Raw genomic sequence first — 57,671 nt, 5'->3', positions numbered from 1 at the left:
TGAACTATGATATGGGCGAATATGCTAGAAATATAGTGACAGGGATTTCAGAAGTTTGTGATAAAGCAGGTTTACCACACCCAAATATTATCAGTGAATCAGGTCGGGCACTAACCGCCCACCATGCAGTCTTAATTACGAATATCATAGAAAAAGAGACGCCGCCTAAATTATCTCAACAGCCAAAATTATCTTATAACGCGGCTCAGGAAAGTATTGAGATGGCGGAATTAAGCGATAATATTACGTCGCGAAATGCGATTGAAAAATATCATGACGCTGTGTTTTATTTTAGCGACGGCCAACAAAAATTTACCATGGGGCTCATATCCCTTAAACAATGGGCTGAGTTAGAAACCTTATACTTTAATGTATTGCATCAAATACAGGCTAAACTTGACCCGACTGCAAGAGTACATAGAGAACTTGTTGAAAGCCTAAATGAAAAATTAGCCTGCAAATTATTTTGTAATTTTTCTTTATTCCAATCATTGCCTGATGCTTGGGGAATAGGTCAAATATTCCCAATTGTACCTTTAACCCACTTAGACAAGCCATTAACCACAAGAGCAATTATCCAAGATATTACTTGTGATTCTGATGGTCAAATTAGGCAGTATAGCGATGGTATGGGGATAGAAACTAGTTTGCCCGTCCCTGAATATAATCAAGAACAGGACTACTTATTGGGTATGTTCATGGTCGGTGCTTATCAAGAAATTCTCGGTGATTTGCATAACTTATTTGGTGATACAGATTCAGCTCACGTTGAGTTTGACAGTCATGGTGGCTGGCAAGTAAACAATAAGCTTTACGGCGACACTGTAGAATCTGTGCTAAAAACGGTACATTTCAATAAACCTGAGTTACTGAGCCAATATCAATCTCAGCTAAAACAAAGTGATTTGACACCTGAACAACAAGTTAATTACTTTTACATATTATCTTCAGGATTAGAAGGCTACACTTATTTTGAGCTGTAAACTAAGAGGTTTTAACCAACAAGGGAGCTCTTCTCCCTTGTTACCGTCAAGCGATTTACAATTGACCTGTAGCCTCTAACGTATTAGCCCATTCTAGCGCTTCACTATAATAAGTATGTATATTATCAACACTAATGCTTAAACGCTCAGCTAGGCTATCCGTTTCTTCCCATTTACCATGTTCATAACTGAGTGCCAACCTTAAGTAATCGCCTAAATAGCCATTTTGATGAATTAATGCGCTTTGGATATCATCTAAGAGCGGAAGTTTAGTGGCAACTTGCGCCATAGGTTCATCTAAAATTGCATCGACTAGAGAAAACATCCCAGTTAAAAACGCCACTGGAGGGTTTTCACTATCTTCTCGATCCCGTGCTAATTTTTCACAAAATTTAGCTCTAATCAGAGATAGGATACATAACTCTTCTGTTTTACCTGCATTTAACCCAGCTAAAGCCAATAAACAGATAAATTTCTTCAGCTCGGTTTCTCCCATATAGGCTAAGGCATGCTTTAATGAGCCTATTTTTTGGCTTGAACCTGAACCAACACTATTAATAAATCTTAATAGTTTGAAGGATAATGAAACGTCTTTTTCAACTATCTTAGAGATAGCCTCTAAATCTAAATTTTCTTTTGAGGCCTGATCAATTAAATCAATTAAGTTTAGTTTATTTAAAGATAACTGTTTAGATTGAATGACTTCTGGTTTAGAAAAGAAATAGCCTTGGAATAACTCAAAACCTAAAGTTTTTAACTTTTCAAATTCTTCTCTTGTTTCCACTTTTTCTGCAATTAATTGGACACCACCACCTTGAATTCGGCGGATGTATTTAGAAATTTGGAGTATATTAAACTGCCTGACATCGACTTTTATAACATCTATATAGGGTAGAAAAATATCCCATTTAGGATCAAAGTCATGATCGTCTAGTGCTAAGCGATAGCCCTGTTTTTTTAATGCTCGACAGGTATCTAATAATTCATGGCTAACGGTAACCGTTTCTAAAATTTCAATGACGACATGCTTGGGATCAAGCGAAGTTGGAAAATTATTTAATAATGTCTCTTCTGTGAAATTTAAATAAGTCAGTTTATTGCCAGTAAGGGACTCTAACCCTCGAGTTAAGTGGCTATTTGTTAATATATTTGATGTCGCTTGATCTGGACAGATATCCGGAAAAGTATTTTCAAAGCTATTTCTGAATAGGAGTTCATAGCCATGTATTTTTTCATCAGCAGTCAGAATAGCTTGGCGAGCAACGTAAGAATACATATTCCCCCTCAAATCGAACAAGTCACCTTAACTTAGTTGTTAAAAAGTGACTAAAAAATTACAAATATTCAACATTAATAAAGTGTAAGCCAAATTTAACGTTTTGTATCTGCCAATTGTCACAAAGATCCGATATATTTAATTTGTTAAAAGCTATTAGCATAAAAATTCAAGAAAACGATTTATTATTCGATATTTTTATATGAACTTGTTTGACTTTTAATAGTCAATAAGCGAGAGTGATACACAGTCAGTACACTTAAGGTCTCTAGCTTATTTAGCTAGCTTTAAGTTTAGTAGTTTTGTACGTTTATATTGGAGTTCTTCATGACAACAACAGCATTAGCCTTAGTACCTCAGGCTGGTAGCCTGGATTCATATATCCAAAGTGTCAACAGCATCCCAGTTTTAACCGCTGAAGAAGAGAAAGGTTTCGCAGAACGTTTATTCAACGATGGCGATCTAGATGCAGCACAACAACTTATCATGTCTCATTTGAGATTCGTTGTGCACATAGCTAAAAGTTACTCTGGTTACGGTTTACCACAAGCAGATCTTATCCAAGAAGGTAATGTCGGCTTGATGAAAGCGGTAAGAAGATTCGATCCAGAAGTAGGTGTTAGACTAGTTTCATTCGCTGTGCATTGGATAAAAGCTGAAATCCATGAATATGTATTAAAAAACTGGCGTATAGTTAAAGTTGCGACGACAAAAGCGCAACGTAAATTATTCTTTAACTTACGTAAGTCGAAAAAGCGTTTAGGCTGGTTTAACCACGAAGAAGTCGATAAAGTCGCAAACGACCTAGGCGTTACGCGTAAAGATGTGCTTGAAATGGAAACTCGTATGAGTAGCCAAGATCAAGCCTTCGATTTAGCAAATGACGATGATGAAACCACTAATTTCTCACCTGCTCAGTTTTTAGAAGATACTAATTCTGATTTAGCGAACGATGTGGAAAGTAATCAATGGGATAATCACGCCAACGCACGTTTATTTAGCGCTATCTCAACCCTAGACGAGAGAAGCCAAGATATTATCCGTGCTCGCTGGTTAAACGACAGCAATAAAATTACTTTGCAAGAGCTTGCGGCTAAATACCAAGTATCTGCAGAACGAGTTCGCCAGTTAGAAACTAACGCGATGAAAAAGCTTAGAAATGCTATGGGTGAACTGTAAGACGGTTTACTAATATCTAAATTGAGTTAAATAAAAATAGCCGACTTGTTCGGCTATTTTTATTTTTAGCTTTAATTAATACCACTCCATCCTAATTATTCCTCAATTTTACCCAGTAAAATATAGATCAAAAACTTAGGTGAACTGGTATAACTTAAAACTGACCTGCTAATAAAATTTTGATTTAATTATTGAGTTGCAGATTCTAAATCAATTAAAACCTGTAATGCATTATCAGCCCCTTGACCACATATCCAATCACAAGCTTTAAATTCACTACAAACCTTGGGCCTTTCTGGCTTATTAAAAATTAGGCAGGTATTTTCTTGGGATAAATGTTGGCATCTAACACCTGCAGGCTTATTCAAAGAACTAATTGAAGGCGCAATACAACACGCGCCACAGCCTTTAATACAATCCATCTCGATTCTTAATTCGCTTAACTTTGTCTTTGACGAACAATTTCAAATAAGGTTACACCCGTTGCAACACTGACATTTAAGCTAGAAACTGAACCAGACATAGGAATTGAGATTAACTCATCACAAGTTTCTCTTGTCAAACGACGCATGCCTTCGCCTTCTGCGCCCATAACTAAAGCAATTGGTCCTGTTAACTTAGCTTGGTAAACTGTCTGTGTGGCTTCACCTGCAGTGCCGACAACCCATACACCTTTCTGTTGGATTTCTTTTAAAGTTCTGGCTAAGTTAGTTACTTGTATAAAAGGAACAGCTTCAGCAGCTCCACAAGCGACTTTTCGTGCTGTAGCGGTTAAACCACCGGATTTATTTTTGGGCACGATAACAGCATCAACACCCGCGGCATCAGCCGTTCTTAAACAAGCACCTATGTTATGTGGATCTGTCACACCATCTAAAATCAGTAAAAATGCTGGGCGATTCAGTTTATCTAAAATTTCATCTAAATCATTTTCATTTAAAATAGGTGCTGGTTGAACACGTGCAACAACCCCTTGATGCTGTTCCCCTGCAGCTTTATCATCTAGCGCTTTACGTTGGGCAAACTGAACTGTGATACCATTTTTACGAGCTAAATTGATGATATTATTTAATCTTTTATCATCTCGCCCCTTTAAACAAAATAGTTCTATCATTCTATGAGGCGCACTATTCAGCAACGCTTCAGCGGCATGCATGCCATATATTAATTCTGATTTACTCACTTTATTTTTCCAATTATGACGTTATTTAACTTTGATAATAAAATCAAAGTTAATGAATTCTATACGTAAATTTTCGACTACTAACGAAAGACATTACTTGCGTTTATTACTTTGACGCTTGGCATGCTTCTTAGTCGTGACTGCTTTTTTCTTCCGACTTGAAGACTTGCCTTTTGGCTTGCCGGATTTTTTATTAGCATTTTCTTTTTCCATCAGCATTTGTGTTTTGCTTTTAGATTTAGGTTTTTCACTATCCGTCGAGTCGCGACTGTCATTCGCTGTAGGTTTCGCTGTTGAAGGCGTATATTTAACAGCCTTCGTTTTGCTAGAGCCATATTTTTCTCTTCGTGACTCTTTTCCTTTCGAGTTTTTATCTCGGCTTCTTGAATTCTCTTTTCTATCTTTTCGACCCTTATTCCCTTTGCCTGTTGGTGAAGCGTCTTGACCGGCCAATAAAAAGTCTATTTTCTTATCTTCTAAGTTAACCGCAGATACCTTAATAGCAATCTCATCACCTAGCTTATAAACCTTACGTTTTTGCTCACCAATCAATAAGTGTCTCTTTGCATCATAGATATAAAAATCACTTTGCAAACTACTCACATGTACTAAGCCTTCGACATGTAAGTCATTAATACGAACAAAAAAACCAAAACTAGTAACGGCAGATATAACACCTTCAAACTCACTACCAACATGGTCTTGCATGTATTCACATTTTAGCCAATTAGCGACATCGCGTGTGGCTTCGTCTGCTCGACGCTCAGCTATAGATGTATGCACGCCAAGATCATTCATTTGCTTTTCATCGTAGGTATACTCGCCATTATCTCCCTTCATCATTTTTTGCGAACAGAGAATCGACTTAATAGCTCTGTGCAAAATCAAATCTGGATAACGTCGAATAGGCGAGGTGAAGTGCGCATATCCAGTCAGTGCTAGACCAAAGTGCCCGACATTATCGCCACTATAAATAGCCTGCTTCATTGAGCGCAGCAACATAGTCTGGATAAGTTCTTGATCTGGCCTGCCCTGAATTTTATCCACCAAATCTTTAAAATCTGTTGGGTTAAGTTCATCACCCATAGTAAAAGTGATACCAAGCTCGCTTAAAAAGCCAATAAACTGGGCTAACTTTTCACTATCTGGCTTATCATGTACTCGATATAAGGCCTTAGCCTTATGTTTAGTAATGAATCTAGCAGCAGCCACGTTCGCTAGAATCATGCACTCTTCAATTAACTTATGCGCGTCGTTACGAACGACTAATTCTATCGTGTCTATTTTCCTGAGTGAATTGAATACAAATTTAGGCTCAGGCGTTTCAAACTCAATCGCGCCGCGGTTTTCACGAGACTTTTTAAGCTGCTGATACATCTCATGTAAGGTTTCGAGATGAGGAACTTGGGCCTGATAACGCTGGCGAAGCGCTTCATCCCCTTTTAGAATTGAGCTTACTTTTGTATAAGTTAACCTAGCGTGAGAATTCATCACGGCTTGGTAAAATTTATAACCTGATAATACGCCTCGTTCACTCACAGTCATCTCGCAAACCATACACAAGCGATCAACTTGAGGGTTTAATGAGCATAAACCATTAGATAAAACTTCAGGCAGCATAGGAACAACTTGTTCTGGGAAATAAACTGAAGTTGCTCTTTTATTTGCTTCATCATCGACAATAGTACCGGGTCTTACGTAATAGCTAACATCCGCGATCGCAACCCATAAACGCCAACCACCCGATTTTTTCCGTTCGCAGTAGACGGCATCATCAAAATCTCTAGCATCTTCACCATCTATGGTAACTAAAGGCAAATCACGTAGGTCGACTCTGTCTAATTTAGCAAAATCGGGCACTTCTTCACCCCAAATTGCTAACTCTTTATCTAAGTTTTTTGGCCAAGCGTGAGGGATATCATAATTTCTTAACGCGACTTCAATTTCCATTCCAGGGGCCATGTGCTCACCTAAAACTTCAATAATCTTTCCAACTGCGCTCGCGCGTTTACTTGGCCTTTGAGTAATAGCAACTACAACCATTTGCCCATGTCGGGCACCTTTGGTTGAGTTTTTATCTATCATGATGTCTTGACCAATTCGAGAATCATCCGGCACGACAAAGCTCACACCTTGCTCAGTAAAATAGCGGCCAACAATATCTTCTTGTCTAGGTTTAATGACCCGAATAATGCGCCCTTCTCGCTTACCTCTTTGCTCTTTCCCTGAAGCTTTAGCTAAGACAAGATCACCATGAATAACAGATTCCATTTGATGAATGGGTAAAAATAAATCTTTTGTACCATGCTCTAACAGCACAAAACCAAAGCCATCTCTGTGACCTGCAACCTTACCTAGATAAAAGCCGAGTTGAGCAGGCGTTGCGTAGCCTAAACCTCGTTCATGCACGACTTTACCTTCTTGCTCTAATGCATTCAGGCAAGCTTGTAATTCAAGTTCTTGTTGTTCAGAGGAACACGCTAATTGCTCACGCAAGAAGTTGTAGCTGACAGCTTCTCCAGTTTGCTCAATTAACTTAATTAGTTTGTCAGCTAATAAAGGGTGGTATTCGAGAGGTATTTGCTTAGATTTTTTATTCATTCACTCAATTTCATTATAGAAGTCAGTTTAATTATACCTAAGATAGTTAAAAATGTATTAAACAGATGATAAATACTCGGTAATTTAGGTAGAATTGCTCATTCAGCTATGATTTATCGTCCAATAAGGAAATGAGGCATGTATATTTTAGTAAAGTGGTCTAAAACACTCTCTATGGTAAAAATTTTCTTATTTTGTTTTACCCTATTAAGCATTATTTGCCTCAAAGGTTGCGCAGCAACAAAAAGTGAAACTTTCAAAGAACTATCCTACCCAGAGCAAACAACAGAATTAGTGCTAGCTGATGTCAATCATTCAGACAACCCATTACTCGGCTCAAAGCTCACTTATCAAAGCCGATACTTTGACCATGATATATTCAACGTTTTTATCTACCCGATTAGACAAACTCAAATTAGTGATGTAGCTCAAATTTTAAACGTAGAAATGCGATATGTTTTTAAAGACATAGATAAATTAATTGCAGCGAAACAATTTCAAAAAAGAGATTTAGAGCAAGTGAGCCACATTCAGCTAAAAAATGAGACACAAGCATTCACGGGTATTAGAGGAGTTTCAAAAATAAACGTTGAAGATGAGCTATACATGCACGCTTATGTCTACCTATTTAGCCAGCAAGACAAAGTGATTAGAATCTCAACCAATATGAAGTTTGCAGATCAACTCCCCGCGCCAGACGAATACGTACTTGGTATATTAGCTGAACTAGTTGTGCCAGAAGAATCAGCTTATATGAAAAAATTCAGGGCAGAATATCGTAATAAATAAGCCACACATTGGCGTGGCTATTAGCTACTTTTAGCTCTCTAAAATTCGAATCAATTCAGGAAGGGCAATTTGACTTTTATTTGCTAAGCAGACTTGCTCTTCTAACATTTCTTGCAAAATCTGTTGAGTGGTTAATGGATTCGCAAGCACCACTCTAAATACAGTGATCACTTGATTATCATACCTAGCACAATTAATACGAGTACGACTGACAAAAGATTTACCAGCTTCTCGTTGTGACTTTTGAATAAACTGAGTTAGATCATCTAGATGTTCGTTAATCAATAAAGCTTGTTTAGGGGTCGCTTGCTTAAGCAGTTGCTTTATTTGTTTAGGTACAAATCTATAGGTTAAGATGCACAGTTCAGGTTGAGAAACTAATTCAAAATCAGCATTATTTTGAATCAGATTAGCAAAATAAGCAGCTTGCTCTATGCTGCGGTCGATTAATAATTCGTAACCTTTTCGGCCCAATACATTAAGCGCAGAATAAACTAACATGGCCATGCCAGGACGCGAGCCCTCCAAGGTATGCGAACCAAGATCTTTCGATCCTTTACGCAGTACGTATTCGGCATGGTGCTCTATTTCGCTCGCTAATCTAGGTGATTTAAATAAAACGAGTCCAGCGCCCATTGGCACATACATTTGCTTGTGAGCATCAATTGTTACACTGTCAGCTCTTTCTATACCTTTAAGTAAGCTTTTGTGTTTTTCTGAAAATAGTGTCGCCCCGCCCCAAGCTGCATCTACATGAAAATGACAATCCAGTTCTGCCGCTAGATCAGCTAAATCATTTAAGGGATCAACATTACCAGTTTCGGTTGTACCAGCAACACCAACAATCGCCATGACTTTTATATTTTGTTGCTTGAGCTGATTTGCTTTTAGCTTCATCTCATCAACTAACACTTTGTGCTCGCCATCAACTGGTACTGCAACCACATCATCTCGGCCTAAACCGAGTATATCTGCAGCTTTCGCAAGTGAATAATGACCTCGAGTAGAAACCAATATAGCAAGGCCATCATAGCCGTAATGCTTCAAGCCACGATAAAGGCCCGAATTATTGACACCTTTGAAATCACCACTCGCTTTTAATTCATTATTTCGAGCTACCCAAAGTGCCGATATATTAGCAACTGTCCCCCCTGAACAAAATGCGCCTAAAGAGTCAGACTCTGAGTGCATGAAATCTTGATAAAAAGCGTCTGATTCTGCGTAAACCAAATGATGCATCATACCTATAACTTGACGCTCCAATGGCGTGAAAGCTTTGGAGGTTTCGATTTTTACTAGATTTTGGTTTAACGCGATCATGATTTTTGACAATGGCAGCATAAAGTAAGGCAAAGCTGATGTCATATGACCAATAAAACTAGGTGCAGCAGTATGAACTGAATGAGCGACAAGCTTATCTAGTAAAAATTTGGTGTGCTCAGAAACAAACGTAGGCTCTTCTGGTAAATGAGCATGATTAAAATCTCTTTCGATTTCAGATAAAGGAATTTCACGGGCAACGATATGCTCATTCAAAAAACCAGCTAGGTTTTCAGAAATGTCTTTTTCAATTTTACCTAAAGTCGAATCGGGCGCTTCAGCGACCGTAAAGATTCGATGCAACGACTCCATATCGGCAGTTGCAATTTTAGTATGATTTATATCCACCAAATTTAAACTATGCTTAATTTTTTTCTAGGTCAGAACTTTAAATAAGTTTAGAGCACTTGTCTGCTTTTTCAGTGATTATTTTCATATATTTGAAATATAAACTTGAAAAACACTGTATATACGTACACAATAAGGTGGAAATTTAAGCTTATTTTAAAAGGTACACAAAATGGCAGTTAAACCACTTTGGCAATGTGATAGAGATGGGAAAATGTTTACAAATAAAAAAGATGCAGATATCTATGATCAAATGCTTGAATTAGCCGAAGCTATTTCTGCGGCAGTTGGCGAAAATGTTTCTGGTTTATCTGATCAACAACTTGACGACATTGGCCGCCTAATTTCGCGTAACAAAGAACAGTTTACGCTTGCATTTAAGGGTAAAGTAGAAAACTTAACCAAAATTGATTTTGCTGAGCCAGTCAACAAAGAGCAAGATGATGCAGAAACCAAGCCCAAAGCCAAAAAAGTTACCCCTATAAATAAAACGGCTTAATTCTATTAAGTTAGCTTCAAATGCATTAGAAAGTCGTTTCGTTAACCTAAATGAGTTAATTAAAATTAGGTTAACGAACGCTCAACGATAATGTTATTTTCGTCTTATTTTTTCAAACTTTATTCATATCAACAGAATCTGTTCTATATTTAAACGAATAAGGAATACATTCAATATATGCGTTAAGAAATAATGGCGACATCAATGCAGCTTACCCACTACCGGAGTCATTTAACTCGAGTTATTTTAATTATTAGTTTAATTTTAGTAACCTCAAGCTATGCCGAAGAACGCAAGATAATCCAATTTTGGCACAGTAATAATAGTGAGTTATTTTGGCAAAGTATTATTGATGACTTCAATCAAACACACTCAAATATAAAAATTCAAATATCTGTATTCCCAACCGAAGAACTGAAAACAGCCATAGTCAAGGCAGTATATTCAAAACAAGCTCCAGAAGTTGTGATGTTTTCATCTGATAATTTAGGTTACCGAGACTTGTTCGAGCTATCCGTGGTGTCTGAAGACATCCTCTCTCCTCAACTTACCGCTTCAAGCCTTGAGTATGTCAAAAACCAAGAACTACTCGGTATTCCCCTATATACAGGTAATCATCTAGTACTGTTTTACAATAAAAGTTATATCAATCGACCAGCATCGAATTGGCAAGAGTTACTCAAGCAAACCCCCAAATTATTACAACAAAACATTAAGCCTCTAGCTATCAAGTATTCTGAAATGTACTGGTTTATCGCTTTTTTACACGGTATGGGGGGGGAAACATTAAAACTGGATAAACCGACGCTAAATACAGCCGAAATGGTAAATACCTTGAAGTTTTACAAACAATTGCAGCAAACACTTAAAGTACCTCAAAGTTGTACTTATGACTGCCCTAGCTTGCATTTTTTTCAAGGTAAATACGCTTATTCTATTAATGGTGATTGGGAATTCGAACAAACCCGAAAAAGGCTAGGCAATAACTTTGGCATAGCTCCCTTGCCGACTATACATCAGCATAAAGTTAGCTCATTAAGTGGCGCGTTAACGATTGCATTTCCTGCTCAATCCTTATCTAACACAAATCGCCCTCACCTGGTTGAACTCGCAAAATATCTCCAATCCGAAAAGGTTATGAGAAGAATTTCAACTGAATTACATGTATTCCCAAGTCATAAACTCATCCAAGCAGAAATTCTCAATGAAGCAGATGAAAACTGGAAAGCATTAATTAGCCAATTAGAAGTGAGTAAAAAACTGAAACCAAGTAAAGCCGTTGTTTCATCTTGGAATGCGATGGCAAAAGGGTTAAACCTTTATTTAAATGGCACCTTATCAGCCCACCAAACAGCCGAGTACATGCAATCGACAGCTGAGTATGAAATGCAAAAATTAACCAACACGAGGCTGCAATGAGACTTTTTAAGAAATCACACCTCAAAACGACTTTACTGTTGGTTTTGATAGCGATTTCAGTATTGCCTGCATTACTCATTTCTAGCTACCTGTTGAGTCAATTTAGACAAATAAATAAAGAAGTTGAGGTAGAAAAATTACAAGCGCAAACTCAATCGGCAAAAGCTGAAATTTATTTTAAAATAAAGCAACTGAGCTTAGCCCTAGAACAAGCGTCAACCGATACGAATGTTGCACTTGCCGCACATACGGGTATTTTTGGTTTTAGAGCAAGGTTGAAATTAAACAGCATACGCAACCAATCACAACTAGCGACCAGCGTGTTACTAGTCGACACTAATTTAAGAGCGATTGAAGCCTCCCCACTAGCAGCTGAACTAATTGACCATAATGAGCTCAATCAACAATTTCAAGATAGCATCCAACAAGGATATAAGGCTCAGTTTTCTAGCCATATTTTGGATACTCCCCAAATGCTGATAGAAGAAAGAAAAATTTACGAAAAAAATTCAATTGATATCAAGAGTGAACAATCTCTTATTTTTATTGCGCCTTTAATTTTATCCGAAACACAAACCGTGGATGACAATGCAAAATTAACTGGTTTACTTGTCGCTATCATTCCACTTGAAAGTCTATACAAAGACATTCAATCAGTAACCCCACTCGTTTTACTGGATCAAATCACATATAAGACACAGCCATTAATTAGTAGTATTAGCACCCCAAAAGACAGAATATCTGTCGAGTCTAGGCTCTCATTTGATAAAAATAATACAGATTTAAAGCTCAAATATTCCATAGATAAAGCGGCGGCATTTGCTTCCGTCTCAGATTTACAACACGAGTACATTATTATCACGATTTTATTTTTATCTATTGTACTCGGACTAAGTATTTTTATTTCAGGGTTAATCACTAAGCCACTTAAGGCGCTATCTGATTTGGTCCAAACCTATGCCGCGGGTAACTTAAGACCACAAAAAGTTAAGTTAAATTTTATAGAAATACAATCCATAGTTTACGTTCTGTATAAAATGGCTCAACGAATCAACAAAGACCAACAAGAGTTAGAAACCAGAGTTGAGCAAAGAACGGTAGAGTTAAAACAAGCGGTTGATGAACTATCAGTTACCTTAGCACAATTAAAGCAAACTCAAAGTCAGTTAATTGAATCTGAAAAAATGTCTTTGCTCGGTCAGCTTTTAGCTGGAATAGCACATGAAGTAAATACACCTGTAGGGGTAAGCATAACGGCCTCAAGTATGCTGACTGAACAAATAAAACAACTCAATAATAAATTCAATAATGCCAGTTTAACCAAATCTGAGTTAGATGGATTTATTAAACAAATCTCTGAGTGCAGCCTGCTAGTCGAGAAAAATTTAGGTAGAGCAAGTGAGCTTATTCAAAACTTTAAATCCGTTGCGGTTTCAGCAGAAAGTGAAAACCCTAGAATATTTAATGTCAAAAACCTACTCATAGATGTACTGCAAACCCTTAAACTTGAACTAGAAAAACAACAAATATCAGTTACCATTTCAGGAGAGGAAAAACTGGAAATCTATAGCCAATCCGGTGCACTTGCCCAAATCATCTCACACCTAATACTGAATGCGGTTAGACATGCATTCAACCATAGCGAAAACAACCAGATAGTCATTGAATTTAGTAAAATAGCGAATCGCTTGGTCATTCTTTTTAAAGATAATGGTTCGGGTGTTAGTGATAAGCTACTCGACAACTTATTTGCTCCATTTTATGACCACCTAAATAAAAATAACAATACAGGACTCGGTTTGAATATAGTTCACAACCTCACCACTCAAGCTTTAAAAGGAGAAATAAAAGCTTTTCATGCAAAACCTTCTGGTTTGGTTTTCGAAATATATATCCCCCTGAAATAACCAACCTGAGCTTGGTCAAGCTACAAGCTAATATATTGAAAATAAATTATTGATAACCCTATTCTAGGATAATATTTTTTAGAATAAGATGAATTCGCGTACGTCATAGAGCTAAATCAATATAAATTGCGAGTATCAGAGTCATCACAGACAGTTCAATTCAAGGCGTATCATTGCAGGAATGTAGGCACCTTTCAAAATGATACAACACAGAAGTGAGCTGTCTGTGAGGCTCCTGAAAGGCTGGGCTAAAAGCCATTTATTCTGCGTTAATTTGGCTTGGCATAGAACCACTATGCCTGCGCTAACTTGCCTTGCCTAAATGGCTTTTATCTCCAGCTGATTATCGCTATTTATATTGATTTAGCTCTAGCTAGCTTCGGCTATGATAAAGAAAAATAGGGTATAGAAAGTAATTAAATATCCATATTCGGTTTAATTAATAACTAAAAACTGGCATTCGCTCCAACTCTTTCTAGACTTAAAGAAGTAGATTCTTTTCCAATCTTCTTGGAGTGATTGCCATGATAAGTCTTAAACGTGTGGCAGGGAGCGCTATATTAATTAGTTTTTGTGTCGGTTTGACCGCTGCTTTTATTTCAATAGAAGCCACTAACCCCAAAATAATATCGTCACTTGCACCTATGCAAGACAGTTATTTAATTCACCCTAATGATCATATTGCAAACACCCCTAGGCCCATAGACAATTATCCATATCCAATAAAAATGGATGATATAGGCCCAATTACACCACTTTTTTCAGGCAGCTTACAATATCCGTTTATATGTATGACTGAAGACTCAGGATTTGGCCAGCCCATAGTCGATAACCAAAATGGTTGGGGAATGCCAGTCTTTCGCGAAGGTAGCGATAGAGAAAAACGCGGCAATATCATTGGCTATAGCAAAGATTGCTCTATTCAAACTGGCTTGCAGTACCATATCATAAAAGAGAACAATCAGATTGAACTCTACACCGATCAAATAATTGGTGAAAAAGATCAATTAATTAGAACTGAATACGGTGTCATTCATAGGTATATTTATTTAATAAGTATGCCTATCACACCTTCAGAAATAGGCAGCAGGCTAGCTAAATCACAATGGAATAATAAACTAATTTACCAATTTACTGGTGGCGCAGGCATAGGTTTTAGACAAGGTTCAATGAAGCCGGAAAAATTAATTGAACGCAGAGTAGAACAACTAAAATCTGGCTATGCAGTTGTCACATCAGGTGCCAATAGGACTAGTTACACCTACAATATGTTGCTGTCTGAAGATACAGCTAGAAGACTAAAAAAGCACTTTATCAGCTTATATCAAGAGCCTAGCTATACTGTCGGTGTCGGTGGCTCTGGTGGCGGCTTGGCTCAATATATTATGGCACAAAATGCGCCGGGGCTAATTGATGGAGCTATCCCGCTGTATTCTTACCCTGATATGGTTTCTCAAACCCTTTACGCTCTAGATTGCGACTTACTGAATAGCTACTACAGCTTTAATAGTAACGATCAGGAATACTGGCAAAATTGGGATAATAGAGTACATGTAGATGGCCTCAATGCTAAAAATGCAGAACCGCATAAAGGTGCCTTTTTTCAACCTATTAACCAAATTTTAAAAGCCCAAGCACCGAGTTATCCAAAAGGAAATAGTGAGTGCATTAATGGTTGGTTTGGCCTATATGCCTTCATTCATAACCCTAGGCAAGGATGGCTAAGAAATTATGTAACCAATGAACTTAAGCAACATGTCCACTGGAGCCATTGGCAAGATTTAGTTAATGTTTATGGAAAAGATGAACACGGATTTGCTCGAGATGTATGGGGGAATGAAGGTGTTCAATATGGTTTACAAGCCCTAAAAAATGAACAAATCACCATAGAACAATTTATAGATTTAAATAAAAAAGTTGGAGGTTGGCGAGAGAACCATGAATTTGAAAAAGAAAAAATAACCACTATACCTTTCAGCAACATAAAAATATGGCTATCTCTATGGGGTAATCATAACTCCACGACAAATTCAGCCCAAAGCCATAATGGGATCGCTCCAAGAAAGCCGACAGATAAACTTGCTGTCGAAAAAGCTTATCGCTATGGTCAAGTTTTTCTAGGTAAAAGCGATATACCGATTTTAGATGTGAGGCATTACTTAGAAGATAACCTAGATATGCATCATGTATCAGCCTCTTTCAGTGCAAGGTTGAGAATTAAAGATTTCAACGGCGATTATGATAATCAGGTTATTTGGGTTGCAGATGAAAACTACTCTCCTGTTGTGCAAGCTTTTGAAACTATGGATACTTGGTTGTTAAATATCAAAGCAGGTAAAAATATTACGCAAGCTAAGCCGATTGCCGCAACAGATAAATGCTTTGATGCGAAAGGTAATACCATAGCTCAAGGTTCGACAGTATGGGATGGTGATTGGAATCAACAACCCAATGGTCAATGTAGCAGTCAGTTTAAAATCTACTCCAATAGCCGAATTCAAGCTGGAGGACCATGGTCTGGTGCTGTGTTTGAATGTGCCAAGGTTAGTGTAGAGTCAGCTATAAAATCGGGGATCTATGGTAAAGTAAACATAAGTCAGTATAAAACAGAACTTGATAAAATATTTCCGAAAGGGGTTTGTGATTATACTAAAGGTGATGCTGCTATGCCTAAAAATTTATTATCAAAACTCTGATAGGTTAGTGCGCTTGTTGCTAAAACAGGCGCTAAATCCTGTATTTTCGAGGTTAAATTAGAGATTACAAGCCGATTTATATACGCTGCTTTTTACTTAATCAAAATAATGCTGAATATTTGATGAAGCTTGCACTTGGTTTAAGTTCTCACAATAAAGAGTTGGAACCTTAGACAATTTACCAAATGCGTCCTTCAAAATGCTTAATTTCATCCCATCTTGAGCAACCACAACTCTATCGGCTAAATTATTTTGCCCTGCCCATTCAGAGAATTGCGCTATCAAAGGAAAACTTTCGGGAGTAGCTAACTCCCACTCGAAAAAGTCTATAACTATCAACCAAGGAGATTTGCTCAGAGGTTGAGCTGCTTGTTTGACTTCTCGGTAAAAAGTTTTAGTCAATTCAAAGTCCCAAGCACCCCAAACCTTAACTTCGATCCGTTTACTAGCAACCTCGATTTTATAGCCAGCTTTCATCCTAAAACCTTAAAAATACCATTCAGCAGACAGCTGAATAAAATCATCATTAATCAATTGATAACTTATGTCTCGAGTATCATCTGCGGTAAATAAAAACATGTCTAATGCAACTTTTGTCGATTCGCCAATGCGAGTACTTGCTTCAACAAATAAAGAGCGGCTACCAGAGAAATCTAAATCTTGTGTTATTCCAGCTAAAATTTCTGAAGAGTCTATATCATTCATCACAAACCGAGCTGCAATCGCAATGTCATTTTGGCCAGCGACTAAATGTTTAGTCCCTCTTTCATCCCACTGGTACTCAACAACTAAACCTATATCTTGAGCTGAATCTGCAATTCCAATAAAGGTATATTCAAAGCCAGCAACGGCGGCATTGTAGTCAGTAATTAAATCGCCAGTTCGATTAATTGCCTCTAACTTCCAGAGCCAAGATTCATCTATGTATTGTAAAACGGCTCCAATTTGTTCAATTTGCACATAATAAGGCGTTAGCTCTGTATTCGTTTGATTAGGAATAAACTCGGGATCTCTAGATGTCCCTTTAAACCAACTTAATGCGAGATCTAAGTCATCATAAGTTTGGCTCCACTTAGCCGCAAAATCGATATGCTTATCTTCGTCCGATGATTGGTATAAAGGTTTATCATTATTAATCGCAAACCCACCACGTAACCGTCCATTTACACCTGGGAAAGATCTTTCTCTAAAGCCGGGTAAAACAAACAAGTCCAATACCCCCCAGTCTTTGATAAAAGAAAATTGCACCATTGGCTGGCCTAATTTCTCTTCTCCATCAAAAGACTCAACAGAATCCGTTTGATTAACAATATCAACTAAATGAGATGTTTCTGTGACGCCCCAAAAGACTTTATTGATACCCGCTCTAAACTCCCAGTCGTTTCCGACATGTAACCAATAAAGCTCCCTGATATCGAAATGAGTTCTTTCATCGTCTTCACTGTCATAACGATAGAAAGGTTTAAAAGTAAATGCGTTGTTTCTATCATCGGTTTCCCAATAAAGCTCAGGTTCGATATAAATTGAAGTTTGTTTGTCTATTTGGCGAATATCTTGGCTAGCAGAACCAAAATAACGACCATCCGCGCCAATATAGCCACTAAAGTCGAGTTCACCCGCCCAGCTATGAGATGCGACAAGTAAACTAGTTAAAAGTGCAAATTGAGAGTTTTTCAAAACCTTATCCTTTGACTAAATGGTACTTGAATTTACCTACCCATAATAAGCAAATTCAAGTACCAATCATATTGATTGGTACTAAAGCGAACTACCTTAAACGTTTTAAGCTATTTTTGTTAAAGTCGTTGTCAGATAAACCCACTCTAAATTCAACTGACTCAGTAATTAAGTCGGTACTCTTGTTAGTTTGATGATTTACCATACTCATAGTATTTGCCCGCCAATATTTATTAAGGTATTGGCGATAGTTAAGAAAACTTAAGGTTTTCATCAAAGATTTTTTTCTGTCATAAAAGTCGATTTTTTGAACTCTATATTCAGACTGATCAATCCATATAATTTGTTTACTGTAACCGGAGAATTTATCTGTCGGTATAGTTTCAATTACCCAAGAGTTTTCGCCATGAACAACCTCTTCACGCAAAAGCTTATATGTGTATTTTTCCACTTCAAATGATGCTAAATCTTCATAAGAAAACTCACTTCCCATAAAAGGACCAGATTTATTTCTTGAAGAAATACGCTTAACACGCTTTAAAGCGGGTAAATACAGCCATTGGTCATCAGCTTCATGTATATGCGAAAAATTCAAAAATGCTGTGCCTTTCACATCTCTTGGTTCATCAAAAATGGTCAAGCCTTTATCACCATCCCCCTGAACTTCAAGCGCTTTCAAACGCATTTTTCGTATGCTTTCTTCACCTTCAGCATTTCTCAACACCATTTTAGTTGCGCTTTCTGTATCCCCCCAGCCTTTATCTCTGAGCTTTCGTTCTTTAGCTATCGCTAAACCTTTCTCTTCAGGAGTCTGTGCAATTGCAATCGAGCTAATTGCGAGACTAGTACAAAGGAGGCCTAAATTAAGCCACTGTAGAGGCTTGATTTGCTTCAACATATTCTGATTCTCCATCAATTTTATAAACTTTTTTATCTACTAATAATAAGAATGCCGGCAAAAATAGGAAGTCGACAGCGAGCGCAAGTAAGATAATGGTAGCAGTTAAGAGTCCCATATCTCCATTTAATGAGAAAGATGATTGAGCCAAGACCATAAAGCCAGTAAATAAGACTAAAGTTGTAATCCATAATGCTTTGCCCACACTAGCAAATGCATATCGGACAGCATCTTCAGCATTTTTTCCTAACACTCGTGCCCTTTTATATTTACTTAAAAAATGAACTGTATCATCTACTACTATACCTAAACACATACTCGTTACGATAGACAGACCTAAATTAATACTACCTGAGTATAATGCCCATAAACCAAAGCCCATTGCTGCAGGAGCTAAATTTGGTAATAAGCTTATAATGCCTAACTTTAAAGATCTCAAAGCAAAAATAAGCAATCCAGATATCAAGACAATTGCTAATGAGCTACCAGTCAACATACTTTGCATATTGCGCTCACCAATATGGGCAAACATTAATGAAGGGCTTGCCGCTGTTACTTTTGTATTAGGCGATCTATCTGCAAACCAGTTTTGTACATCTCTTTCCATCGCAACAATTTCACCTGAACCAATATTATCAAGCGTAACTGTAATCCTTAAGCTGGATTTATCTAGGTTGATTTGATTGTTTAAATCTAAACCATAAGGCAGAGACATTTCATACATGAGTAAAAATTGAGCCGCTAAATCTTGTTGCTCTGGTAACTTGTACTCCTCAGGATCATCGCCATTCATATTCTTATTCAAGCGTTTAAAGGTATCGCTTAAACTTATAACATGGTCCACTTCGTCTTTGGCTCTTAACCAATCAGTAAACTCACTAACCACAGCCAAGAATTCAGGGTTATTAATGCCACTCGCTTCTTGAGTATCTAAGGCAAAATCTATCATGGTGACACCAAGTAAATGTTCATCCATAAAATCAGAGTCATACCTAAACTGTATATCTTCAGCAAAGTATTCAGTCGGAACATCATTCACTTTATTTAAAGGAACTAGCGCAGCAACACAAATAATCACTAAAGTGCTAGCAGGTAAAACTAGCTTTCTATTCTTAATAAGCCACTCGGCAAATTGTTCCATTTTGCCAAAATTAGAGTCATCTCTTTTTTTAACTTTAATTGGAAGTAATTTAAGAAAAGCAGGCAAAATAGTAATCGCGAGCACAAAAGCCAGCATGACACCGAAGGCGACTAAATTACCTAAGTCTCTAAGTGGTGGTACATCAGAGAAGTTAAAAGTTAAGAAGCCAATCGCTGTAGTTGCACTTGTAATTAGAACTGGCGAGAAGTTAATTTCTAAAGCTTGTTCAATGGCTTGATCGTTAGACATACCTTGTCTGAGGTTGTAATAATATGAAGATATAATATGCACACAGTCAGCTACAGCTAACGTCATGACTATAGTTGGCACTGATATAGTAGCGGTAGACAAATACATACCTAACCAACCAGAAAAGCCCATAGTTGCAGAGATAGAAGTAACAATAATAATCAGGGTGGCAACTGTCGCCAAAACCGACCTGAGTAATATACTCAACATAATTAAGACGGCTAAAAACATAGCTGGAATCAAACTAGCCATGTCACCTTGAGATTCTTCAACAAAGCTATTATTCATCATAATAACTCCTGTTAAATAGAAATTAACCTCAGGGTATTCGGCTTGATACTTACTCACAATTTCTCTAACAAAAGCAGCTATCTCTACAACATCTTGTGTTTGGTCTAACTTATCCGGCAATTGCACCGTAATGTTAACCATAGACACGTGACCGGAAGGGGATATGGTTCGATTAACTAATAATGGCTCCGCAAGAGAGACTCGCTTGGTTTTTTCAATCATTTCGTCCGTAATTTCAACATCCGAAAATTCAGAAACTAAATAGTCAACGATTAAGTCATCCTCTTCGGCTTCTGTATGTTGATAGTTAGTTAAAGAGTCCACTCTTAAAGAAAAAGGCGTTTGCCAAGCATCTTCAGTAATTTTAGCAATCAATTCTAATGTTTCTTTGTTAAACACCGAACCGCTCTTTGGTTCGACAACGATTGAAACATTATCATTTTTGCTAAAAGTTTTTTGCATAGATTCAAATGCTTGCAATTGAGGGTTATCGTCCCCAAAAAAGATTTTATAATCTCCTCTAAAGTAGAGATTTTTTCCGCCATAGCTCAAGGCTACGACAGCTAAAATACCAACAAGCAACACTAACCACGGCTTAGCCACAATTAAGTGTAAGAAACGGTTTTTCATTTCATCTTCCTTCTCAACTGAAATATTGTTATGTCCAAACTAACCTTTACTCACTAACTCTATATACTCAGAAAAATATAACTCTAAATTTCGCCAAGTAGTTTGATAATCAAAGTTAGTTGATAAAGGTTGCCAATTCATACCATCAAATAATAAATTTATGTTAGTTAGTAATACATTATGGTTGCTTATTCTAGATACGCCATGACACTCACCCGCATTATTTAATAATAAATTGGTACCAAATGAAAAAGACCAACTAGCAAAAGACACCTGCTCAATTGATAATGAGTTGGCTAGCGCTAAGCTTTTATCGGCAATGCCTTGACGAAATATAGTGTCACAGATCTGTGCTATTTCTTGTTCTTTTTGAAAAAACAAAGCTAATCGCTCTGCAGATGCTTTTTCTACCACTGCCGGACTTTTAGTTGATAGCACACAAGAGAACAAAGCAGGTTCCAATCGCCCAAATAATTGATAAGCAAAATGCAATGCCAATGCTTTTTCTCGGCTACAACCATCATAATTTAAAGCCTTGTTCATCAATTCGAGATTAAGACTAATAGAATGAATCCCCAAAGCGACAAGTAAGTCCTCTTTACTGGAAAAATGTTTGTAGATAGTTCCCTTAGAAAATACAGAAGCGTCAACCAGCTTATCCATAGTTAAATTAGCAAACCCATGTAAATCGACTAATTCATGAGCTGTATGAATGAGCTCTTTTTCTCGCTCTTGCCATTTAGTTTCTTTCTTGGATAAGTCAGTTGCTACAGCAACCGATTCGTTCTTTTTCTGCTTTAGATTTTTTAGCCAGAGTCCCAAAATCGAGTCCTTATAAAATAAACAAACCGTCATTTTTATACTAAACGTCATTTTAGGCAGTTTTTTCACCAAAAAACAGTTAATTTTTAGATTAAGTAAAAAAATATTCGCAAAAAAAGTTATAAAAAGTTGGCGTTTCTATAATTCGACTCTTAAGCTTTTATTTATAGAGGGAATTGATAACTATAATTAGCAGCTTAGGATAAAGGATTTATGACATTAGCCACTGTATATAGCCGAGCTCGTATTGCGATAGATGCGCCACTCGTCATAGTTGAAACTCACATATCTAACGGCTTACCCAGCTTTAATATTGTTGGTCTACCAGAAGCATCCGTTAAAGAATCCAGAGATAGAGTCCGCAGTGCAATTATTAATAGCCACTTTGAATTTCCAGATAAAAAAATAACTGTCAACCTAGCACCAGCCGATCTTCCCAAAGAAGGAGGTAGATTCGATCTTCCTATCGCGATTGGTATTTTAGCTGCAAGCGGTCAAATCCCTTTAGAGCAACTTTCAGGTTTTGAATTTGCTGGTGAATTGGCGTTATCAGGTGAGCTAAGAACGATTATAGGTGAAATTCCTTTGACCATTGCCTGTAAGGCACAAGACAGAAGCTGCATATTACCAACAGAAAACGCTAATATAGCAAGCCATATCAATGCGGCTAAAGTAATTGGAGCAGATAATTTATTAAATGTGTATCACCATTTAACCGGACAAAAATCGCTACCATTCGCAACCGCCGAACCTTTAACTGAACATTATGACCAATATCCCGATATGTCTGATGTGGTTGGTCAACCTCACGCCAAACAAGCTTTAGAAATTGTCGCAGCTGGAGGACATCATTTATTAATGTTAGGCCCACCAGGAACTGGAAAAACCATGTTGGCAGAAAGGCTACCAAGTATTTTACCGCAAATGGATGAGGCTGAATCGTTAGAAACTGCAGCGGTACACTCTATCTCAGGTAGAAATTCGAGCATTCAAAACTGGTCGCAAAGACCATTCAGGTCCCCTCACCATACCTGCTCAGCAGTCGCACTAGTTGGTGGTTCAAGTAACCCTAAGCCGGGTGAAATATCTCTTGCCCACAATGGTGTGTTATTTTTAGATGAACTGCCAGAATTTGACAGAAAAGTATTAGAAGTTTTAAGAGAGCCACTTGAATCTGGGAAAGTGACCATAAGTCGGGCTGCCAGGCAGGTAGACTTTCCCGCTCAGTTTCAACTGGTAGCCGCACTTAACCCGTCACCTTGCGGCCATTATAACGATGAGCAAATGCGTTCAACACCAGATCAAATGCTAAGGTATTTGAGCAAACTTTCTGGTCCATTTCTAGACAGAATCGATATCCAAATTGAGGTAGCGAGATTACCGAAAGGTAGTTTACAATCTCAAGCAAAATCTGAATCTAGCCTAGAGATTAGGAATAGAGTCATAGAAGCAAGAAATATCCAATTACAGCGCCAAGGAAAGCTTAATCATAAACTCAGTAATTCTGAGCTAAAACAATATTGTCACCTAACGAATCAAGATGCCGATTTTTTAGAAACTGCAATTGATAAACTAGGTTTATCAATAAGGGCTTATCACAGGATCTTAAAAGTATCCCGCACGATAGCGGATTTAAAACACGCCAGTCAAATAGATAGAAGTCATTTAGCACAAGCACTTAGCTACAGAGCTATGGATAGACTGTTACTGAGTTTAAAACGATAAAATTTGATTAAACACAGCTATTCACAAATTTAGCTATGGTAAAATATCAACATCATATTTTTAAGCTGGTTGAATTATGTCTAACAAAATTTATGACTTTGTCATTATAGGTGCAGGTATGGTCGGTGCTTGCGCCGCTGCAGCACTGTCAGATCCAGAATTAAATGGGTTATTAATCGACAAATCTCAACCTGACTTTTCGTCACTTGATAAAGATGAACCTGAATTAAGGGTTTCCTCTATCAGCAAAGGCTCTATAAAATGGCTAACTGAACAAAACATCTGGCAAGCTTTATCTACAGATAGGATTAACTACTACGACAAACTAAGTGTCGATGAAAAATCAGCTAGCCAGTGTGTTTTTGACGCTGACGTTATAAAAAGTGATTACCTAGGCTGTTTCGTGGAGAATAGCCAGCTACAGCAAGCTGCACTAACTCAAAATACCCTGCCTTTTATAATCGCTGATATTTGTAGCATAGAATTTAATCAAAATTTATGGGAAATTCGCTTTGCAAACGATAGCCAAGTTAAAACCAAACTAATTATTGCAACAGATGGCGCAAACTCAAAAACACGCACATTATTGAAATTTGCCAAACATGGCTGGCAATACCCACAAAGCTGTTATAGCGCAACGGTAAAAATGTCAGATCAGGAATCTAATTTTAACCATACTTGGCAGTCATTTTCTAACAACCAAGCCATAGCTTACCTTCCTTTACAAAATCAATATGCCAGTTTAATTTTGTATAAAGAAAAACGACAGCTAGAAACATTGAACCAACTGACATTGCTCCAGCAAGAGTCCGAATTAAAAACGTTATTTTCTCACCGCATTGCTGACTTTAAATTAATAAAATCAGGACATTTTCCGCTGACCAAGATGAGCATAATGCAACCTGTTGATCGTGGCGTTATCTTACTTGGTGATGCTGCCCATACGATCCACCCACTCGCTGGGCAAGGTGTTAACTTGGGCATTAGAGATTTAGCTGCTTGTGTAGACTTAATAAAAAGCCACAAGGAAAATCTAAGTCAATTACAAACTAATACCAACTGGATGAGTTATTGCAGGAAACGAAATTTAGATGTTCAATCAATGAGCGCTATGATGGATTTAACTTATTTTAGTTTCAATACAAATCAACCTGCTATAAAGTGGTTAAGAAATAAAACATTAGATCTGGTAAACCATACTAAACTAATAAAAAAATTAATTTTATCTGCTGCATCTGGAGAGTTCTAAAAGTGTTTAAAGGTATTATTAGCGTCCTATCCTTCTTATTCTGTATTGTGAGTATACCCGCTTATGCTGATTACTCACATCCGGACACAGCTAAACTAATCGCGGAATGCAAAACTTCAACTCAAACAGAAACTCAGTATTCTATTTGTTTAGATGAAACCATGAAGCGCGTCGAACGAGATTTAAAAGCTTGGATATACCAAACCCAAGAAAAATTAGAGTTAATAGCGGAAAAAACAGGCAATGAATCCGGTTTGTATGAATATAAAAAGGCAAATAGCTTCTACCAAAAATTTATTGAGTCTCAGTGCAGAAGTGTATTTTTTGAAAATCAAACTAAAGGCGATGCCGCAAATCAATTCCGTATTTGCAAAATAGATAAGACTTTAGAAAGAATTAAACAACTTAAAACAGAAAAATCTTAATCCGAGCTCATCCAGCCTGATATGCGTATTTACTTATACCCAATTGCTTTAATCGGTTTTGTGATTTTTTGGGGATTAGCCAGTAAACCTCTACCAGTTCAAACCTTATTTAACGACTACTGGCCCTCTGCTTTAACTATGATTTTTGGCTCTTTTGTTGCTGGTGTCACTCCCTTAGGGGGCGGCGCTGTTGCTTTTCCAGTATTCACTAAAGTTCTGGATATCAATGCCTTAGATTCAAAATATTTTAGTTTATTAATTCAGTCCGTTGGTATGAGTTTCGCTAGCTTGTTCTTAATTAGCCGTCGAGCTGTTATTTTATGGCGCCCACTAGTTTATTGCTTACCCCTATCCTGTGTTGTTATCCCTGCCACTTTATATTCAGGGCTTCATAATAATGACTGGATTAAATTTGCATTTAGTGAATTTATTCTATTAACCGCTTGTGTTATTTGGTTGTGCCAGCATTCAGTCCAGCAAAAAAAACACCCTCTAGAAAACAAGGTGCCACTTTTAATATTGAGCTCTGTAATAGGTAGTTTTTTGTCTGCCAGCATAGGTTCTGGCTCTGATGTCGTCATGTTTTTTATGCTGGTATTCATCCTAAAATACCCACTTAAGCAAGCGATCCCGACCACTGTGTTATTGATGGCATTTAATGCATTAAATGCATCTGCTTGGTTACTCTACCTTAAACCAGTACAACTTTCTGAGTTTGTGATTAATAGTTGGTGGGCTGCCGCACTTGTGGTTGCTATAGGTGCTCCGTTTGGCGCTTGGATTTTACTAATCATTAGAGAAAGCATTTTAAGAAAATTAATTTATATAATTATTATTTTCGAGTTATCCACGACTGTGTTTATCGCCAAATTGCCACTCGCTTTCAATTTAACTCTAATCATCTCTAGCCTATTAGTTTTAGCCACAATTTTCATTAATTTGCATCAGCAAAATAAACGCAGACATCATAAAAAATTATAAATAACCTGAACTTAGTTAAGGCGCAACATAAACCAATTTTTTATTTTCAGGATCGGCAGCCGAAAGACCATGTTTATTCAATAAGTGATAATAAATATTTGCAAGCCAGCGCCAAGTTCCATCTTCAATTAAGATAGCCTTAAACAGCAAATCTGCTTGATTTCTATAGGGAATTAAAGATAAATAATTTTGGCGAATAAGTTGGTACAAGGCATCGTGAACCAGTGAAGCCCGCAAATTTTTATTGGTATCAACTACAGTACCAGATACACCATCCCAAGCATATCCAGCATTTAGGGTAAGGAGTCCAGTTAAGTCAAGTGAGATAAACTCAGACTGAATAGCACTATCCGGTTTAATCTCTGTTTGTAGCCTGAATGTTTGCGCTAATTGATATTTATAGCCTCTTCGATATTGTATTTGCATTTCCATGCTATCGTACCCTTTGTTGCTTTAGCCTAGGTCCCCGTGCATACACTGCAGCATACTCAAGGCACTAAGCGCAGCGGTTTCAGTTCGTAAAACTCTTGGCCCCATTAACACATCGGTAAAGCCACTTTCTCTAGCCTGAGTAATCTCTAACTCAGATAATCCACCTTCAGGCCCAATTAGCAATTGCGCATTTTGATTATCTATCTTTAATTGCTTAAACCCAATCTCAGCTTTGGGATGTAAGTTAATGCGAGTACCTTGGTACTCTTGAGTTAACCATGCCTCTAACGACATAATAGGATTTACCTTGGGGACAAAACTGCGTCCACTTTGCTCACAAGCAGAATGGACAATCTTTTGCCATTGCTCTAGTTTTTTATCAAATCTTTCTTGATTTAACTTAACACCACAACGCTCACTAATTAATGGTGTTATTTCGGTAACACCAAGCTCAACTGATTTTTGAATCGTAAAATCCATTCTGTCGCCACGAGAAATAACTTGGCCGAGATGGATCGCAAGCTTAGATTCTGAATCATTAAGCTGTTTATCTAACACTTTAAGCTCAACCGCTTTCCTAGATACTTTTAAAATCTCTGTTTGATAATTAAAGCCGTCACCATTAAAAACCACCACGGGGTGCTCTTCTTGTAGCCTTAAAACCCTTGATAAATGGTTGCTTGCATCGGCATCAAGTACAATAGGGGTAGCAACCTCTATTGCTTCAGAATAATAAATTCTAGGTATTCTCATAAATTCAACTATAGTAAGCTATTTAGACTAGACAAATGTGCTAGCAATATATTTAGCTTTAGTTTAACAAAAACAATTATATATAGATAAATAATTGCACTAAAAAGATTTAGATAATAGAATATTTTTAGACGATAAATTAATCAATTTAAATTAAAACTTAATTCAAAATGGACTTGAAGAGTATGGATTCACTCTTAAAAAACATAGTAAATTCAATCGATGACCTCGTATTTGTTAAAAACCAAAAGTTTGAATACATTGCTTGCAATCAAGCTTTCTGCGAGTTTGTTGGACTTGAACAAAACCAAATAATTGGCCGGACTGATCAAGATATTTTCCAAGATAAAAAAATTTCAGACTGGTTCCGGCAATGGGACGATAAACTCTTTAATGATGGAAAAACTCAAAGAGTTGAGGAATGGTGCCAATATCCGAACGGCAAAGAAGTTTTATTTGATACAATAAAATATCCCTACCGAAACAAAGCCAATGAGGTCGTCGCTTTAGTTGGAATAAGTAGGGATATCACCGAAAATAAGCAAGCTCAAGAGCAAATCAAGCAATTAAATACAGAGTTAGAACACCTATCAACTCACGATTGCCTAACACATATAAAAAACCGCAGATATTTTGATAACAGCTTTCACTACAACCTTGAGATAGCTCAAAGAAGTAAGCAACAAATCGCACTAGTGGTAATTGATGTTGATTATTTTAAACCATTCAACGACCAATACGGCCATGTTGCCGGAGATGAATGCCTAGCTAAAGTCGCGGAAGCACTCAGTAAAATAGTGCAGCGAAAATCTGATTTAGTTGCTCGGTATGGTGGAGATGAATTTATTCTACTATTACAAGATATTGATGACGCTAGGTTAGAGGTTTTACTCAATAATTGCTTACATGAAGTCGAGTCATTAGCCATTCCACACAATTACTCTCTGGTAAGCGAGCATGTCAGTATTACGATGGGCGCTTATTTAGGGACACCTGAAATAAATCAAACGCCAAAAGATATCCTCAAAATCGCAGATGCAGCTTTGTATCAAGCTAAAAACGAGGGCAGAAATACTTTCACGATCAACAAACCTGAAAGCAAAGTCATTCATGCGCGATTTAGATAAGCTTCGCAGAGGTTTAGATAGCCTCGACTATCTAAACCTTAAAACAAAATTAATCAAATACCACTGTTTTATTACCAATAATGGTAACTCTGTCTTCGATATGATTTCTTAAGCCTCTGGCAAGTGCCGACTTTTCACAGTCTTTACCCTTTCGTACCATATCTTCAACTGTATCTCTGTGGCTAATTCTGACAATTTCTTGATCTATGATAGGTCCAGCATCAAGCTCAGCAGTAACATAATGACATGTAGCCCCTATCAATTTAACGCCTCTTTGATGCGCTTGATGATATGGTTTAGCCCCAGCAAATGAAGGTAAGAAACTATGATGGATATTAATCACTCTGCCTGCAAATTCTTGACATAATTCATCTGGAAATATCTGCATAAAGCGAGCAAGCACTATAGTATCAGCGCTATATTGATGAACTAACTCTTTAATTTCATCGAATGCGACTTGCTTATTTTCTTTATCAAAAATCACATGATGGTAAGGAATACCATGCCACTGAACCATTTGACGTAAATGGTCATGGTTAGCAATAACAGCAACTATATTGCAGTCTAACTCCCCACTATGCCATCTGTGTAGCAAGTCAGCCAAACAATGAGACTCTCGGCTTGCTAGCAAAACGACATTCTGTTTTGTACTCGAATCCACTACCCGCCAATTCATATTAAATTGTTCAGCTAAAACAGCAAAAGCCGTTTTAAACTCGTCTAAACTTAAAGAAATTGAATCTGCTTGAATTTCGTGACGCATAAAAAACCATTTGGCATCTCTATCCGTGTGGTGATTTGCTTCAACAATAGAAGCATTTTTTTCTGCCAAGAACTGACTAACCGCAGCAACAATCCCAACTTGGTCAGGGCAGTCTATCATTAATCGATAACTTTTCATGGGTGCTATTCAACCTAGTATTTATGCTTAGCGTTACGCTGATTTTGGAGCAATATTTAAAATCAATATAAAAAAGCCAAGCATTTAGGCTTGGCTTCTTATGTTCCATTTTTTAAGAATTTATCTTATGCAAACACTTCTTGTAGTGGTGGAACCACTTGCTTTTTACGGCTTAAGACACCGTCTAACCATACTTTATTATCAGCAGATTTATCAAAGGCTTTTTCTATTACAGCAACATCATCACTTGCAATCAGAAGTTCTGAACCTTCTTTCATAATATCCGTTAACAATAGCAAGACACTGTGTCGCTTGCCTTCTTCTTTTAATTTGATCAAATCAGCTTCTAACTCTGCTTTAATTTCATCAAATACTGATAAGTCGATCACTTCTAATTGGCCAATACCAACTAAGTTGCCGTTCATATTAAAATCTTTGAAATCGCGCATAACCAAGTCACGAACTGGCGTGCCTTCAACTGCTGATTTTACTCTAAACATCTCCATACCAAGTTCTTTTGGATCAGAGATACCAGCGATTTCAGCTAGCGCTTCAACGCATTTAATATCAGCTGTGGTGCAAGTTGGTGATTTAAAAATAACTGTATCACTTAAGATTGCACACATCATGATACCTGCAATATTTTTAGGGATTTCAACGCCGTAAAAATCGTACATCATCTTGATAACTGTATTACTGCAGCCGACTGGACGGATCCAGCATTCTAGTGGCGTTGATGTCGTTAAATCACCTAATTTATGATGATCAACAATACCGACAATAGTCGCTTGTTCTATATCATCTGGTGCTTGAGTTAATTCAGAATGATCAACAATATAAACCTCTTCTCCTGCGTAGCTTTCTTTATACTCAGGCGCTTCAAAACCAAATTTATCTAAGATAAATTGAGTTTCAGGCGAAGGGTCGCCTAATCGAGTCGCAATTGCTGGTTCACCAATCTCATTTTTTAAATGTGCAAGTGCAATCGCACCGCAAATAGAATCTGAATCAGGGATCTTATGACCCACTACATATATAGGCATTTTATTCGCTCTTTATTAAAATCATTGAATACTAATTGGATCTTATCAAATAAATCCTGATTTAGTGAAGAGATGATTTAGCACTATTGCTGCATATTAGCGAATTAATAAACGAAAAGTTAAAGAATACGAAGAAACTGTATAGCTAGCTTGAAATAATAAGCCTAACACCGGATTGAATGTTTCAGAATTTAGCTTTATAGCCGATACTTAAATAATGGAACACTAACAGAATGATTATCATGCGCAGTTTAATTTTTTTAATAATAGCTTGTGTACTCACACTTCCTAAGCTGTCTTATGCAGATGAAAGAGGGTACGCAATTGCTTGGATGCAAAAATCGGCAGAGTATAAAGCGGTTTTATCTCAAACATTCAAAGCTGCTTCAAGTCAGCTTCAAGAAGCTATATTTGATAATCAATGGACAGCTGCAATTGAGCAATTTAATCAAAATGGTATTGCTCAGTTGCCAAACGCAATCATTTTAGACTTAGATGACAGCTTAATTAGCACCATGTTATACCATGGCGAACTGCATCAAGATGGTGAAGCACACAACTTAAAAGATTGGCATAAGTGGGTATTAAATGGCAAAGCACCAATTGTACCTTACGTAAAAACCTTAATCGAAAAAGCTTCCAGCTTAGGTGTAACTGTGCTTTTAATTTCGGACAGGATTTGTTATCCAACTCCCAGAGACCCTTGCCCGATTAAAACTCAAACCTTAAAAATGCTAAAAAGACTATCGCTCGTATTTCCGAAAGACCATATGTTTTTTAGAGGCGAATATTCTGATTGGAATGCAGATCAATCAACTCGCAGAAGTTTTATTGCACAAAGGTATCGAATTTTGATGATCATTGGCGATGATTTAAACCAAATGATTCCAAAATCTATCGTAACACCACATTTAGGTAGAGAAAAATTTGTTAACCAATACAATGATATGTGGGGTAGCCGATGGTTTATGCTGCCAAATCCAGTTTATGGCAGCTGGCGTGATACCCTGCCAAAAGACATCAATAAAGCCATTAGTGGATACCACAATGTGTTTAAAGGTTTTTAACTTGTTAACCTTCAATAACTTAACTAAAGTATTAGTACATAAATAGAAAGGTAAATATTAATGATAGAAAACTCGCCCGCAAAATCATCTTTATCTTTAGCAATGAAGATATACCTAATACCATTGATAGGGGCTATTGGTTTTTTAATTTATGTCTTATTAACCTATGGAAAAGCCTCAAGTAATGTCAGCATTTTAGAAGAAGTGAGAGATGTTCACTTTCCCAGCCTGCAACTGACTAAAGATAACTTGTTTCGTTTAGAAAAAATTAAAGACAAGCTAAGCAGTGCCGTCACCACAGGTGATGAAGATACCATCTTATCAGCTGATAAATCTGCGGAAGAGTTTAAACAATCTATCAGTAAACTAGGTACATTTAACAATGCATTTAGAGCCGATGCGACGGCATTTACAAAAAACTTTGATGCTTACTACACAGGCGCTCGGACAATCAGCTATGAAATGGTTAATAACACAGCGGATTTCTCAACACTTGCTCAAAGAGCTGAAAAAGTAAATAAAATCTATGATGAGCTTGCAGCATCTATGCAAAACTTTGAATCAAAACGTGAAGAAAACTTTAGACTCGCAATTGATGATTCAAGTAACACAGCTTCAGCTCTTATCACTATTGGTATATTTATGTTTGTTGTTGTAACAGTATTACTTGCAGTGCCGTCGATCTTAATTTCAAACAGTATTAAGAAGAATCTAACTAAAGTAATTAATAGCTTAAGAAATATTGCAGAAGAAAATGGCGATTTAACCGTTAGAATTAAAGTAAAGCGAAATGATGAAATTGGTCAGCTGGTTTTTTGGTTTAACTCTTTTATGGATCAACTCCAAGATGTTATTCGTAAAGTAGTAAATACCTCATTACCATTAGCTGAATTAGCTAATCAACTCCAATCCTTAGCCGATCAAACTAATGATACAGTACTCAAACAAAAACAGAGTGCATCAGAGACCAAGCATTCTGTAGAAGATATGCAAATATCTGTTAAAGATGTCGCCGAAAGTGCAGCCAATGCAGCTGACTCAACCAACCAAGCGACTCAAGCGGCAACTAAAGGTAAAGAAGTCGTCGATTTAACCGTGCGAAAAATTCAACAAATGTCAGATAATTCCACTCAAACTGCGAGCGTAATTGAACAATTAAAACAAGATTGTGAGCAAGTAGGCGTTGTACTAGATGTTATTCGTTCTATTGCAGAACAAACAAACTTACTTGCGCTAAATGCGGCTATCGAAGCAGCTAGAGCCGGGGAACAAGGTCGAGGCTTTGCCGTAGTAGCAGATGAAGTAAGAACCCTCGCTTCTCGCACGCAAGAGTCGACGAAACAAATCAATGAAACTATTGAACAATTACATAATGCGTCTAACTCTGCTGTACAAGCCATGGCTATTGGTACAGAGACTGCCCAAGAGTGTGTTGATACTGCCAACCAAGCGGGAGAAAGCCTGTTTTCAATTAACCAAACAATCCACCAAATAAGCGAGATGAACAGTCATATAGCAGAAACGACAGAACAACAATCTGTCCTCGCTGATAAGATAGTTCATCACACCGACGACATATATCAGAAAACCTCAGAAACAGAGCAAAGCTCAGCTTCGTTAGCACAAGTTAGTAACGAATTAGCAGATTTAGCAGCGCAACTTAAAGCAACATCTGGTATGTTTAAGGTATAATTAAAATACTTATAAACGAGTTTATTTTACTAGATGAAAAAATATATATTTGCCCTCAGCATGGCATTTGCCTGTGTGTTTTCTGCACAGGCAAGCTTAGTTTTTGAAAATGCTGTAGTAAGAACAACCCCACCAGGTCAAGCTAACACCGCGGCTTACATGACGATAAAAAACACGTCAAACAAAGACATTCACCTAACAAAAGTAAGCAGTGACGAAAGTATTAAAACTGAATTTCATACTCACAACTGGGAAAATGGAATGGCTAAGATGCAAAAATTAGCTAGCTTAACCATACCTGCCAATCAAAGTGTAGAGTTAAAAAGTGGTGGCATGCACCTAATGCTTTTTAAATTAAACCCAGGCTGGCAAAAAGAGCATTGTGTTATATTTATGCTGCATGACAAAGATAATAATGCTTATAAAGTCATGGCTGAGATTAAAGATATAACGTCATCTAAGCATAGTGACCACAGTCACCACTAAGGATATTTTATGAATGCAAGAATTGCCCAATGGAGTGGCTTAGCCACAGTATTGATTTTGATTCTGTTTTGGATAATCTCAGTATGGTGGAGCTCTGAACCAGAAATTGTCGATATCACTGAAATAGCACAACCACATCAAGAAGTGACTGGCTATCCAACGACTAGCGCACTGATATTTGTTGCTGAAACTTTACTGAATAAACCAGGTGGCTACTTAGCCAATGATAAACTCCCGCCTTCTGTATTCATGGACAATATGCCTGCATGGGAGTTTGGCGCATTAGAACAAGTAAGAGATCTTGCTCTTGCTATGAGAAAAGACTTTAGTCGCTCCCAATCCCAATCTCAAGAAGATATAGATTTAAAGGTCGCTCAACCTCAATTTAACATAGACCATTACAGCTGGGCTTGGCCTAGTGCAGAAGGTGAATATCAACAAGCGATAAATGCTTTAAAACGATATAGAACGCGACTGACAGATGAAAATCAAGCTGATGGTCAATTTTACTCAAGAGCAGATAACCTCAAAGATTGGCTTAAAGAAGTAGAGAAACGCTTAGGTTCAACATCACAAAAACTAAGCTCGAGCGTCGGTAAAAATTCACTCAATATCAATTTGGCTGGTGATATAAACGCAAACCAATCTACCATAACTCCGATGCAAACTATGGTTAAAACAAGTTGGTGGAAAATTGATGATGTATTTTTTGAAGCACGAGGTACCTGCTGGGCTTTATTGCATTTCTTGAAAGCCATCGAAAAAGATTTTGCCAGCGTATTAGCTAAGAAAAATGCGACGGTGAGCTTACAACAAATTATCCGGGAGCTAGAGGCAACACAAGAAACAGTTTGGAGCCCTATGATACTAAATGGTGATGGCTTTGGGTTTTTAGCTAATCACAGCCTAGTGATGGCTAACTATGTTTCTAGAGCAAACGCCGCATTAATTGAATTAAGAGAGCTGTTGTCTCAAGGTTAAACTTAACCCTTTCTTATTTAATCTAGCTAAATACTTTAGGCTAACGACTCAGGTTAGCCTAAAGCTAGATTACTAACGAACAATCAAGACTAATAAAATTGTTCAGGTGTCATAGCTAATCTTTGGTCTAGTTTACGACTAAATTCTACTAAATGGTGGCTATGACCAGCTTGATTAGCAAGGTTGATTTCTTCAAATGGATCTATAACTAAATCATATAACTCTTGGTCTCCATTTTTAAACCGAATATATCGATAATCACCAAAACGAATCGTATGATTACCTTCACCATAAGTACTTAAAACCGCTTTATTCCAATCATTTTCTGGTTGTTTTAACACTGGTGTTAAATCAAAGCCATATATATGCTTAGGGCGTTTTAAACCAGCAAGCGAAACTATGGTTGGGTATATATCCTGCAAACTCGCACCACTTAAGGTTCTTTGCCCCGTGCTAGCACCCATGAATCTAGGATCTAGAATAATCAAATTAGAATGAGTTGATGCTTCCCATAAGGTGGTTTTTCCTTTGCGGTTTTTATCGCCAAGGTGATAACCATGATCGCTCCATAAAACCACCACTGTATTATCTTTCTCTGGGTTATTCTCTATCGCATCAACTAAAACACCAATGCTTTCATCGGCGAACGCTGTTGTTGCTAAATAAGCTTGAAACATGGCTTTCCAGCCATTTATATCTCCATTTTCTCCATCTAACGTTAATCCGTGCTTTATCAATTTATCAAATCGAGTGTTAGTCGTGATTTTCTTCCCTGTTGTAGATAGATCGGCTAAATCTTGAGATAGCCAGTTAAGCAACTCTCTATCAATTGACATTTCCTCTTGAGGGAACCTATCTAGATATTTTTGTTCTACGATCCAAGGCATATGAGGAGCAAAGATTCCAGCAGCCAAAAACCAAGGTTTCCCTTTTGGGCGTTGTGTCGTAATTAACTCACCTTTGGTATTTTTTAAGCTCGCCTTCCCGTAAAGCAGCATATTCGCAACATAGCTAGCATTAATATAATCATTTGAAAGTTTAGCTGGCACATTATGGCTGCCAAACTTAGTAAAATTCGGTCCACCTGGTGGCCAATACTTAGAGATTACTACTTTTTTCTTATCGCCTTTAGCTGTTTGACCACCCGTTCCTGAATGCACTTCAATCCAGTTACTCCAAGAATATGTTTGATCTGCCCATTCACTAAAATACCCATTATGCTTTTCTGAGCGACCTTTATGGAAAACCTTTCCTGCCCCTGCTGTGTAATAGCCATTTTGCTTTAAATATTGTGGAAGTGTGACAACATACTGCAAATTATCATATAAGCGGAAATGTTTATCGTGTTGATAATAACCTGATACATGTGCAGATACACCTGTTAGCAATGCAGTTCGTGAAGGCCCGCATAAAGGTGATGCCGTATAAGCACGTTCAAAGGTAAGAGATTTTTGAGCAAGTCTATTAAGATTAGGGGTTAATTTATCTATTATTTTCTTACGCAACTTATCATCAGGGTAAACTTTGCGAAGAAAACTATCAGGCACTTGACCCATTGGAGTATTGAAGACGTTTAAATCATCAACAGCAATAAACAAAAAGTTAGGTTTAGGTAAATTGTCATCACTGTAAGCAGTGGGCAAAAATATAGTCAGTAAAATAACTAAGCTGGTAGCAAAATACTTTACCGCTTGATACAAATTAGATGTAAGCATAGATAGGTTCTTTCAATTAAATATATCCAGCTAATATGGATATATCCAAGCCGCATTTAATTTCCCAAAGCTTAAAGCTAAGCTCAAGTCAAAGCGACTCGGTATACAAGGTTAGCGGCTGATAGATAAAAAGGCTAACCTTGCTATTTAATCAATCAACCACCGGTTACGGGAGGGAAAAAAGCGACTTCATCTCCCGCTTTAACGATAAATTCTGAACCAACCATAGTTTGATTCACTGCAGATAACACATTTGACTGAGACAAGGATTTCGCCCAACTGGGGTTAAGCTCAACCAGTTTTTGTTTCAATGCTTGAACACTGATTGAGTCGAACTCCAACTCCACACCTGCTGAATTTAAATCTTCTTTTAACTTGGCAAAGAATAAAACTTTAATCATTAAGCTGTCTCCCTTTGCCAATCACCAGTTTTACCACCTGCTTTCGTGAGTACTTTAATACCAGTTATCTCCATTTCAGGATCTACCGCTTTACACATATCAAACAGAGTTAATGCCGCAACTGATGCAGCTGTTAAGGCTTCCATTTCAACCCCAGTTTGTCCAGCAAGTTTACATAAGGTTTCAATTCGAACACGTTTATTTACAAGTTCAACGTCAAAGTCAACTTGTACTTTCGATAGCATTAACGGATGACATAAAGGAATCAGGTCCGAACACTTTTTAGCTGCTTGTATGCCTGCAATTCTGGCCACTGCAAACACATCCCCTTTAGCATGACCACCAGATTGGATTAGCTCGAGAGTAGCCTCTGACATGTATATATAAGCTTCAGCTGTCGCCGTTCTTGCGGTAATAGATTTGGCGCTAACATCAACCATGTTAGCTTCACCTTGAGAATTTAAGTGAGTTAATGCCATTTTAACCTCTTGATTTACAAGCTTGAACCGAAGATTTTTTTAAATGAGGTACAAAATTACATGGTCCTGTCGACGCGTCGATTTGAGATTTAATAATCTCATTCCAACCTGTTTTACACGCCCCAGTCGAACCAGGTAAGCAAAAAACAACCACATTATTTGCTAATCCAGCTAGCGCTCTAGATTGAATCGTTGATGTGCCTATATCCGGCAATGAAACTTGTCTAAACAGCTCACCAAAACCTTCAACTGTTTTATCAAATAATGGCTTCACTGCTTCAGGTGTACTGTCTCTTCCCGTAAATCCAGTTCCACCCGTTGTGATCACAACTTGTATATCTTCAGAAGCTATCCATTTCGACATTTCAGCTCTAATTTGATAAATGTCATCTATCACAATGCATCTATCTGAAATATTGTGCCCTGCTTGTGTTAAAGCATCTACCAAGTACTGACCCGAAGTATCTGTTTCTAAAGTACGAGTATCAGAAATCGTCATGACTGCAACATTAAGCGGTTGGAAGGCTTGTTTTTCTTTATGGGCCATTATTGCTCCTTGGTATTATTCATAAACTGGGTTAAAAATGATTGCCATTGCTCTGGAGTGTTAACGTTTATTAGCATTTCTGCGCGATTCGTTATTGGCAAAGTTTGGCCATTCATTTGTTTGAATACAGCATTAATTGAACGAGATGACTGCCGCTCAGACTTTAAAATTTCATCAACAATATTACTTAACTGAGAGATGTCTGCAAAATATGCAGGCAACCAAGTAGAATCAAAACAACAGGAAACTTTATGGTGTTGCCCAAAATTAAGTAGTTCGATCAATGCCTTGGTATCTAAAGCTGGCATGTCGACAGGTAAAACAAGTAGATCTTCGGCATCTGGGTAGGCATGACAAAAAGCTTGAATACCAGCAAGCGGCCCTAACCCAGACTCTAGGTCGTTAAGCTGATCTTTTTCCTTACCACTAATAATGACTTTTTCGATCCCCGCTTCATTTAAAAGCGATTTTTTGATTTCAAGTAGGTTTTTATCTCCGAGCTTTAACTCAGCTTTATCTTGTCCCATACGGGTAGATAAACCACCCGCTAAAATGAGTCCGTATGTTGCCACTTGGTTAGCCTCCAATCATAGCTAGATGTTTTGTTATGCCTGTTTCGCCATCTTGTAATAAATGACTCGCCGTTTTTTGTCTCAATGCTTGCTGCAAACTTGTGGTAAATTCATCTAGTTGCTCATCACTTTGCAGTAAAGGTCTAAAATCAATTCCTTCCTCTGTAAACAAGCAAAGATGTAATTTGGCTAACGCACTTATTCTTAGACGATTACATGTTTGGCAGAAATCTTTACTATAAGGCATGATTAGACCAATTCGTCCTTGATAATCGGGATGGAAAAATTCTTGCGCGGGTCCTGCGTCTTTTTTACGAATAACACTAGACCAGCTATCATCGAGTAATTGTTTTTTTAAGTCTTCACCCTTAACATGATTCTGTTTAAAAAAGTTAAGGTTATCCCCTGTTTGCATTAATTCAATAAAACGTAAAGTGTAAGGTTTATCTCTCATCCAATTTAGGTAATCGGTAAATTCGCTCGCATTAAATGCTTTCATCAAAACCGCATTTATTTTGATATCTTTAATGCCTAGTTGGTGAGCTTTATCTAAACCACGTAAAATGCTAGTTAATTTATCATGACCTGTGATAAGTCTGAACACATCGGGCTTTAAGCTATCAATACTGACATTAAGCGCGTCTAATCCTGCTTCGACCCATTGCTCAATTTTGTGCTCTAAATTATAACCATTCGTCGTAATTGCGACCTTATTAATGCCAGGAATACTTTTACAAGTTTTAATAATTAAGGGTAAGTCTTTACGAAGTGCCGGTTCTCCACCTGTAATACGTATTTTACTCGTACCTAAGCGAGCAAAACCTGTCACTAAACGGCGGATCTCTTCAACAGAAAGGAAGTTTCTTTCAGAATCACACTGATAGCCGTCTGGTAAGCAGTAATTACATTTAAAATTACAGACGTCAGTGATCGATAAGCGCAAATAATGAAATTCACGCCCTAATTTATCTTTTAACATTAAACACCTTTCCAAGTAAGGGAGGCTAAATCAATTTCTGATTGAACCCTGGCTAGTTAATACATGATTCACTAGCGGCCAAACAACCATATCAAACTGACAACTTATGCAAGACTTAGGCGGAGAAGCTCGGAGTTTTAAATTTTTTTAATTCAATAACAGAATTAAAATCGTAGTCAAATTATGCCAGCATCTCTAAAACGTTTCACTATATCTTTATTAAGATTCATTGATCTAAATCGTATTTTGGCAATCAAACATGCCGTCCTTTAGCTAAGCGTTTATTTTTTATGCTAAAAATAAGGCTTTCATTAAAATTTTCGTGAAGTGCAGCACAAAGAGACGTTAGGATTATAAAATTTTAATGAATTTACTAATTTCAACTTGTCATATTTCAATTTGTAAACTACTGTAAAACCAATGCCTTCAAACGTGGTCTTTTTGACATGTCTGTTTGCAGTACACTTGGAAATTAAAATCTTTGGAGATAAAACAATGATGAAACGAAGTAGTAACAAAGGTTTCACCCTAATTGAATTAATGATTGTTGTTGCAATCATAGGTATTTTAGCCGCGGTTGCAGTACCGGCTTACAATGACTATATTGAGTCAGCTAAAAGCTCTGAGCTTTCAAAAGCAGCAGAAGCGCTTAAGCCACCAGTAACAGCTTGTATGATGGTACAAGATGCTGCAGGCGGTGATACAGCTATTGATAACTGTGATTCAGGTTCAAACAATATCCCTGCGGCTGTAACAGGTCAAGCAGCAGGTGCAAGTTCACGTATTATTTGTACTAACGTAGTTGGTAATAACACGGGTTCTGTTGATATTATTGTTGAAGGTGATTTAGACCAAGACGGTACTTCAGACACTAGCTACCGCATAACAGGTGATATCGACGCAGGTGGTCGCGGTATTACTTGGACAGAAGTAGCGAATGATACAGCAGCTGATTCTTGCGCTGTTGGCTAGAGATAAAGATATTATTTAAAAGGCGAACTTAAGTTCGCCTTTTTTATTTCACAAAGATAATAAAATTAGGTTATGCTAGAAACACTTATCTTTTTTTTCACAAGTTATTAAAGCAATGGCAGCATTAGATTTTCGTTTATTCTCAGGTAATATTGTAAGCGAAGAGCAACTAGATAAACTCACTCAGCAAGACATAAAGACAGATATTGAAGCAATTCAATTTATCGCTAAGTCAAAATGGTTTACTGAAGAAGAAATGCTGCAAAAGATTTCTGACCGCTTCCACACCCCCGCAATTGACGTCAAAGTCATTGATGTAAAAGCCATTCCAGCTAATATACTCAAAGAAAAGCTGTCACATAAACACAATGTACTACCTGTTTTTTTGCGTGGCAGAACCTTATTTTTAGCAACAGTGAATCCGGCTGCTTTAGGTGCATTAGAAGACTTCCAATTCAGTACAGGCTTTAATGTCGAATACGTTGTTGCTGAAGCGACTAAATTACAAAGAGCAATAGAATTAGCCTACGAGAGTGAAGAAGCACAACTAAATTTATCTGATTTTGATGATGATGAATTAACAGGCGTTGAAGTATCAGCAGAAGAAGAAAGTGAAGAAAATGCACCGCCTGATAAAGACGATGCCCCGATTGTCGTCTACATCAATAAAATCTTATTAGACGCAATTAAAAAAGGCGCTTCCGATTTACACTTTGAGCCTTACGAAAAAAAATATAGAATCCGATTTCGAGTTGACGGCATCTTAAAAGAAGTTGCAGCTCCACCTGTAAGCTTAACCACCAGAATTGCAGCGAGATTAAAAGTTATGTCAAGGCTAGACATAGCGGAAAAACGCAAACCGCAAGATGGGCGGATTAAGCTTAAAATATCGAGTAAAAAATCAATCGATTTCCGAGTATCCACTCTTCCTACCCTGTGGGGGGAAAAAATTGTAATGCGGATACTTGATTCATCTAGCGCCATGTTAGGTATAGATGTACTTGGCTACGAACAAGACCAAAAAAAGTTATATCTTGAAGCGCTATCTAAACCGCAAGGCATGATATTAGTTACAGGTCCAACGGGTAGTGGTAAAACTGTCTCCCTCTACACAGGTTTAAATATCTTAAATACAGATGAAAGAAATATATCTACCGCGGAAGATCCCGTCGAGATAAATTTAGAAGGTATTAACCAAGTACAAATTTCAGCCCGGGCAGGATTAACCTTTGCCGAAGCACTTCGCTCATTTTTAAGACAAGATCCTGATATTGTCATGGTTGGTGAGATTCGAGATTTAGAGACTGCCGAAATTGCAATCAAAGCAGCGCAAACAGGTCACTTAGTCTTATCTACCCTACATACAAACTCTGCTGCGGAAACCCTCACTCGTTTACTTAATATGGGTGTCCCTAGCTTTAATATCGCAAGCTCAGTCAGTTTAATCATTGCTCAACGACTAGCTCGTCGTTTATGTTCTCACTGTAAAAAAGCCGTAGATGTATTACCAACTGAAAAAGAGCTGGTAGATTTTGGTTTTACTCAAGCACAACTGAGTGGTTTAACTTTATATGAGCCTGTTGGCTGTGATTTATGCACCAACGGATATAAAGGCCGTGTCGGTATTTATGAAGTTATGAAAATAAGCCAAGATATGGCAAGTATTATCATGAAAGAAGGTAACTCAATTGACATTACTAAGCAGGCAGAAAAAGAAAATATTGATAGTCTAAGACTATCTGGGATAAAAAAAGCAATTTCTGGCATGACAAGCATTGGTGAAGTAAGTCGTGTTACGAGTTATTAGCGAACGAGTTCAAACACTTTAGATTTTAAACTGGCACTTATGCCATTACGTTTTAAACTGTATATAACAATTTCTTACTATAAGCTTTATTAAGGATAATCCATGGCCGTGTCTAAAACTAAAAAAACTAAAGTCGTGGAGCAAGATGTATTTACATGGAAAGGCGTTAATCGCAAAGGCAGCAAAATTAGCGGTGAAATATCAGCAAACACTGCAGCTTTAGCTCGTCAGCAATTAAAATCACAAGGTATCAACCCCACTAGCCTGAAGAAAAAACCCAAACCATTATTCGGCAGCGCTGGCAAAAGAATTCAGAACAAAGACATAGCTGTTGCAACCCGACAATTAGCCACTATGCTAGGCGCAGGTGTTCCCCTGGTTCAATCTGTAGAATTGATCGCTAAAGGCAATGAAAACCCAAGAATGAGACTGCTACTTTCTGAAATCGGTAATGGCATTCAATCTGGCGCACCGCTTAACGAAGTTTTAAGGCAACACCCTGAACATTTTGACGATTTATACTGTGATTTAGTCATGGCTGGTGAACAGTCTGGTGCACTTGAAGGTATATATGACAGAATTGCCACCTATAAAGAAAAATCCGAAGCGCTCAAATCTAAAATAAAAAAAGCGATGACCTACCCGATTGCCGTACTGGCGATAGCAGGCATAGTAACTGTTATCTTACTAATCTTTGTTGTACCTCAATTTGAAGAAATATTCTCTAGCTTTGGCGCAGAGCTGCCTGCATTCACCCGAATGATAATTGCAATGTCTGAAGGGCTTCAAGCTCACGGCCCTAAAATAGCAGCGGTTGGTGCAGTCGCGGTCGCTCTTTTTGTCAAAGCTCACAAAAAATCTAAAAAACTTAGAGACCAAGTGGATGCTTATTTATTAAAACTACCTGTATTTGGCTTAATACTAAACAAAGCAGCGCTTGCTCGATTTTCAAGAACTTTAGCAACTACTTTCTCTGCAGGTGTGCCATTAATTGAAGCCCTTGATTCAGCGGCTGGCGCATCTGGTAATGCGGTTTATCGCAAAGCCATTTTTAATATCAAAGCAGAAGTCTCTTCGGGTATGCAAATGAATGTCGCCATGAGAAATACTAAACTCTTCCCTGATATGGTTACCCAAATGGTCCAAATAGGCGAAGAGTCTGGTGCAATTGATGACATGCTGAATAAAGTTGCTTCTGTTTATGAACAAGAAGTTGATGATGCAGTAGACGGCTTATCAGCACTAATAGAACCTATGATAATGGCCGTTTTAGGGGTTGTTATAGGTGGTCTTATCATAGGTATGTACTTACCTATATTCCAAATGGGTAAAATAGTTAACTAAATTATGTTTGAGAATTTAATCAGTGTATTTGAAAGTAACCAATGGGTTTGGTTGGCTAGTGTTTTTGTTTTTAGCTTATTAGTTGGTAGTTTCCTAAACGTCGTTATCTACCGCTTGCCTATCATGCTTGAAAGAGATTGGCGAAAAGAATGTGAAGAATTACTTGCGGATGAATTAAAAGGCAAAAAAATTAAACCGGCTGACAATGAAAATTTTAATTTAATTGTACCTAACTCTACTTGTCCAAAATGTAAAAAGGCGATCAAACCTTGGCAAAACATTCCAGTATTAAGCTGGTTATTTTTACGGGGTAAATGTGCTAATTGTCAAAATCCGATTTCAATTCGCTATCCAATTATGGAGTTACTTACCGCGACATTAGGGCTTTGGGCCGCATATTATTATGGCGTCAGCAGCTTAACTTTATGGGCACTGATTTTTACTTTCATCCTAATTTCACTCTGCTTTATTGACCTAGATACCATGTTACTACCAGATCAACTAACCTTAGGTTTACTCTGGCTTGGCTTACTCGTAAATATTAACCATTCCTTTGTCAGCTTAGAAGATGCTGTAATAGGGGCGGCCCTCGGTTATATGTCATTATGGAGCGTTTTCCAGTTATTTAAGCTCATAACTGGAAAAGAAGGGATGGGATTTGGTGACTTTAAATTACTTGCAGCACTAGGAGCTTGGATGGGCTGGCAAGCCTTGCCCGTCATCATTATTCTATCATCTTTAGTTGGAGCGGTAATTGGTATTGCCATGCTAAAATTACAACAAAAGGACTCTCAGCAAGCGATTCCATTTGGACCTTACTTAGCGGTTGCAGGTTTAATTGCATTTTATTGGCGCTCAGATATCACCCAGTATTACTTACAAACCTGGGTTTACTAATGTCTGAACTAATAATTGGCTTAACCGGTGGTATCGGCAGTGGAAAAACGACAGTTTCAAATATTTTTAAACAATTTGAAATTGAAGTGATTGATGCGGACATTATTGCACGAGAAGTTGTTGAACCTGGAATGCCTGCTTACCAAGAGATACTCGCTCGTTATGGTGAATCTATTCTGAATAAAGATTCCAACCTTGACAGGACAAAGCTAAGAAAGATTGTATTTGATGATGAAAAAGAAAAATTATGGTTAAACCAACTGACTCATCCACAAATTCGTAATCAACTAAAATTACAAAGCCAGCATGCCAAATCACCGTACTGCCTGTTATCTATCCCCCTTCTACTAGAGAATCAGCTGGAGTATTTAGTTGATCGCATCCTAGTGATAGATTGTGAGGAAGAAACTCAAATAACTAGAGCCGCTACCCGAGATAATTCAACGCCAGAGCAAATATCTAAAATAATGAATGCTCAAATCAATAGAAAATCTAGACTGGCGGCAGCTGATGAGGTCATCAATACAGACGTAAGCTTTGAACTTGTATCGCAAAAATGTGCTGATTTACATCAATTTTATTTAATATTAGCCAAATCTTCGCCACTGAGTTAAGCTAGTTAATAAAATATTAACTGAAACTTACAATTATAATTAGAGACCATGTCGGACATTTTGTACGAATTCCCATTAAATGAAAAAATTCGCACTTATTTGCGAGTTGAATCACTATTAAAACGTTTGAAACATCAAATGGGACAAACTGACGAATGGGCTTTATTGGACTATTTAAATGCATTGTTTGCAGTGCTAGATATAGTCGAACGTGGCGATCTAAAATCAGATCTACTTAAAGATTTAGAAAAGCACGAGAAACAATTAGTCGCTTGGTCCCAACATCCAGGAATTAATAATCAAGCGTTGCAAGATTTACTTCAAACTGTCATTCAAATGTCGACTAAACTCACTTCAAGTAACCGAATAGGTCAGAGTTTGCGAGACGATAAATTCTTAGGTTCTATCAAGCAAAGATTCTCGATTCCAGGTGGTAGCTGTTGCTTCGACTTACCTCACCTACATCAATGGATGTATCAAGATACCCAAAAAATCATTTCAGATCAGTCTGCATGGTTAAATGAATTGAACGTGCTATCAACCGTGATAGAGCTAGATCTGAAAATGATCAGAGAACGAGGTCAACCAAGTTCTCAAGTCGCTGTTTCAGGTTTATATCAGGACACGGTTGAAAATGTAGAGTTAATTCAAATTTCATTACCAATTGATTCAAATGTTTACCCAACTGTCAGCGGTCACAAACATAGATTCGCAATTCGCTTTATGGAGAACTTTAGCGAACATGGTAAAGCTAGCTGTACTGATTCAATCGAATTTAAATTAGCGACCTGTTAAATTAGCTAAAACTTCGTTTAGGAACAATTTAAGATGCCTGCCGTAAACTGCCCAACTTGTAAAAAAGCCATTGAATGGTCAACGGATAATAAATTTAGACCTTTTTGCTGTGAACGTTGTAAATTAATTGATTTAGGTGAATGGGCTAGTGAAAACAGAGTAATCAAAGGGCAAACGCCTAAAGGGTTACCGCCCGAACTAGCGCAACAATTAGAAAACTTCGACGAATTTGATTTAGGTGAGAACGATTTTTTCCACGAGTGATCTGACTCAATAAAGTGCCCATAAAATTAGCCTGCTTATTTCTCTATACACAAAGCAGTAAACCCTTTGTTAATAAACTTGGATTAGAGATTTACGCAGCAATTAGCATCGAACATAAACACTCAGCAATCCAGAGCTGAGTTTAAATATAATACTCAGCAAATATCCCTATCAATACGATTAACCCAGCATAGTGACTCTGTAGGAATGATTTAAAACACGCCGACCGCTCTCGTAATCTGATTTGGTATTGTTGATAGCAAAAAAGTGCACCTGCAAGAATTAAAGAAAGGAAAAAATAGTCCTTAAAGTTTGAAAATATGCCAGCGAAATACCATAAAATTAAAGAAGCAATTTGAAGCAAAAATATGATCAACCTGTCGTACTGACCGAACAAAATTGCAGTAGATTTAACCCCAATTTCTAAATCATCTTCACGGTCCACCATGGCATAAATCGTATCATAGGCAACAGTCCAAGTTAGGTTAGCGAAATAGAGCAACCAAACCACTTTGTCAAAGTGCCCTGTCACAGCAACATAAGCCATAGGAATCGACCAACTAAACGCAGCGCCCAAGACAAATTGTGGTAAATAAGTAAACCGCTTCATAAAAGGATATAAAGAGGCTAATAATAGAGCGACTAAAGATAATAAAATCGTTTGCCAATTTAAAAATAAAACTAACACTAAGGCACAGGCAATCAACAAACAAAATAAACTTAAAGCCTCGTTACTTGTAACAGTGCCTGCTGCTAAAGGTCTATTTTTAGTCCGCTCAACATGGCCATCAACTTTCCTATCCGCGAAATCATTAATAACACAGCCAGCGGAACGCATAACAAATACACCAGCAATAAAAATAAATAAAATAGAGAGTGCAGGTTTCCCTTCTGCTGCAATCCACAAAGACCATAAAGTTGGCCACAAGAGTAAATAAGTCCCAACGGGTTTGTCTGTTCTCATTAGCTGCAAATATGCAGCTCGCTTATCCGCATTAAAAAAATCTAACTTAAACATGATATAAAAAACTATCTGGTAAAAAAACTTCAGTGACAACTAAAGGAAAACTATCTAAGGAAAATTGCGATCGTCTGCCAAATAAATCGTGATTAAAAGAAATAGCTAAATTATTTTCGACAAATCGATAAACAGGTGAATGAGATGCGAACTTAGCAACCTGAATATTATCTCGTTTCATATTGGGCTGGCTGAACAATGCTTCACCCAATGGCTGATGCCCTAACTCAGATAAAAACTGGTTTCCATGTTCTAGGGTGCGTTTTGGGATTTGTGTATGTGCATATACCCAAGGTTTGTTATCACAGTATAAAATGACTTCACGGATTAAACTATCTTCACTATTTTCTGTGTCAGAACTGAATTGAGGTAACTCTGCTTTTGAGAAAGTATCTTGTCCAAGCAAGACAAGCTCAAATTCAGTACACAAATTTTTTAATTTTTTTGTTAATGAAGAATCATCGTACAACCAAGATTCTAGCTTTTCAGAGGTTTGGACACGATTTTGCCAACAGGCTTTGTTCCCAATTGGAAATTCCAGCACAAAAATATTTCCTTAAGGATTTTTCGGTCATAATAACAGTTAATTTGCCGATAAATAAGTACCCTCCACGAACAATAGAAATATTATCAAGTGAGAGGATATAATTTATTGAATTACCCTGATATATTGCTGATAATTAAACAATTGGCTAAGCGCTGTTTCAGCGATATATTCAACAAACTTAAAGGCCTGTTACCTATGTGGAAAAAAAGCTTAGCGGCGTTATTTTTTAGTAGTTTATTATCTTTACAAAACGCTGTGGCGAACCAAGATACTTTTGCATACTTTGGTTTTGAGCCAGATATTATTACGAATTACATAACGACCAAGAAAAAACCTGGCTATGTCCGAATCACGATCGAACTCATGTTGTTAGATGCATCTTATATAGACGTAGTAGAGCATCACTCTCCATTACTAAGAGACGCCTTAGTCGAGATTATAGGAAAAGAACCAGAAGAAAAAATAAAATCGCTAACTGGCAGAGAAGAAGTTAGAAAAAAATGTGCAGATAAAATAAAACTACTACTGAAAAAAGAAACAGGCCAAGTATTGATTAGAGATCTTCTGTTTACAAATTACATATACCACTAAAGCTTAACTTGGCTTTTTAATGGGCTCAAAATAGGCAAATAGAATACCAGCTACAAGTCCCCCAATATGGGCCCAATTTGCGACTTTAATGCCAAAAGGTTCAATAAAGCCCAATAAAATCAGAGCAGATGAGCTCCAAAAAACGACATCGGGAAAATAAACATACTCTAAATTTTTCCTTTTACCTGCGAGCCAAACATAAGACAAAACACCACAAACCACGCCAGATAAGCCGATGAAGGCACTTGTTGTGAAACTAGCTTCGAGCAAATGAGCCAGCAAAGCGGCAAACAGACTTAATCCCAATAAAAATGATACTTTTCTTTCGGTTTCTAAATGACCGATTAGCCACAACCACAAACCTAAATTCATGAGTAAATGCAGCCAATCCCCATGCATTAACGCGGGGGTCACTAACCTGTATATTTGATAAAGCTCAATTTGATGTAAATAAGTTGGAAAACTTAAATAGTGATATAACCACGGATGAAAACCAATGAGTTGTAAAATGAAAATAAAAACCAGTAGGCTAGATGATAACTTAGTAAACCAGCCTGAGCGTCGCCAAAATCTAACTAGGCCATGTTGCTTGTGCTGAGTATAATGGGTTTCGAAGTCATCAATTTGGCTACGCTGCCAAGATGCTCCCATATATTTTTCATCTAAGGGATTGGATAAAAATTCAGAAATTAACTGCTCTGCCCTAGCGAATTTTTGTTTATCCGCAATACAAATCGTAAAACCAGAGCTATCTCGACTTATCTCATTCTCAACCTGATTGACAAATAAATAATCCGAAACGGTTTTTGCAGCCCTGATATCAGAAAAAGTGACAATTTTTGTCATCGGCCTCACTCAACTTGAGTAAGGATAGCTTTTACGCCAAGCTTCAAAACCACCGTCCATGCTATAAACCTCTTCAAAGCCTTGACCTATCATATACTGAGCAGCCCCTTGGCTTGAAACACCATGATAGCAAACAACGACAACAGGCTGTTCAAACTCAACCTCTTGCATAAAGTCTTGGATAGTCGCATTAGTCAAATGATAAGCACCTTCAATATGAGCAGCCTGAAAAGATTGTTCATCCCGTATATCGACGATGACGAGCTTATCCAACCCCTCTGAAACCTGTTCGCAACTAATATGTTTAAATTCTGACATGAAGTAAATCTTTGAGTTAAAAGTAGGTTTAGTTTACTTTAAACCTACCTTAACACAAACAACAAAAAGCATTAATGAATTAAATCCCCTCGAACCGCTTGGAAAATATCTGCAAATGAAGGCATTTCTTCTATTGATATATTCAGTTTTAACTTTCTGGCTATGTCACTTGCAGAAATCAGCCCTCTAATATGGTGGTTAGCCTGATCAACCACAAGGCAATGCTGTACACCATTTCGCTTTAACGTATGGACTAAATCTCCAATGGTAGATTTTTCTATATCTTCAAAAGAAAGTGCGCGGATTAAATGCCTAGGCGTCATTAAAGTACTAGCCGACACTTCACTTCTCGGGTAACCATTAGCAACCAATTTAGTAACGTTTTGCGCTGCAATATCATCAAAGCTAATTAAACCAACAAACTCTTTATCCCGATCGACAACCAACTTCATCTTCACATGAGATCTTTTCATGTCTTTTGCGACATCTTGAGCAGAGGTATGACTATCTATCATTAAAGGTTTATGTTTTTTAAAATCTGTGAATATAGCCAAAGCTGCAGATTTTAGATTAATTTCTTCAAATTCTTCTGGTTGAACTAGATGGTCTGAATGTTCTAATGGTGATAGTGCTAAATTTTTCATAAATAGCCCCTCATGGACAGTTAATTAACCTTAAGTCACTTGAACTGTAATTCGATTTTTAGTGACTAAATATAACTATAGACTAGATATATTAATGAGGAGAAATTTAAAAAATTTTATTTAGCAGCTAAATGCTCAGAAAGTAAAAGCTTGTAATTATCACTAGTGGAAAATAAAGTTTCAGACTCAAACCATGATTTTGCGGCGTTCAAATCTTGGTCTAAAATTCGCTTAAACAACTTTTTTGCTTGGTCTGATTCTAATTGTGCCAAGCTAATATACTTAGGTAATTCAGCAGGATGATGCAAATAAATAGAAAAGAGCACTTCATCATAGATCTTATCAATCACCCCATCTCCAATCTGTTCTGCAATCAGCTCCAAAGTATAGTTTTTATATTGTTTAACTAAATGTTGTACTACCTCAATTTGCAGTAAATTTAAGTTATTTTTTAATTCATTTCGTTGAAACGCTTTGTTAATCAAGGTAGCTGGAGATTCAACAACCCACTCTTCCAGATAAGATGAGAATACTTGGTCCGAATTAGATTGATGTAGCTGTAATAATCTTTGCCATGAATAAAGTTTAGGCATTTTTTCAGCTAAACGTTCATTCAAAGCTCTCTGCTCTTCCGAAATATGTTTCGAGTGAGCTGAATTCTTTTTTTCTTTCCCTTCTGTCTTCTCTGTATCTTCAACTAAAAGAGGCTGAATTATTTTGTAAGAAATAACAACAAAGGCGACCAAGAATATAATAGTGTTGATTTTAGGCATTCATGCATCCAAAAAAATATACAACCCAATAAAAATAGCTTAAATAACTTTCCAGCTCAAATCTTTATCCGTTTCTTTCATTTTGCTTAACTTCTTGCCATAAGGCTTCCATAGCCTCTAGCGACAAAGAATTTAAATCATACTGCTTAGCTTCAGCTAGCTGCTCAAGCGATCTGAAACGAGTTTCAAATTTAGAGTTTGCTTTACGCATTGTAGTTTCGGCATCCAGTTTCAAATGTCGATTTATATTGGTTAATGCAAACATCAAATCACCCAATTCTGCTTCAACTAGACTTGCGTCTATTGTTTCTTGCTCCAACTCATGCTCAAGCTCTGCTATTTCTTCTTTGACCTTAGCTAAAGCTTGAGAAACATTTGGCCAATCGAAACCTACATGGGCACAACGTTTTTGTAGTTTAATTGCTCGACTTAAAGCCGGTAAACTTTGTGGAATATTATCTAAGGTGCTAAGGCGGACATTTGCATTACTTTTGCTTTCTCTTTCTTTTGCTTTCTCTGTCTCCCAGTTCGCTTTAATTTCCGCTTCAGTTGAAAGTATTTCGTCGGCGAACACATGTGGGTGTCTTCTAATTAATTTTTCACATATACCAGAGATAATATCCTGCATATCAAATTTTTCTTGCTCTTTACCTAGCTGAGCATAAAAAATCACCTGGAATAATAAATCACCGAGTTCTAATTTTAATTCGTCATAATCTTCTCTCTCAATCGCATCTGCAACCTCATAGGCCTCTTCTAATGTATGCGAGATCACGGAAGAAAATGTTTGTTTTAAATCCCATGGACAGCCAGTTTCAGGATCTCGTAAAGCCTTCATAATTTCAATTAAATCATCTAACTGATAACTAGATTTCAACTGCATTCTTAATCCTCAACCTTTAATAAAATTTAGCTGCGCTGGTATCACCTTCACTGGGCTCATTATAAAAAAAGCCACTTAGTGGCTTTTAAAATGAGTATTTACTGGCTATTTAGTGCAACCTTTTTGCTTCAAAAACATCAGGCAACTGGCCCAACTTATTCAACACCTTAGTTAAACCATCTAAGTTTGGTACTGACATATCTATATCTATACCCGCCTGTTGTTTTTCTTCGTCTGAATGGCTTCGAACCCCGAGAACATAAGCTTTCTCATTTGCAAGTATGGTCGTAATATCGCGTAATAAACCGGTTCTATCCATAGCGGTAACCCTAACTGTCACTCGATATCCCTCAGAGCTAGAACCAGCCCATTCAACATCAACCACTCTTTCTGGGTGCTGATCTAACATTTGACTAAGTTGATCACAGTCACCTCTGTGTACTGATATACCTTTGCCATGCGTAATATAGCCTGTGATATTATCGCCTTTAATTGGCTGACAACATTGAGCCGTGTAAGTCAGTAAGTTACCGACGCCTTGAACGATAATCCCTTGAGCATTCCCTGTCTGCTTAGGTTGACTCAACTTACGATTAAACACTCGCTCATCAATTTCTAATTGCGCTTTTTGCTGACGACTTTGAATAAAGTTAATGATCTGACTAGAGCTAACATCCCCACCGCCAATCGCAGCAATTAAGTCATCAAGTGTATGCATGTTAAAACGGCTAATAGCAGGCTCAACTTGCTCTAAAGTTAATCCTGAGCGCTTCAATTCTGCATCGAGAATCTCGCGACCTTCAGCTAAATTTTTCTCTTTGTCCTGCTGTTTAAACCAGTGATGAACCTTGGCTCTAGCGCGGCTTGAATTTAGATAACCTAAATTAGCATTCAACCAATCTCGTTTAGGATTAGGTTCTTTCGAGGTTAAGATTTCTACTTGATCGCCATTTTGCAGTACATACGCGAAAGGAACAATACGGCCAGATACTTTTGCCCCAACACAACAATGCCCGACATTACTATGAATATAATATGCAAAATCAAGCGGTGTTGAGCCCTGAGGTAGATCAATCACATCACCCTTAGGCGAAAAAACATAAACTCTATCTTCAAAAACCTGACTTCTTAATTCATCCAGTAGATTATCATCACCGTTAACATCTTCTTGCCATTGCAGCAGTTTTCTTAACCAGTTTATCTTTTCTTGATAACCATCTTCTTTTCCTGTCGCAGTCCCTTCTTTATAACGCCAATGAGCTGCAACCCCAAGTTCAGATTCCTCATGCATTTGGGTCGTTCTAATTTGCACTTCAACAGTTTTGCCTTCTGGACCAATAACAACCGTATGTATTGACTGATAGCCATTTGGTTTAGGTGCTGAGATATAATCATCAAATTCTCGTGATATCGGCCGCCATTTCATATGAATAGCGCCCATAGCAGCATAGCAAGCAGGAATGCTATCAACTAAAATTCGAACAGCGCGAATATCAAATAGTCGCTCAAAACTAAGCTCTTTCTTCTGCATTTTTTTCCAAATGCTATAAATGTGCTTAGGTCGTCCAAATACTTCGCCTTTAATATTAAATGTATTTAATTGATCATCAACTTGAGCAACAAATTCACGAATATATTTAGCCCTGTCTTTTCGCTTCTCATCCAACATACCTGCAATTTTTTTGTAGGTTTCAGGGTGCTGATAACGAAAACAATAGTCCTCAATTTCCCATTTTATTTGGCCAATACCCAGCCTATTCGCTAAAGGAGCATATATGGTAGCCGCTTCTTTGGCGGTTAGTACTCGCGTTTCTTCATCCGCATTTTTAGCTAATCTTAATTCAATAATACAAACCGCAAGCTTAATCACCACAGCTCGAACATCTTCTACCATAGCCAACAACATACGGCGTATATTGTCTATTTGGTCTGGCGGCAGTTCGCCTCTTTTTTGGGTGTGTAACATACGAATTGCTGCCATTTGTTCAATACCATGAACCAAGGCAAATACAGCTGGCGATGAAAACTCAATAATTTGTGCTTCTGTAACTAATTCCCTTTGCCAATATGGATATAAAATAGCTGCGGTTAACGTTTCAGCGTCCATATTTAGGGTATTAAGAATTTCGACTAACTCACGAGATATACTAATTAATAGTGGATTGTTATCCAATGTACAGATGAAATCATGTGCAGCATTAACCGCACTTTTTCTATCTTCATCAGAAAACGCCAAGGTGGCTAACCAACTAGCTTGGCTAAGTGATTCAGTATGTAAATCGTGAGAGCGTCGAACAGAAACCATAGGTTACCTATTTATTTGACTCAATTTTATTATTTTGTAAATAAAGCTATTGTTTCTACATGAGCCGTGTGTGGAAACATATCTATTAATGAGATTTTGTCAATTTGGTAGCCAGCAGCAAGTAAATATTGACTATCTCGAACCAAGGAATTAGGTTCGCATGCAATATAAAGCACTTTTTCAGCACGCCATTCTGTACTGTTTTTACAAATTGATTCCGCTCCGGTGCGGGAAGGATCTAGCACAATTTTATTAAAGTCATGCCAGTGGTAATCGTTTTTTAACTCAGTCTGATTCAGATCTTGCTGAAAAAATTCGACATTTTCAAGTTGATTTTGCTTAGCATTTAATTTTGCTTTTGTAACCATTTCGGCTACCCCTTCAATACCAACCAATTTTTTTACTTGTTGAGCTATAGGTAAAGAAAAATTACCAAGACCGCAAAACAAGTCTAAAACCATGTCTGTACTGGTTAATTCTAACCATTCTAATGCTAACTCAAGCATAGTAATATTTAAAGCAGAATTGATTTGCACAAAATCATTCAACCCGTAAGAAAGCTTTAGTTTGTCGAATGTATAAAAAAGTTCATTTTCTTCAAACTTTTCATGCATGCATATCGGCGCGTCTTCATTTAGCTGAACAAACAAAATACAATCAAACTTTTGCAACAAGGCTTTAATCGCTTGTATTTCATCACTGACTAAATTTTGGGTAAGTTTTAACAGGCAAATTTTATGCTTAGAAACTAGGTTAAACTCAATATGGCTTATATACTTTTTATGCTTTATCAAATTGAGTTGTGCACTAAGTTCGCTCAACACTAGATTAAACGCCTCAGGTAAAACTTCACAACGATCAACTTCTATAATATTTTTGCTAGCAAATTCGCGGTAACCTATATGTAACTTGTCTTTTTTTCCTTCATACCAAGTTGCGAGGCGAGCTCTATTTCTGTAATGCCATTCATTACCCTGAATAGCAGGCTGCCAATTCAGCTTAGTGACTCTATTTTTTTTAAATAATTCAGTGACAAAAGCCTGTTTTTCTAAGATTTGAGCTTGGCTATCTAAATGTTGGAGCTGACAACCACCGCAGTTTTCAATCCATTTGCACTTCGGCGTCACCCTAGTGTTTGAACGCACTAAAACTTTTAACAGCCTAGCTTCTAAGAAATGTTTTTTCGCTGTTGTAACTAAAGCAATGACCTTCTCATTTGGCAAGCCTCCAGTCACAAAAACAACTTTACCTTGGTAGCGTCCAACGCCTCGGCCATGGTGATCTAAACTATTTAAATCTAATTCGATTTTATAAGGTTGAAACTGTCGCTTAGTGGTTTTGGTGGAGCTAAAGAGTTGGACCATAGTAATAACCAGAAGTCTTAGATTAAGATTAAGAATAAGCTAAATATGAATTATAAAGGAAAAACAAGATAATAAGTAAGAAATTGGTGGACGCTACTGGGCTCGAACCAGTGACCCTCGCCTTGTAAGGGCGATGCTCTCCCAACTGAGCTAAGCGTCCACTATAGTGTGTAACAGGGATGATTTAAAGTGGTGGACGCTACTGGGCTCGAACCAGTGACCCTCGCCTTGTAAGGGCGATGCTCTCCCAACTGAGCTAAGCGTCCACTTTAAATCAACAACAGTCAGTGCCGTTGTGTGGTGCGCATTATAGACATGCCGACACAGCTGTCAACAAAAAAGTTTAAAAAACTTTTAAATGATTAAAAATCCCCCAAAATGTACAAATTTTAAGTTATTTTAAACTTTTATAGAGCTTTAGCTTAATTCTACATAGGCAGAACCCACTTGGATTGCTAAAATATTTCGCATTCAAAGCAATATCATAAAAACTCTTTGTTTAAGTGATACAACAATTTATTTTCTGGAATAGCATTAAATGACGATTAAAACTCGATTTGCTCCAAGCCCAACCGGCTATTTACATGTAGGCGGTGCAAGAACCGCTTTATATTCTTGGTTATATGCCCAAGCGAACCAAGGCGAATTCGTCCTTAGAATTGAAGACACAGATTTAGAACGCTCAACTCAAGCAGCTATTGATGCCATTATGGATGGTATGAATTGGTTAAACCTAACTTGGAATGAGGGTCCGTACTACCAAACTAAAAGATTCGATCGTTACAAAGCGTTAATCCAACAACTCATAGATGAAGGTAAAGCCTATAAATGTTTTACTTCTATGGAAGAGCTAGATGCATTAAGAGAAGCGCAAATGGCTGCCGGCGAAAAACCAAGATATGATGGTAAATGGCGAGATGTACCAGAATCAGAACACCCACAAGATCAACCTTATGTAATTAGGTTTAAAAACCCAACAGAAGGTAGCGTTGTTTTTGTTGATGAAGTCAGAGGTAAAATAGAAGTCGAAAATAGTGAGTTGGATGATCTTATCATTCTGCGCACAGATGGCTCACCTACTTATAACTTTTGTGTTGTCGTTGATGATTGGGATATGGGGATCACTCATGTTGTTCGTGGTGAAGACCATATTAATAATACGCCACGTCAAATTAATATTCTAAAAGCATTAAATGCTCCTATCCCAACTTATGCTCATGTCTCTATGATTTTAGGTGACGATGGTAAAAAATTATCTAAGCGTCATGGTGCAGTAAGTGTTATGCAATATAGAGATGACGGCTACTTGCCTGAAGCTGTATTAAATTATCTAGTTCGCCTGGGTTGGTCGCACGGAGATCAAGAAGTCTTTTCAATAGAAGAAATGAAACAGTTCTTTAGTTTAGAAGCGATCAACAAAGCGGCTTCTGCATTTAATACAGATAAACTGATTTGGTTAAATCAACATTACTTAAAGACATTACCTGTAGAACAAGTTAAATCTTACTTAACTTGGCATTTAACTGATCAAAAATTAGACATCTCAAACGGACCGGCAATTGAAGATGTGATTAAAGCTCAAGCTGATCGCGTTAAAACGTTAAAAGAGCTAGTTGAAATATCTCGCTACTTCTATGAAGATTTCTCAGAGTTTGACGCCAATGCGGCGAAAAAGCACTTACGTCCTGTCGCTAAAGACGCTTTAATCTTAGTTAAACAAAAATTATCTGAAATTTCTGATTGGACGCCTGAAAACATTCAGCAAGCGATTAATGATACAGCGACCGAATTAGAGCTAGGTATGGGTAAAGTCGGTATGCCTTTAAGAGTAGCAGCAACTGGTGCAGGCAATTCACCATCTTTAGATGTTACTTTATCGTTAATAGGACAAGAAAAAAGCGTTAACAGAATAGAGCAAGCAATAAATTTTATAATTAATCGCGAAAACTCTTAATTTTTTTGTTGACATGGATAAGCGAGGTGCATAGAATGCGCCCCGCGTTGAGGGAACAAGAAATTTTATTTCTAGTTAACTTAATTAATGTAGCTTAGAGCAGTATTTATAAGTAGCATGAAACGGATTATTCAGGGGCTATAGCTCAGCTGGGAGAGCGCTTCGCTGGCAGCGAAGAGGTCAGCGGTTCGATCCCGCTTAGCTCCACCAGATTGAATAATTTGTCGCAATTCTTTATGTGTATAGCCTTGAGCACATATAGTCTTATTTTT

At 37.4% G+C, this 57,671-nt stretch carries 54 protein-coding genes, 3 tRNA genes and 1 riboswitch (1 of these 58 running past the window's edge); of the genes, 26 read left to right on the top strand and 31 right to left on the bottom strand.

Translation table 11 applies throughout. The annotated features are described in order from the left end of the window. Window positions 1-983, top strand: partial view of a biosynthetic arginine decarboxylase gene (gene speA, locus XM47_RS05135; protein ID WP_048690436.1) — the 3' portion only. 898 nt of this gene lie to the left of the window's left edge; only the last 983 of its 1,881 coding nucleotides appear in the window; the start codon falls outside the window, past its left edge; it ends in the stop codon at window positions 981-983. Between the two features lie 55 nt (window positions 984-1,038). Here speA and XM47_RS05130 read toward each other — a convergent pair whose 3' ends face one another. Continuing rightward, window positions 1,039-2,259 carry an EAL and HDOD domain-containing protein gene (locus XM47_RS05130; protein ID WP_048690435.1) on the bottom strand — a complete coding sequence of 407 codons (1,221 nt, stop codon included), beginning with the start codon at window positions 2,257-2,259 and terminating at the stop codon, window positions 1,039-1,041. Window positions 2,260-2,586: 327 nt separating this feature from the next. On the opposite strand from XM47_RS05130, the gene rpoH reads away from it, so the two are divergent. Beyond that, window positions 2,587-3,438 carry an RNA polymerase sigma factor RpoH gene (gene rpoH, locus XM47_RS05125; protein ID WP_048690433.1) on the top strand — a complete coding sequence of 284 codons (852 nt, stop codon included), beginning with the start codon at window positions 2,587-2,589 and terminating at the stop codon, window positions 3,436-3,438. Between the two features lie 188 nt (window positions 3,439-3,626). On the opposite strand, the gene XM47_RS05120 is transcribed toward rpoH, so the two are convergent. From XM47_RS05120 to rnr, 3 genes are all read right to left on the bottom strand, one after another. Beyond that, complete coding sequence (locus XM47_RS05120) at window positions 3,627-3,860, bottom strand: hypothetical protein (RefSeq protein ID WP_048690432.1); 234 nt, start codon at window positions 3,858-3,860, stop codon at window positions 3,627-3,629. 17 nt (window positions 3,861-3,877) lie between these two features. Continuing rightward, complete coding sequence (rlmB, locus tag XM47_RS05115; protein WP_077066480.1) at window positions 3,878-4,621, bottom strand: 23S rRNA (guanosine(2251)-2'-O)-methyltransferase RlmB; 744 nt, start codon at window positions 4,619-4,621, stop codon at window positions 3,878-3,880. A 93-nt stretch (window positions 4,622-4,714) separates the two neighbouring features. After that, a complete protein-coding gene (gene rnr / locus XM47_RS05110; protein WP_048690430.1) occupies window positions 4,715-7,222 on the bottom strand; it encodes a ribonuclease R in 2,508 nt (835 codons plus the stop codon). 138 nt (window positions 7,223-7,360) lie between these two features. Here rnr and XM47_RS05105 point away from each other — a divergent pair, with 138 nt between their 5' ends. After that, window positions 7,361-8,011, top strand: a complete 651-nt coding sequence (locus XM47_RS05105) for a hypothetical protein (RefSeq protein ID WP_048690426.1) — start codon at window positions 7,361-7,363, stop codon at window positions 8,009-8,011. A 30-nt stretch (window positions 8,012-8,041) separates the two neighbouring features. Here XM47_RS05105 and panP read toward each other — a convergent pair whose 3' ends face one another. Continuing rightward, window positions 8,042-9,673 (bottom strand): pyridoxal-dependent aspartate 1-decarboxylase PanP, encoded by a 1,632-nt coding sequence (gene panP, locus XM47_RS05100; RefSeq protein ID WP_281175791.1) that lies wholly within the window; start codon window positions 9,671-9,673, stop codon window positions 8,042-8,044. A 178-nt stretch (window positions 9,674-9,851) separates the two neighbouring features. Between panP and XM47_RS05095 the strand changes: the two genes are divergently transcribed. The 4 genes from XM47_RS05095 to XM47_RS05080 all read left to right on the top strand — a co-directional run bounded on the left by XM47_RS05095 (window position 9,852) and on the right by XM47_RS05080 (window position 16,200). Continuing rightward, window positions 9,852-10,178, top strand: a complete 327-nt coding sequence (locus tag XM47_RS05095) for a YebG family protein (RefSeq protein WP_048690424.1) — start codon at window positions 9,852-9,854, stop codon at window positions 10,176-10,178. Window positions 10,179-10,382: 204 nt separating this feature from the next. Further along, window positions 10,383-11,597: a sugar ABC transporter substrate-binding protein gene (locus XM47_RS05090; RefSeq protein ID WP_048690422.1), complete on the top strand. Its 1,215-nt coding sequence runs from the start codon at window positions 10,383-10,385 to the stop codon at window positions 11,595-11,597. After that, window positions 11,594-13,504, top strand: coding sequence for a sensor histidine kinase (locus tag XM47_RS05085; protein ID WP_048690421.1), 1,911 nt, complete (start codon window positions 11,594-11,596; stop codon window positions 13,502-13,504). Before XM47_RS05090 ends, XM47_RS05085 begins: the two co-directional genes overlap by 4 nt. A 524-nt stretch (window positions 13,505-14,028) precedes the next feature. Continuing rightward, window positions 14,029-16,200, top strand: coding sequence for a DUF6351 family protein (locus XM47_RS05080; protein WP_053084514.1), 2,172 nt, complete (start codon window positions 14,029-14,031; stop codon window positions 16,198-16,200). 96 nt (window positions 16,201-16,296) lie between these two features. Here the strand turns inward: XM47_RS05080 and XM47_RS05075 are convergent, their stop codons facing one another. The 5 genes from XM47_RS05075 to XM47_RS05055 all read right to left on the bottom strand — a co-directional run bounded on the left by XM47_RS05075 (window position 16,297) and on the right by XM47_RS05055 (window position 21,908). Beyond that, on the bottom strand, window positions 16,297-16,677 hold the full coding sequence (locus XM47_RS05075; protein WP_048690419.1) for a hypothetical protein: 381 nt from the start codon (window positions 16,675-16,677) through the stop codon (window positions 16,297-16,299). Window positions 16,678-16,686: 9 nt separating this feature from the next. Continuing rightward, window positions 16,687-17,877 carry a hypothetical protein gene (locus tag XM47_RS05070; RefSeq protein ID WP_048690417.1) on the bottom strand — a complete coding sequence of 397 codons (1,191 nt, stop codon included), beginning with the start codon at window positions 17,875-17,877 and terminating at the stop codon, window positions 16,687-16,689. Window positions 17,878-17,968: 91 nt separating this feature from the next. Next, on the bottom strand, window positions 17,969-18,775 hold the full coding sequence (locus tag XM47_RS05065; protein WP_149865453.1) for an outer membrane lipoprotein-sorting protein: 807 nt from the start codon (window positions 18,773-18,775) through the stop codon (window positions 17,969-17,971). Then, window positions 18,741-21,086: an efflux RND transporter permease subunit gene (locus XM47_RS05060; protein WP_048690415.1), complete on the bottom strand. Its 2,346-nt coding sequence runs from the start codon at window positions 21,084-21,086 to the stop codon at window positions 18,741-18,743. The genes XM47_RS05065 and XM47_RS05060 overlap by 35 nt, the downstream gene beginning before the upstream one ends. Window positions 21,087-21,125: 39 nt before the next feature. Then, complete coding sequence (locus XM47_RS05055) at window positions 21,126-21,908, bottom strand: TetR/AcrR family transcriptional regulator (protein WP_077066486.1); 783 nt, start codon at window positions 21,906-21,908, stop codon at window positions 21,126-21,128. A gap of 213 nt (window positions 21,909-22,121) precedes the next feature. Here XM47_RS05055 and XM47_RS05050 point away from each other — a divergent pair, with 213 nt between their 5' ends. From XM47_RS05050 to XM47_RS05035, 4 genes are all read left to right on the top strand, one after another. Continuing rightward, window positions 22,122-23,633: a YifB family Mg chelatase-like AAA ATPase gene (locus XM47_RS05050; RefSeq protein WP_048690412.1), complete on the top strand. Its 1,512-nt coding sequence runs from the start codon at window positions 22,122-22,124 to the stop codon at window positions 23,631-23,633. 76 nt (window positions 23,634-23,709) lie between these two features. Next, on the top strand, window positions 23,710-24,882 hold the full coding sequence (locus XM47_RS05045) for an FAD-dependent monooxygenase (RefSeq protein ID WP_048690411.1): 1,173 nt from the start codon (window positions 23,710-23,712) through the stop codon (window positions 24,880-24,882). A 2-nt stretch (window positions 24,883-24,884) separates the two neighbouring features. Continuing rightward, window positions 24,885-25,307, top strand: a complete 423-nt coding sequence (locus XM47_RS05040) for a lysozyme inhibitor LprI family protein (protein WP_048690410.1) — start codon at window positions 24,885-24,887, stop codon at window positions 25,305-25,307. Window positions 25,308-25,328: 21 nt separating this feature from the next. Continuing rightward, window positions 25,329-26,288 (top strand): sulfite exporter TauE/SafE family protein, encoded by a 960-nt coding sequence (locus XM47_RS05035; RefSeq protein WP_048690408.1) that lies wholly within the window; start codon window positions 25,329-25,331, stop codon window positions 26,286-26,288. A 15-nt stretch (window positions 26,289-26,303) separates the two neighbouring features. Here XM47_RS05035 and XM47_RS05030 read toward each other — a convergent pair whose 3' ends face one another. Beyond that, complete coding sequence (locus XM47_RS05030; protein ID WP_048690406.1) at window positions 26,304-26,720, bottom strand: hypothetical protein; 417 nt, start codon at window positions 26,718-26,720, stop codon at window positions 26,304-26,306. A 21-nt stretch (window positions 26,721-26,741) separates the two neighbouring features. Continuing rightward, a complete protein-coding gene (gene rsmE / locus XM47_RS05025; protein WP_048690404.1) occupies window positions 26,742-27,473 on the bottom strand; it encodes a 16S rRNA (uracil(1498)-N(3))-methyltransferase in 732 nt (243 codons plus the stop codon). Window positions 27,474-27,658: 185 nt separating this feature from the next. Between rsmE and XM47_RS05020 the strand changes: the two genes are divergently transcribed. After that, on the top strand, window positions 27,659-28,600 hold the full coding sequence (locus XM47_RS05020; RefSeq protein WP_048690402.1) for a sensor domain-containing diguanylate cyclase: 942 nt from the start codon (window positions 27,659-27,661) through the stop codon (window positions 28,598-28,600). A 49-nt stretch (window positions 28,601-28,649) separates the two neighbouring features. Here the strand turns inward: XM47_RS05020 and purU are convergent, their stop codons facing one another. Both purU and XM47_RS05010 read right to left on the bottom strand, forming a co-directional pair. Next, complete coding sequence (gene purU, locus XM47_RS05015; RefSeq protein WP_048690400.1) at window positions 28,650-29,501, bottom strand: formyltetrahydrofolate deformylase; 852 nt, start codon at window positions 29,499-29,501, stop codon at window positions 28,650-28,652. Between the two features lie 125 nt (window positions 29,502-29,626). Further along, complete coding sequence (locus XM47_RS05010; RefSeq protein WP_048690398.1) at window positions 29,627-30,544, bottom strand: manganese-dependent inorganic pyrophosphatase; 918 nt, start codon at window positions 30,542-30,544, stop codon at window positions 29,627-29,629. A 242-nt stretch (window positions 30,545-30,786) separates the two neighbouring features. On the opposite strand from XM47_RS05010, the gene XM47_RS05005 reads away from it, so the two are divergent. Genes XM47_RS05005 through XM47_RS04990 form a run of 4 tightly spaced genes read left to right on the top strand, consistent with a single transcriptional unit; the run spans window position 30,787 to window position 34,770 of the window. Continuing rightward, window positions 30,787-31,611 (top strand): HAD family acid phosphatase, encoded by an 825-nt coding sequence (locus XM47_RS05005; RefSeq protein ID WP_172656504.1) that lies wholly within the window; start codon window positions 30,787-30,789, stop codon window positions 31,609-31,611. A gap of 60 nt (window positions 31,612-31,671) precedes the next feature. Continuing rightward, a complete protein-coding gene (locus XM47_RS05000; RefSeq protein WP_048690395.1) occupies window positions 31,672-33,303 on the top strand; it encodes a methyl-accepting chemotaxis protein in 1,632 nt (543 codons plus the stop codon). Between the two features lie 33 nt (window positions 33,304-33,336). Next, a complete protein-coding gene (locus XM47_RS04995) occupies window positions 33,337-33,789 on the top strand; it encodes a copper chaperone PCu(A)C (RefSeq protein WP_077066479.1) in 453 nt (150 codons plus the stop codon). 9 nt (window positions 33,790-33,798) lie between these two features. Then, window positions 33,799-34,770, top strand: a complete 972-nt coding sequence (locus XM47_RS04990; protein WP_149865452.1) for a DUF2333 family protein — start codon at window positions 33,799-33,801, stop codon at window positions 34,768-34,770. Between the two features lie 89 nt (window positions 34,771-34,859). On the opposite strand, the gene XM47_RS04985 is transcribed toward XM47_RS04990, so the two are convergent. The 6 genes from XM47_RS04985 to moaA all read right to left on the bottom strand — a co-directional run bounded on the left by XM47_RS04985 (window position 34,860) and on the right by moaA (window position 39,463). After that, complete coding sequence (locus XM47_RS04985) at window positions 34,860-36,485, bottom strand: sulfatase (protein WP_048690388.1); 1,626 nt, start codon at window positions 36,483-36,485, stop codon at window positions 34,860-34,862. A 155-nt stretch (window positions 36,486-36,640) separates the two neighbouring features. Next, window positions 36,641-36,886 carry a MoaD/ThiS family protein gene (locus XM47_RS04980; RefSeq protein ID WP_048690386.1) on the bottom strand — a complete coding sequence of 82 codons (246 nt, stop codon included), beginning with the start codon at window positions 36,884-36,886 and terminating at the stop codon, window positions 36,641-36,643. Next, window positions 36,886-37,365, bottom strand: a complete 480-nt coding sequence (gene moaC / locus XM47_RS04975) for a cyclic pyranopterin monophosphate synthase MoaC (protein WP_048690384.1) — start codon at window positions 37,363-37,365, stop codon at window positions 36,886-36,888. Before moaC ends, XM47_RS04980 begins: the two co-directional genes overlap by 1 nt. Before the next feature lies 1 nt (window position 37,366). Beyond that, entirely contained in the window at window positions 37,367-37,912 is a 546-nt protein-coding gene (gene moaB / locus XM47_RS04970; protein WP_048690382.1) for a molybdenum cofactor biosynthesis protein B, read from the bottom strand. Beyond that, the gene (gene mobA, locus XM47_RS04965; protein WP_149865451.1) at window positions 37,912-38,484 is read right to left on the bottom strand and encodes a molybdenum cofactor guanylyltransferase; all 573 of its coding nucleotides are present in this window, start codon (window positions 38,482-38,484) and stop codon (window positions 37,912-37,914) included. The genes moaB and mobA overlap by 1 nt, the downstream gene beginning before the upstream one ends. A gap of 4 nt (window positions 38,485-38,488) precedes the next feature. After that, window positions 38,489-39,463: a GTP 3',8-cyclase MoaA gene (moaA, locus tag XM47_RS04960; RefSeq protein WP_048690379.1), complete on the bottom strand. Its 975-nt coding sequence runs from the start codon at window positions 39,461-39,463 to the stop codon at window positions 38,489-38,491. After that, window positions 39,452-39,610, bottom strand: a riboswitch (molybdenum cofactor riboswitch). (Overlaps the previous gene by 12 nt.) Window positions 39,611-39,958: 348 nt before the next feature. Here moaA and XM47_RS19440 point away from each other — a divergent pair. The 7 genes from XM47_RS19440 to yacG all read left to right on the top strand — a co-directional run bounded on the left by XM47_RS19440 (window position 39,959) and on the right by yacG (window position 46,156). Continuing rightward, window positions 39,959-40,435, top strand: coding sequence for a pilin (locus XM47_RS19440; protein ID WP_281175790.1), 477 nt, complete (start codon window positions 39,959-39,961; stop codon window positions 40,433-40,435). A gap of 115 nt (window positions 40,436-40,550) precedes the next feature. After that, window positions 40,551-42,242 (top strand): type IV-A pilus assembly ATPase PilB, encoded by a 1,692-nt coding sequence (gene pilB / locus XM47_RS04950; protein WP_048690377.1) that lies wholly within the window; start codon window positions 40,551-40,553, stop codon window positions 42,240-42,242. Window positions 42,243-42,344: 102 nt separating this feature from the next. Continuing rightward, the gene (locus XM47_RS04945; RefSeq protein ID WP_048690374.1) at window positions 42,345-43,586 is read left to right on the top strand and encodes a type II secretion system F family protein; all 1,242 of its coding nucleotides are present in this window, start codon (window positions 42,345-42,347) and stop codon (window positions 43,584-43,586) included. A gap of 3 nt (window positions 43,587-43,589) precedes the next feature. Then, window positions 43,590-44,483: a prepilin peptidase gene (locus tag XM47_RS04940; RefSeq protein WP_048690368.1), complete on the top strand. Its 894-nt coding sequence runs from the start codon at window positions 43,590-43,592 to the stop codon at window positions 44,481-44,483. Beyond that, the gene (gene coaE / locus XM47_RS04935; protein ID WP_048690367.1) at window positions 44,483-45,097 is read left to right on the top strand and encodes a dephospho-CoA kinase; all 615 of its coding nucleotides are present in this window, start codon (window positions 44,483-44,485) and stop codon (window positions 45,095-45,097) included. Before XM47_RS04940 ends, coaE begins: the two co-directional genes overlap by 1 nt. Before the next feature lie 48 nt (window positions 45,098-45,145). Then, window positions 45,146-45,892, top strand: coding sequence for a cell division protein ZapD (gene zapD / locus XM47_RS04930; RefSeq protein ID WP_048690365.1), 747 nt, complete (start codon window positions 45,146-45,148; stop codon window positions 45,890-45,892). 33 nt (window positions 45,893-45,925) lie between these two features. Further along, window positions 45,926-46,156 carry a DNA gyrase inhibitor YacG gene (gene yacG, locus XM47_RS04925; RefSeq protein WP_048690363.1) on the top strand — a complete coding sequence of 77 codons (231 nt, stop codon included), beginning with the start codon at window positions 45,926-45,928 and terminating at the stop codon, window positions 46,154-46,156. A gap of 142 nt (window positions 46,157-46,298) precedes the next feature. Here the strand turns inward: yacG and ubiA are convergent, their stop codons facing one another. After that, window positions 46,299-47,174, bottom strand: coding sequence for a 4-hydroxybenzoate octaprenyltransferase (ubiA, locus tag XM47_RS04920; protein WP_048690361.1), 876 nt, complete (start codon window positions 47,172-47,174; stop codon window positions 46,299-46,301). Then, a complete protein-coding gene (locus tag XM47_RS04915) occupies window positions 47,167-47,718 on the bottom strand; it encodes a chorismate--pyruvate lyase family protein (RefSeq protein ID WP_048690360.1) in 552 nt (183 codons plus the stop codon). Before XM47_RS04915 ends, ubiA begins: the two co-directional genes overlap by 8 nt. A gap of 198 nt (window positions 47,719-47,916) precedes the next feature. Here XM47_RS04915 and XM47_RS04910 point away from each other — a divergent pair, with 198 nt between their 5' ends. Beyond that, window positions 47,917-48,312 carry a flagellar basal body-associated protein FliL gene (locus tag XM47_RS04910; protein WP_048690535.1) on the top strand — a complete coding sequence of 132 codons (396 nt, stop codon included), beginning with the start codon at window positions 47,917-47,919 and terminating at the stop codon, window positions 48,310-48,312. Between the two features lie 3 nt (window positions 48,313-48,315). On the opposite strand, the gene XM47_RS04905 is transcribed toward XM47_RS04910, so the two are convergent. The 9 genes from XM47_RS04905 to XM47_RS04865 form a co-directional block, all read right to left on the bottom strand. Beyond that, entirely contained in the window at window positions 48,316-49,158 is an 843-nt protein-coding gene (locus XM47_RS04905; RefSeq protein ID WP_048690358.1) for a rhomboid family intramembrane serine protease, read from the bottom strand. A gap of 9 nt (window positions 49,159-49,167) precedes the next feature. Further along, a complete protein-coding gene (gene glpE, locus XM47_RS04900; protein WP_048690356.1) occupies window positions 49,168-49,476 on the bottom strand; it encodes a thiosulfate sulfurtransferase GlpE in 309 nt (102 codons plus the stop codon). A 71-nt stretch (window positions 49,477-49,547) separates the two neighbouring features. Further along, on the bottom strand, window positions 49,548-50,120 hold the full coding sequence (locus XM47_RS04895) for a CBS domain-containing protein (RefSeq protein WP_048690354.1): 573 nt from the start codon (window positions 50,118-50,120) through the stop codon (window positions 49,548-49,550). A gap of 116 nt (window positions 50,121-50,236) precedes the next feature. Beyond that, window positions 50,237-50,893, bottom strand: a complete 657-nt coding sequence (locus XM47_RS04890) for a hypothetical protein (protein ID WP_048690353.1) — start codon at window positions 50,891-50,893, stop codon at window positions 50,237-50,239. A gap of 64 nt (window positions 50,894-50,957) precedes the next feature. Further along, window positions 50,958-51,776, bottom strand: coding sequence for a nucleoside triphosphate pyrophosphohydrolase (gene mazG, locus XM47_RS04885; RefSeq protein WP_048690351.1), 819 nt, complete (start codon window positions 51,774-51,776; stop codon window positions 50,958-50,960). A 109-nt stretch (window positions 51,777-51,885) separates the two neighbouring features. Then, on the bottom strand, window positions 51,886-54,081 hold the full coding sequence (relA, locus tag XM47_RS04880) for a GTP diphosphokinase (protein ID WP_048690350.1): 2,196 nt from the start codon (window positions 54,079-54,081) through the stop codon (window positions 51,886-51,888). A gap of 29 nt (window positions 54,082-54,110) precedes the next feature. Next, window positions 54,111-55,445: a 23S rRNA (uracil(1939)-C(5))-methyltransferase RlmD gene (gene rlmD / locus XM47_RS04875; RefSeq protein WP_048690349.1), complete on the bottom strand. Its 1,335-nt coding sequence runs from the start codon at window positions 55,443-55,445 to the stop codon at window positions 54,111-54,113. An 84-nt stretch (window positions 55,446-55,529) separates the two neighbouring features. After that, window positions 55,530-55,605, bottom strand: a tRNA-Val gene (locus XM47_RS04870). 30 nt (window positions 55,606-55,635) lie between these two features. Continuing rightward, window positions 55,636-55,711, bottom strand: a tRNA-Val gene (locus tag XM47_RS04865). A gap of 272 nt (window positions 55,712-55,983) precedes the next feature. On the opposite strand from XM47_RS04865, the gene gltX reads away from it, so the two are divergent. Further along, window positions 55,984-57,399, top strand: coding sequence for a glutamate--tRNA ligase (gene gltX, locus XM47_RS04860; RefSeq protein WP_048690347.1), 1,416 nt, complete (start codon window positions 55,984-55,986; stop codon window positions 57,397-57,399). A gap of 134 nt (window positions 57,400-57,533) precedes the next feature. After that, window positions 57,534-57,609, top strand: a tRNA-Ala gene (locus tag XM47_RS04855). Window positions 57,610-57,671 lie beyond the last annotated feature (62 nt).

Source organism: Catenovulum maritimum (assembly GCF_001050375.1).
In the GTDB taxonomy this organism is placed as follows: domain Bacteria; phylum Pseudomonadota; class Gammaproteobacteria; order Enterobacterales; family Alteromonadaceae; genus Catenovulum; species Catenovulum maritimum.
This window is presented reverse-complemented; position numbering and strand designations above follow the sequence as displayed.

What these genes read in the sequence shown, in the direction of transcription:
- XM47_RS05130 (WP_048690435.1), bottom strand. Translation starts at nt 2,259, where the DNA reads ATGTATTCTTACGTTGCTCGCCAAGCTATTCTGACTGCTGATGAAAAA.
- rpoH (WP_048690433.1), top strand. Translation starts at nt 2,587, where the DNA reads ATGACAACAACAGCATTAGCCTTAGTACCTCAGGCTGGTAGCCTGGAT.
- XM47_RS05120 (WP_048690432.1), bottom strand. Translation starts at nt 3,860, where the DNA reads ATGGATTGTATTAAAGGCTGTGGCGCGTGTTGTATTGCGCCTTCAATT.
- rnr (WP_048690430.1), bottom strand. Translation starts at nt 7,222, where the DNA reads ATGAATAAAAAATCTAAGCAAATACCTCTCGAATACCACCCTTTATTA.
- XM47_RS05105 (WP_048690426.1), top strand. Translation starts at nt 7,361, where the DNA reads ATGTATATTTTAGTAAAGTGGTCTAAAACACTCTCTATGGTAAAAATT.
- XM47_RS05095 (WP_048690424.1), top strand. Translation starts at nt 9,852, where the DNA reads ATGGCAGTTAAACCACTTTGGCAATGTGATAGAGATGGGAAAATGTTT.
- XM47_RS05090 (WP_048690422.1), top strand. Translation starts at nt 10,383, where the DNA reads ATGCAGCTTACCCACTACCGGAGTCATTTAACTCGAGTTATTTTAATT.
- XM47_RS05085 (WP_048690421.1), top strand. Translation starts at nt 11,594, where the DNA reads ATGAGACTTTTTAAGAAATCACACCTCAAAACGACTTTACTGTTGGTT.
- XM47_RS05080 (WP_053084514.1), top strand. Translation starts at nt 14,029, where the DNA reads ATGATAAGTCTTAAACGTGTGGCAGGGAGCGCTATATTAATTAGTTTT.
- XM47_RS05075 (WP_048690419.1), bottom strand. Translation starts at nt 16,677, where the DNA reads ATGAAAGCTGGCTATAAAATCGAGGTTGCTAGTAAACGGATCGAAGTT.
- XM47_RS05065 (WP_149865453.1), bottom strand. Translation starts at nt 18,775, where the DNA reads ATGTTGAAGCAAATCAAGCCTCTACAGTGGCTTAATTTAGGCCTCCTT.
- XM47_RS05060 (WP_048690415.1), bottom strand. Translation starts at nt 21,086, where the DNA reads ATGAAAAACCGTTTCTTACACTTAATTGTGGCTAAGCCGTGGTTAGTG.
- XM47_RS05050 (WP_048690412.1), top strand. Translation starts at nt 22,122, where the DNA reads ATGACATTAGCCACTGTATATAGCCGAGCTCGTATTGCGATAGATGCG.
- XM47_RS05045 (WP_048690411.1), top strand. Translation starts at nt 23,710, where the DNA reads ATGTCTAACAAAATTTATGACTTTGTCATTATAGGTGCAGGTATGGTC.
- XM47_RS05035 (WP_048690408.1), top strand. Translation starts at nt 25,329, where the DNA reads ATGCGTATTTACTTATACCCAATTGCTTTAATCGGTTTTGTGATTTTT.
- XM47_RS05030 (WP_048690406.1), bottom strand. Translation starts at nt 26,720, where the DNA reads ATGGAAATGCAAATACAATATCGAAGAGGCTATAAATATCAATTAGCG.
- rsmE (WP_048690404.1), bottom strand. Translation starts at nt 27,473, where the DNA reads ATGAGAATACCTAGAATTTATTATTCTGAAGCAATAGAGGTTGCTACC.
- XM47_RS05020 (WP_048690402.1), top strand. Translation starts at nt 27,659, where the DNA reads ATGGATTCACTCTTAAAAAACATAGTAAATTCAATCGATGACCTCGTA.
- purU (WP_048690400.1), bottom strand. Translation starts at nt 29,501, where the DNA reads ATGAAAAGTTATCGATTAATGATAGACTGCCCTGACCAAGTTGGGATT.
- XM47_RS05010 (WP_048690398.1), bottom strand. Translation starts at nt 30,544, where the DNA reads ATGCCTATATATGTAGTGGGTCATAAGATCCCTGATTCAGATTCTATT.
- XM47_RS05005 (WP_172656504.1), top strand. Translation starts at nt 30,787, where the DNA reads ATGCGCAGTTTAATTTTTTTAATAATAGCTTGTGTACTCACACTTCCT.
- XM47_RS05000 (WP_048690395.1), top strand. Translation starts at nt 31,672, where the DNA reads ATGATAGAAAACTCGCCCGCAAAATCATCTTTATCTTTAGCAATGAAG.
- XM47_RS04995 (WP_077066479.1), top strand. Translation starts at nt 33,337, where the DNA reads ATGAAAAAATATATATTTGCCCTCAGCATGGCATTTGCCTGTGTGTTT.
- XM47_RS04990 (WP_149865452.1), top strand. Translation starts at nt 33,799, where the DNA reads ATGAATGCAAGAATTGCCCAATGGAGTGGCTTAGCCACAGTATTGATT.
- XM47_RS04985 (WP_048690388.1), bottom strand. Translation starts at nt 36,485, where the DNA reads ATGCTTACATCTAATTTGTATCAAGCGGTAAAGTATTTTGCTACCAGC.
- XM47_RS04980 (WP_048690386.1), bottom strand. Translation starts at nt 36,886, where the DNA reads ATGATTAAAGTTTTATTCTTTGCCAAGTTAAAAGAAGATTTAAATTCA.
- moaC (WP_048690384.1), bottom strand. Translation starts at nt 37,365, where the DNA reads ATGGCATTAACTCACTTAAATTCTCAAGGTGAAGCTAACATGGTTGAT.
- moaB (WP_048690382.1), bottom strand. Translation starts at nt 37,912, where the DNA reads ATGGCCCATAAAGAAAAACAAGCCTTCCAACCGCTTAATGTTGCAGTC.
- moaA (WP_048690379.1), bottom strand. Translation starts at nt 39,463, where the DNA reads ATGTTAAAAGATAAATTAGGGCGTGAATTTCATTATTTGCGCTTATCG.
- XM47_RS19440 (WP_281175790.1), top strand. Translation starts at nt 39,959, where the DNA reads ATGATGAAACGAAGTAGTAACAAAGGTTTCACCCTAATTGAATTAATG.
- pilB (WP_048690377.1), top strand. Translation starts at nt 40,551, where the DNA reads ATGGCAGCATTAGATTTTCGTTTATTCTCAGGTAATATTGTAAGCGAA.
- XM47_RS04945 (WP_048690374.1), top strand. Translation starts at nt 42,345, where the DNA reads ATGGCCGTGTCTAAAACTAAAAAAACTAAAGTCGTGGAGCAAGATGTA.
- XM47_RS04940 (WP_048690368.1), top strand. Translation starts at nt 43,590, where the DNA reads ATGTTTGAGAATTTAATCAGTGTATTTGAAAGTAACCAATGGGTTTGG.
- coaE (WP_048690367.1), top strand. Translation starts at nt 44,483, where the DNA reads ATGTCTGAACTAATAATTGGCTTAACCGGTGGTATCGGCAGTGGAAAA.
- zapD (WP_048690365.1), top strand. Translation starts at nt 45,146, where the DNA reads ATGTCGGACATTTTGTACGAATTCCCATTAAATGAAAAAATTCGCACT.
- yacG (WP_048690363.1), top strand. Translation starts at nt 45,926, where the DNA reads ATGCCTGCCGTAAACTGCCCAACTTGTAAAAAAGCCATTGAATGGTCA.
- ubiA (WP_048690361.1), bottom strand. Translation starts at nt 47,174, where the DNA reads ATGTTTAAGTTAGATTTTTTTAATGCGGATAAGCGAGCTGCATATTTG.
- XM47_RS04910 (WP_048690535.1), top strand. Translation starts at nt 47,917, where the DNA reads ATGTGGAAAAAAAGCTTAGCGGCGTTATTTTTTAGTAGTTTATTATCT.
- XM47_RS04905 (WP_048690358.1), bottom strand. Translation starts at nt 49,158, where the DNA reads ATGACAAAAATTGTCACTTTTTCTGATATCAGGGCTGCAAAAACCGTT.
- glpE (WP_048690356.1), bottom strand. Translation starts at nt 49,476, where the DNA reads ATGTCAGAATTTAAACATATTAGTTGCGAACAGGTTTCAGAGGGGTTG.
- XM47_RS04895 (WP_048690354.1), bottom strand. Translation starts at nt 50,120, where the DNA reads ATGAAAAATTTAGCACTATCACCATTAGAACATTCAGACCATCTAGTT.
- XM47_RS04890 (WP_048690353.1), bottom strand. Translation starts at nt 50,893, where the DNA reads ATGCCTAAAATCAACACTATTATATTCTTGGTCGCCTTTGTTGTTATT.
- mazG (WP_048690351.1), bottom strand. Translation starts at nt 51,776, where the DNA reads ATGCAGTTGAAATCTAGTTATCAGTTAGATGATTTAATTGAAATTATG.
- relA (WP_048690350.1), bottom strand. Translation starts at nt 54,081, where the DNA reads ATGGTTTCTGTTCGACGCTCTCACGATTTACATACTGAATCACTTAGC.
- rlmD (WP_048690349.1), bottom strand. Translation starts at nt 55,445, where the DNA reads ATGGTCCAACTCTTTAGCTCCACCAAAACCACTAAGCGACAGTTTCAA.
- gltX (WP_048690347.1), top strand. Translation starts at nt 55,984, where the DNA reads ATGACGATTAAAACTCGATTTGCTCCAAGCCCAACCGGCTATTTACAT.